53 protein-coding genes and 1 tRNA gene (1 of these 54 only partly in view) are annotated in these 55,959 nt (G+C 71.5%); 31 read left to right on the top strand and 23 right to left on the bottom strand.

The window, feature by feature from the left end:
* The 3 genes from PD653B2_RS03265 to metH form a co-directional block, all read right to left on the bottom strand.
* Nucleotides 1–189: the 5' end (the start) of a hypothetical protein gene (locus tag PD653B2_RS03265; protein WP_085870894.1), read on the bottom strand. Its footprint begins 234 nt before the window's first position; the window shows 189 of its 423 coding nt (coding positions 1–189); the start codon lies at nt 187–189; the stop codon falls past the left edge of the window.
* 97 nt (nt 190–286) lie between these two features.
* Nucleotides 287–952 carry an HAD family hydrolase gene (locus tag PD653B2_RS03260; protein WP_085870893.1) on the bottom strand — a complete coding sequence of 222 codons (666 nt, stop codon included), beginning with the start codon at nt 950–952 and terminating at the stop codon, nt 287–289.
* Complete coding sequence (metH, locus tag PD653B2_RS03255; RefSeq protein ID WP_345775740.1) at nt 945–4,658, bottom strand: methionine synthase; 3,714 nt, start codon at nt 4,656–4,658, stop codon at nt 945–947. The genes PD653B2_RS03260 and metH overlap by 8 nt, the downstream gene beginning before the upstream one ends.
* Before the next feature lie 189 nt (nt 4,659–4,847).
* Here metH and PD653B2_RS03250 point away from each other — a divergent pair, with 189 nt between their 5' ends.
* A complete protein-coding gene (locus PD653B2_RS03250) occupies nt 4,848–5,696 on the top strand; it encodes a PAC2 family protein (RefSeq protein ID WP_085870891.1) in 849 nt (282 codons plus the stop codon).
* Between the two features lie 106 nt (nt 5,697–5,802).
* Here the strand turns inward: PD653B2_RS03250 and mshC are convergent, their stop codons facing one another.
* Genes mshC through PD653B2_RS03230 form a run of 4 tightly spaced genes read right to left on the bottom strand, consistent with a single transcriptional unit; the run spans nt 5,803 to nt 9,151 of the window.
* Nucleotides 5,803–7,050, bottom strand: coding sequence for a cysteine--1-D-myo-inosityl 2-amino-2-deoxy-alpha-D-glucopyranoside ligase (gene mshC / locus PD653B2_RS03245; protein WP_085870890.1), 1,248 nt, complete (start codon nt 7,048–7,050; stop codon nt 5,803–5,805).
* Between the two features lie 22 nt (nt 7,051–7,072).
* Entirely contained in the window at nt 7,073–7,834 is a 762-nt protein-coding gene (locus tag PD653B2_RS03240; protein WP_278247416.1) for an SCO1664 family protein, read from the bottom strand.
* Nucleotides 7,831–8,409: a DUF3090 domain-containing protein gene (locus tag PD653B2_RS03235; protein WP_085870985.1), complete on the bottom strand. Its 579-nt coding sequence runs from the start codon at nt 8,407–8,409 to the stop codon at nt 7,831–7,833. The genes PD653B2_RS03240 and PD653B2_RS03235 overlap by 4 nt, the downstream gene beginning before the upstream one ends.
* Nucleotides 8,410–8,419: 10 nt before the next feature.
* A complete protein-coding gene (locus PD653B2_RS03230) occupies nt 8,420–9,151 on the bottom strand; it encodes a histidine phosphatase family protein (protein ID WP_085870888.1) in 732 nt (243 codons plus the stop codon).
* Nucleotides 9,152–9,205: 54 nt separating this feature from the next.
* On the opposite strand from PD653B2_RS03230, the gene corA reads away from it, so the two are divergent.
* On the top strand, nt 9,206–10,177 hold the full coding sequence (corA, locus tag PD653B2_RS03225) for a magnesium/cobalt transporter CorA (protein WP_085870887.1): 972 nt from the start codon (nt 9,206–9,208) through the stop codon (nt 10,175–10,177).
* Nucleotide 10,178: 1 nt separating this feature from the next.
* Here the strand turns inward: corA and PD653B2_RS03220 are convergent, their stop codons facing one another.
* Nucleotides 10,179–11,006: an undecaprenyl-diphosphate phosphatase gene (locus PD653B2_RS03220; protein ID WP_085870886.1), complete on the bottom strand. Its 828-nt coding sequence runs from the start codon at nt 11,004–11,006 to the stop codon at nt 10,179–10,181.
* Between the two features lie 127 nt (nt 11,007–11,133).
* Here PD653B2_RS03220 and PD653B2_RS03215 point away from each other — a divergent pair, with 127 nt between their 5' ends.
* Entirely contained in the window at nt 11,134–12,081 is a 948-nt protein-coding gene (locus tag PD653B2_RS03215) for an aldo/keto reductase (protein ID WP_085870885.1), read from the top strand.
* A gap of 27 nt (nt 12,082–12,108) precedes the next feature.
* Nucleotides 12,109–12,336 carry a DUF5703 family protein gene (locus PD653B2_RS03210; RefSeq protein ID WP_085870884.1) on the top strand — a complete coding sequence of 76 codons (228 nt, stop codon included), beginning with the start codon at nt 12,109–12,111 and terminating at the stop codon, nt 12,334–12,336.
* A gap of 112 nt (nt 12,337–12,448) precedes the next feature.
* Here PD653B2_RS03210 and PD653B2_RS03205 read toward each other — a convergent pair whose 3' ends face one another.
* Nucleotides 12,449–13,765 carry a M20/M25/M40 family metallo-hydrolase gene (locus PD653B2_RS03205; protein ID WP_085870883.1) on the bottom strand — a complete coding sequence of 439 codons (1,317 nt, stop codon included), beginning with the start codon at nt 13,763–13,765 and terminating at the stop codon, nt 12,449–12,451.
* 79 nt (nt 13,766–13,844) lie between these two features.
* Here PD653B2_RS03205 and PD653B2_RS03200 point away from each other — a divergent pair.
* Nucleotides 13,845–13,930 (top strand) — tRNA-Leu (locus tag PD653B2_RS03200).
* A 203-nt stretch (nt 13,931–14,133) separates the two neighbouring features.
* The gene (locus PD653B2_RS03195; RefSeq protein WP_133058887.1) at nt 14,134–15,783 is read left to right on the top strand and encodes a CHAP domain-containing protein; all 1,650 of its coding nucleotides are present in this window, start codon (nt 14,134–14,136) and stop codon (nt 15,781–15,783) included.
* Between the two features lie 12 nt (nt 15,784–15,795).
* On the opposite strand, the gene PD653B2_RS03190 is transcribed toward PD653B2_RS03195, so the two are convergent.
* A complete protein-coding gene (locus PD653B2_RS03190; RefSeq protein ID WP_133058886.1) occupies nt 15,796–17,274 on the bottom strand; it encodes an LCP family protein in 1,479 nt (492 codons plus the stop codon).
* Nucleotides 17,275–17,567: 293 nt separating this feature from the next.
* Here PD653B2_RS03190 and PD653B2_RS03180 point away from each other — a divergent pair, with 293 nt between their 5' ends.
* Both PD653B2_RS03180 and PD653B2_RS03175 read left to right on the top strand, forming a co-directional pair.
* A complete protein-coding gene (locus PD653B2_RS03180; protein WP_085870879.1) occupies nt 17,568–18,179 on the top strand; it encodes a sulfite oxidase-like oxidoreductase in 612 nt (203 codons plus the stop codon).
* Entirely contained in the window at nt 18,179–18,877 is a 699-nt protein-coding gene (locus PD653B2_RS03175; protein ID WP_242665118.1) for an FAD-binding oxidoreductase, read from the top strand. The genes PD653B2_RS03180 and PD653B2_RS03175 overlap by 1 nt, the downstream gene beginning before the upstream one ends.
* Nucleotides 18,878–18,881: 4 nt before the next feature.
* Here PD653B2_RS03175 and PD653B2_RS03170 read toward each other — a convergent pair whose 3' ends face one another.
* Nucleotides 18,882–19,277 carry a hypothetical protein gene (locus PD653B2_RS03170; RefSeq protein WP_085870878.1) on the bottom strand — a complete coding sequence of 132 codons (396 nt, stop codon included), beginning with the start codon at nt 19,275–19,277 and terminating at the stop codon, nt 18,882–18,884.
* 23 nt (nt 19,278–19,300) lie between these two features.
* Between PD653B2_RS03170 and PD653B2_RS03165 the strand changes: the two genes are divergently transcribed.
* Both PD653B2_RS03165 and PD653B2_RS03160 read left to right on the top strand, forming a co-directional pair.
* Nucleotides 19,301–19,891, top strand: coding sequence for a LysR family substrate-binding domain-containing protein (locus PD653B2_RS03165; protein WP_085870877.1), 591 nt, complete (start codon nt 19,301–19,303; stop codon nt 19,889–19,891).
* Nucleotides 19,892–19,986: 95 nt separating this feature from the next.
* Entirely contained in the window at nt 19,987–21,681 is a 1,695-nt protein-coding gene (locus PD653B2_RS03160; RefSeq protein ID WP_207559256.1) for a BCCT family transporter, read from the top strand.
* 1 nt (nt 21,682) lies between these two features.
* Here PD653B2_RS03160 and PD653B2_RS03155 read toward each other — a convergent pair whose 3' ends face one another.
* Nucleotides 21,683–23,131 (bottom strand): GuaB1 family IMP dehydrogenase-related protein, encoded by a 1,449-nt coding sequence (locus PD653B2_RS03155; protein WP_085870875.1) that lies wholly within the window; start codon nt 23,129–23,131, stop codon nt 21,683–21,685.
* Nucleotides 23,132–23,209: 78 nt separating this feature from the next.
* Between PD653B2_RS03155 and galK the strand changes: the two genes are divergently transcribed.
* The 3 genes from galK to PD653B2_RS03140 all read left to right on the top strand — a co-directional run bounded on the left by galK (nt 23,210) and on the right by PD653B2_RS03140 (nt 26,515).
* Complete coding sequence (gene galK / locus PD653B2_RS03150) at nt 23,210–24,385, top strand: galactokinase (RefSeq protein WP_085870983.1); 1,176 nt, start codon at nt 23,210–23,212, stop codon at nt 24,383–24,385.
* Between the two features lie 176 nt (nt 24,386–24,561).
* Complete coding sequence (locus PD653B2_RS25825) at nt 24,562–25,077, top strand: hypothetical protein (protein WP_207559255.1); 516 nt, start codon at nt 24,562–24,564, stop codon at nt 25,075–25,077.
* Entirely contained in the window at nt 25,061–26,515 is a 1,455-nt protein-coding gene (locus tag PD653B2_RS03140; protein WP_085870874.1) for an LLM class flavin-dependent oxidoreductase, read from the top strand. Before PD653B2_RS25825 ends, PD653B2_RS03140 begins: the two co-directional genes overlap by 17 nt.
* 15 nt (nt 26,516–26,530) lie before the next feature.
* Here the strand turns inward: PD653B2_RS03140 and PD653B2_RS03135 are convergent, their stop codons facing one another.
* Both PD653B2_RS03135 and PD653B2_RS03130 read right to left on the bottom strand, forming a co-directional pair.
* A complete protein-coding gene (locus tag PD653B2_RS03135) occupies nt 26,531–27,745 on the bottom strand; it encodes an acyl-CoA dehydrogenase family protein (protein WP_085870873.1) in 1,215 nt (404 codons plus the stop codon).
* Nucleotides 27,745–29,109 (bottom strand): acyl-CoA dehydrogenase family protein, encoded by a 1,365-nt coding sequence (locus PD653B2_RS03130; protein WP_085870872.1) that lies wholly within the window; start codon nt 29,107–29,109, stop codon nt 27,745–27,747. Before PD653B2_RS03130 ends, PD653B2_RS03135 begins: the two co-directional genes overlap by 1 nt.
* 130 nt (nt 29,110–29,239) lie before the next feature.
* Here PD653B2_RS03130 and def point away from each other — a divergent pair, with 130 nt between their 5' ends.
* Together def and PD653B2_RS03120 are read left to right on the top strand one after the other, a co-directional pair.
* Complete coding sequence (gene def, locus PD653B2_RS03125; RefSeq protein WP_085870871.1) at nt 29,240–29,833, top strand: peptide deformylase; 594 nt, start codon at nt 29,240–29,242, stop codon at nt 29,831–29,833.
* Nucleotides 29,830–30,342 carry a GNAT family N-acetyltransferase gene (locus tag PD653B2_RS03120; protein ID WP_207559254.1) on the top strand — a complete coding sequence of 171 codons (513 nt, stop codon included), beginning with the start codon at nt 29,830–29,832 and terminating at the stop codon, nt 30,340–30,342. Before def ends, PD653B2_RS03120 begins: the two co-directional genes overlap by 4 nt.
* 3 nt (nt 30,343–30,345) lie before the next feature.
* Here the strand turns inward: PD653B2_RS03120 and PD653B2_RS03115 are convergent, their stop codons facing one another.
* A complete protein-coding gene (locus PD653B2_RS03115; protein WP_085870870.1) occupies nt 30,346–31,149 on the bottom strand; it encodes a TrmH family RNA methyltransferase in 804 nt (267 codons plus the stop codon).
* On the bottom strand, nt 31,149–32,411 hold the full coding sequence (cobA, locus tag PD653B2_RS03110) for a uroporphyrinogen-III C-methyltransferase (RefSeq protein ID WP_085870869.1): 1,263 nt from the start codon (nt 32,409–32,411) through the stop codon (nt 31,149–31,151). The genes PD653B2_RS03115 and cobA overlap by 1 nt, the downstream gene beginning before the upstream one ends.
* A 95-nt stretch (nt 32,412–32,506) precedes the next feature.
* On the opposite strand from cobA, the gene PD653B2_RS03105 reads away from it, so the two are divergent.
* Genes PD653B2_RS03105 through PD653B2_RS03095 form a run of 3 tightly spaced genes read left to right on the top strand, consistent with a single transcriptional unit; the run spans nt 32,507 to nt 35,449 of the window.
* Entirely contained in the window at nt 32,507–33,028 is a 522-nt protein-coding gene (locus tag PD653B2_RS03105) for a YbhB/YbcL family Raf kinase inhibitor-like protein (protein WP_085870868.1), read from the top strand.
* A gap of 11 nt (nt 33,029–33,039) precedes the next feature.
* Nucleotides 33,040–34,380 (top strand): glutamine synthetase family protein, encoded by a 1,341-nt coding sequence (locus PD653B2_RS03100; RefSeq protein WP_207559253.1) that lies wholly within the window; start codon nt 33,040–33,042, stop codon nt 34,378–34,380.
* A 1-nt stretch (nt 34,381) separates the two neighbouring features.
* On the top strand, nt 34,382–35,449 hold the full coding sequence (locus PD653B2_RS03095) for an amidohydrolase family protein (protein WP_207559252.1): 1,068 nt from the start codon (nt 34,382–34,384) through the stop codon (nt 35,447–35,449).
* Between the two features lie 4 nt (nt 35,450–35,453).
* On the opposite strand, the gene PD653B2_RS03090 is transcribed toward PD653B2_RS03095, so the two are convergent.
* Both PD653B2_RS03090 and PD653B2_RS03085 read right to left on the bottom strand, forming a co-directional pair.
* A complete protein-coding gene (locus tag PD653B2_RS03090) occupies nt 35,454–36,050 on the bottom strand; it encodes an FMN reductase (RefSeq protein WP_085870866.1) in 597 nt (198 codons plus the stop codon).
* On the bottom strand, nt 36,047–37,171 hold the full coding sequence (locus tag PD653B2_RS03085; protein ID WP_085870865.1) for an LLM class flavin-dependent oxidoreductase: 1,125 nt from the start codon (nt 37,169–37,171) through the stop codon (nt 36,047–36,049). The genes PD653B2_RS03090 and PD653B2_RS03085 overlap by 4 nt, the downstream gene beginning before the upstream one ends.
* Before the next feature lie 116 nt (nt 37,172–37,287).
* On the opposite strand from PD653B2_RS03085, the gene PD653B2_RS03080 reads away from it, so the two are divergent.
* The 5 genes from PD653B2_RS03080 to PD653B2_RS03060 are packed head-to-tail and all read left to right on the top strand — an operon-like array spanning nt 37,288 to nt 42,656.
* Nucleotides 37,288–37,911, top strand: a complete 624-nt coding sequence (locus PD653B2_RS03080; protein WP_085870864.1) for a hypothetical protein — start codon at nt 37,288–37,290, stop codon at nt 37,909–37,911.
* A gap of 56 nt (nt 37,912–37,967) precedes the next feature.
* Entirely contained in the window at nt 37,968–39,557 is a 1,590-nt protein-coding gene (locus PD653B2_RS03075) for a catalase (protein ID WP_085870863.1), read from the top strand.
* Nucleotides 39,558–39,580: 23 nt separating this feature from the next.
* Nucleotides 39,581–40,366: a chitosanase gene (locus PD653B2_RS03070; protein ID WP_085870862.1), complete on the top strand. Its 786-nt coding sequence runs from the start codon at nt 39,581–39,583 to the stop codon at nt 40,364–40,366.
* Between the two features lie 56 nt (nt 40,367–40,422).
* Nucleotides 40,423–41,895: an ABC transporter substrate-binding protein/permease gene (locus tag PD653B2_RS03065; RefSeq protein WP_242665117.1), complete on the top strand. Its 1,473-nt coding sequence runs from the start codon at nt 40,423–40,425 to the stop codon at nt 41,893–41,895.
* A gap of 5 nt (nt 41,896–41,900) precedes the next feature.
* Nucleotides 41,901–42,656 carry an amino acid ABC transporter ATP-binding protein gene (locus PD653B2_RS03060; protein WP_207559262.1) on the top strand — a complete coding sequence of 252 codons (756 nt, stop codon included), beginning with the start codon at nt 41,901–41,903 and terminating at the stop codon, nt 42,654–42,656.
* Nucleotides 42,657–42,667: 11 nt separating this feature from the next.
* Here PD653B2_RS03060 and PD653B2_RS03055 read toward each other — a convergent pair whose 3' ends face one another.
* The 4 genes from PD653B2_RS03055 to PD653B2_RS03045 are packed head-to-tail and all read right to left on the bottom strand — an operon-like array spanning nt 42,668 to nt 47,869.
* Nucleotides 42,668–42,922 carry a hypothetical protein gene (locus tag PD653B2_RS03055; RefSeq protein ID WP_085870860.1) on the bottom strand — a complete coding sequence of 85 codons (255 nt, stop codon included), beginning with the start codon at nt 42,920–42,922 and terminating at the stop codon, nt 42,668–42,670.
* A gap of 47 nt (nt 42,923–42,969) precedes the next feature.
* The gene (locus PD653B2_RS03050) at nt 42,970–45,390 is read right to left on the bottom strand and encodes a GcvT family protein (RefSeq protein WP_085870859.1); all 2,421 of its coding nucleotides are present in this window, start codon (nt 45,388–45,390) and stop codon (nt 42,970–42,972) included.
* Nucleotides 45,383–46,282 (bottom strand): choline kinase family protein, encoded by a 900-nt coding sequence (locus PD653B2_RS24175; protein WP_089503872.1) that lies wholly within the window; start codon nt 46,280–46,282, stop codon nt 45,383–45,385. Before PD653B2_RS24175 ends, PD653B2_RS03050 begins: the two co-directional genes overlap by 8 nt.
* On the bottom strand, nt 46,283–47,869 hold the full coding sequence (locus tag PD653B2_RS03045; RefSeq protein ID WP_089503871.1) for an amino acid permease: 1,587 nt from the start codon (nt 47,867–47,869) through the stop codon (nt 46,283–46,285). It abuts the gene before it with no gap.
* A 149-nt stretch (nt 47,870–48,018) separates the two neighbouring features.
* On the opposite strand from PD653B2_RS03045, the gene PD653B2_RS03040 reads away from it, so the two are divergent.
* The 7 genes from PD653B2_RS03040 to PD653B2_RS03010 are packed head-to-tail and all read left to right on the top strand — an operon-like array spanning nt 48,019 to nt 54,756.
* Complete coding sequence (locus tag PD653B2_RS03040) at nt 48,019–48,762, top strand: FadR/GntR family transcriptional regulator (protein ID WP_085870858.1); 744 nt, start codon at nt 48,019–48,021, stop codon at nt 48,760–48,762.
* A gap of 6 nt (nt 48,763–48,768) precedes the next feature.
* Nucleotides 48,769–50,148, top strand: coding sequence for a glutamine synthetase family protein (locus PD653B2_RS03035; protein WP_085870857.1), 1,380 nt, complete (start codon nt 48,769–48,771; stop codon nt 50,146–50,148).
* The gene (locus PD653B2_RS03030) at nt 50,148–51,506 is read left to right on the top strand and encodes an aldehyde dehydrogenase family protein (protein ID WP_085870856.1); all 1,359 of its coding nucleotides are present in this window, start codon (nt 50,148–50,150) and stop codon (nt 51,504–51,506) included. The genes PD653B2_RS03035 and PD653B2_RS03030 overlap by 1 nt, the downstream gene beginning before the upstream one ends.
* A gap of 29 nt (nt 51,507–51,535) precedes the next feature.
* Nucleotides 51,536–52,315, top strand: a complete 780-nt coding sequence (locus PD653B2_RS03025; RefSeq protein WP_085870855.1) for a 3-oxoacyl-ACP reductase — start codon at nt 51,536–51,538, stop codon at nt 52,313–52,315.
* Nucleotide 52,316: 1 nt separating this feature from the next.
* Nucleotides 52,317–53,030, top strand: coding sequence for a gamma-glutamyl-gamma-aminobutyrate hydrolase family protein (locus PD653B2_RS03020; RefSeq protein WP_085870854.1), 714 nt, complete (start codon nt 52,317–52,319; stop codon nt 53,028–53,030).
* On the top strand, nt 53,027–53,797 hold the full coding sequence (locus tag PD653B2_RS03015) for a glycerophosphodiester phosphodiesterase (protein WP_085870853.1): 771 nt from the start codon (nt 53,027–53,029) through the stop codon (nt 53,795–53,797). Before PD653B2_RS03020 ends, PD653B2_RS03015 begins: the two co-directional genes overlap by 4 nt.
* Nucleotides 53,794–54,756 carry an alpha/beta hydrolase gene (locus PD653B2_RS03010; protein ID WP_085870852.1) on the top strand — a complete coding sequence of 321 codons (963 nt, stop codon included), beginning with the start codon at nt 53,794–53,796 and terminating at the stop codon, nt 54,754–54,756. The genes PD653B2_RS03015 and PD653B2_RS03010 overlap by 4 nt, the downstream gene beginning before the upstream one ends.
* Nucleotides 54,757–54,765: 9 nt before the next feature.
* Here PD653B2_RS03010 and PD653B2_RS03005 read toward each other — a convergent pair whose 3' ends face one another.
* Nucleotides 54,766–55,425 (bottom strand): nitroreductase family protein, encoded by a 660-nt coding sequence (locus tag PD653B2_RS03005; RefSeq protein WP_085870851.1) that lies wholly within the window; start codon nt 55,423–55,425, stop codon nt 54,766–54,768.
* Nucleotides 55,426–55,477: 52 nt separating this feature from the next.
* Here PD653B2_RS03005 and PD653B2_RS03000 point away from each other — a divergent pair, with 52 nt between their 5' ends.
* On the top strand, nt 55,478–55,834 hold the full coding sequence (locus PD653B2_RS03000; protein WP_085870850.1) for a DUF4267 domain-containing protein: 357 nt from the start codon (nt 55,478–55,480) through the stop codon (nt 55,832–55,834).
* The last annotated feature ends 125 nt before the right edge of the window (nt 55,835–55,959 follow it).

Below are 55,959 nucleotides of genomic sequence, written 5' to 3'. Positions count from 1 at the left end.
GTCGTTGCCATCTGCCATCGACACCTTGAGCTTGGCGAACGAGTCGCTCGCCCGGTCACAGCCGTCGCGGTCCTTCTCGACGTCCGATGCGTTCCCGCCATCACTCCACGCCGCACTGGGCACGGCGAAGAGGGCCGCTGCACTCAGCACGAGGCTGAGCACGATGGCGGGACCGCGTCGGACAGACATGTGACAACTGCTTCCTGATTCATCCAGGTGGAACTGCTCCCCCGAGATGTCTTCATCCTGTACGACGCGGAGTGCACGCCGCCATTGTCCGGTGGTACTAGTACCGCTGCGCCCACACCGCGGCGAGGTCGAGCCCGGCGAGCGAGTCGGCAAACACCCGCCGGTCGGTCGGCAGGACGGGGACGTGGTTCTCGACCACCAGGACCAGGCAGCCGGCGGCCTCGGCCGACCGGGCGCCGGTGTTGGAGTCCTCGATCGCGAGGCAGTCCTCCGCACGCAGGCCGAGCGCTGCCGCCGCGGTGAGGTACGGCTCGGGGTGCGGCTTGCCCTGGCTGACCCGGTCGCCGGTGACGACGACCCGGAACGTCTCGGGCGGCAGCTGGGCGAGGATCGGGGCCACCAAGCGCTCCCACGACATGGTGACCAGCGCGTTCGGGATCGCCGCGGCCCGGACGGCCCCGATCATGTCGACCGCCCCCGGACGCCACGGGACGGCGGCCTCGACACGGCGCACGACCCCGTCGAGGAGCTCGTCGACGATCTCCTCCGGCGTCCGGTCGATGCCCATGTGCTCGCGGATGTAGCGGCCCGAGTGGAGCAGGTCGTTGCCGACCAGGTTCAGCGCGTGCGCCTGGCTCCAGGTGCCGCCGTACCGCTCGGCGAGCTCGTACTCCGTCTGGATCCAGTACGGCTCGGTGTCGACGAGCGTTCCGTCCATGTCCCACAGGACCGCCGCGGGGAGCTCCTGGTGGAGATCAGTCATCGGGGTCGTAGCCGAGGTTCGGCGAGAGCCACCGCTCCGCCTCGGCGAGCGTCCACCCCTTGCGCTCGGCGTAGTCGGCGACCTGGTCGCGCGCGAGCCGGCCCACCACGAAGTACTGGGAGGCCGGGTGGGAGAAGTACCAGCCGGACACCGCGGCGCCGGGCCACATCGCCATGCTCTCCGTGAGCTCGATCCCGGTCGCCGCCTCGACGTCGAGGAGCTCCCACAGGGTCCGCTTCTCGGTGTGCTCCGGACAGGCCGGGTAGCCGGGGGCCGGGCGGATGCCGGCGTACTTCTCCGCGATCAGGTCCTCGTTGGAGAGCTGCTCGTCGGACACGTGGCCCCAGAACTCGGTGCGGACCCGCTGGTGCAGCCGCTCGGCAAAGGCCTCGGCGAGCCGGTCGGCGAGCGCCTCCAGCAGGATCGCGGAGTAGTCGTCGTTCGCCTCCTTGAACGCCCGGATCCGGTCCTGGGAGCCGAGCCCTGCGGTCACCGCGAAGGCGCCGACGTGGTCGGGCAGGCCGGTCTCCCGGGGTGCGACGAAGTCGCCCAGGGAACGGTTGGGCACGCCCTCGCGGTGCTGGCCCTGCTGCCGCAGGTTGCGCAGCGTGGCGAGGACCTCGGAGCGCGAGTCGTCGGCGTACACCTCGATGTCGTCACCGACCGCGCTAGCCGGGAAGAACCCGAACACGGCGTTGGCGGTCAGCCACTCCTCCGCGATCACCCGGTCGAGCATCGCCTGTGCGTCGTCGTACAGCGCGCGGGCGGTCTCGCCCGTGGTCGGGCTGTTGAGGATGTCGGGGAACTTCCCCTTCATCTCCCAGGCGTTGAAGAACGGCTGCCAGTCGATGTACTCCCGCAGCTCGGCCAGGTCGTAGCCGGTGAGCACGTGCCGACCCGGCTGCTGCGGTGCGGGCGGCTGGTAGTCGCTCCAGTCGATCGGGGTGCGGTTCGCGCGTGCCTGCTCGAGGGTGACCATGGGCCGGTCGTGCTTGGCGGCGTGCCGCTCACGCAGCGAGTCGTAGTCGGCCTGGACGTCGGCGAGGAGCCGGGGGCGCTGGGCGTCGCTCAGCAGGGCGGCCAGGGTGGGCACCGACCGGGAGGCGTCCTTGACCCAGACGACCGGACCGTCGTACTTGCCGTCGACCTTGACCGCCGTGTGGGCGCGCGACGTCGTCGCGCCACCCACCAGCAGCGGGATCGAGAACCCCTGCCGCTTCATCTCGGTGGCGACGTTGACCATCTCGTCCAGCGACGGCGTGATCAGGCCGGAGAGCCCGATCGCATCCGCGCCGATCTCGGCCGCGGTGTCCAGGATCTTCTGGGCCGGCACCATGACCCCGAGGTCGACGACCTCGTAGTTGTTGCACTGCAGGACCACGCCGACGATGTTCTTGCCGATGTCGTGGACATCGCCCTTGACGGTGGCCATCACGATCGTGCCGTTGGTGTCCTTGGCGGTCGCGTACTCCGGGTTGTCGAGCTTCTCCTGCTCGATGAACGGGATCAGGTAGCCGACGGCCTTCTTCATCACCCGGGCCGACTTCACGACCTGCGGGAGGAACATCTTGCCGGCCCCGAACAGGTCGCCGACGACGTTCATGCCGTCCATCAGCGGGCCTTCGATGACCTCGATCGGCCGGCCGCCGCGATCGGCGATCTCCTGGCGCAGCTCCTCGGTGTCGGCCTCGACGAACCCGTCGATCCCCTTCACCAGTGCGTGCGTGATCCGCTCGCCGACCGGGAGTGCGCGCCACTCCTCGGCGGTGGCTTCGACGACCTCGCCGGCCTTGTTGTGCGCCTCGGCGATCTCGAGCAGGCGCTCGGCAGCGTCAGGACGACGGTTGAGGACGACGTCCTCGATCCGCTCCCGCAGCTCGGGCTCGACCTCCGTGTAGGGGATCAGCGCGCCCGCGTTGACGATTCCCATGTCCAGGCCCGCCTCGATCGCGTGGTAGAGGAAGACCGCGTGGATCGCCTCGCGCACCGGGTTGTTGCCGCGGAACGAGAAGCTCACATTGGAGATGCCACCGCTGACCTTGGCTCCGGGCAGGTGCTGCTTGATCCAGCGCGTGGCCTCGATGAAGTCCTTGCCGTACGAGGCGTGCTCCTCGATGCCGGTCGCGACGGCGAAGACGTTCGGGTCGAAGATGATGTCCTCGGCCGGGAAGCCGACCTCGTCGACCAGGATCCGGTAGGCCCGCTCGCAGATGGCCTTGCGGCGCTCGAGGTTGTCGGCCTGGCCGTCCTCGTCGAAGGCCATCACGACCGCGGCCGCGCCGTACTTGCGGCACAGACGGGCCTGCTCGCGGAACTTGTCCTCGCCCTCCTTCATGGAGATCGAGTTGACGATCGGCTTGCCCTGGACACATCGCAGGCCGGCCTCGATCACCTCCCACTTGGAGGAGTCGATCATCAGGGGGACGCGGCTGATGTCGGGTTCGCTGGCGATCAGCTTGAGGAACTTGTCCATCGCGGCGACGCCGTCGATCATGCCCTCGTCCATGTTGACGTCGATGACCTGCGCGCCGTTCTCGACCTGCTGCGCGGCGACGGTGAGGGCGGTGTCGTAGTCGCCGGCCTTGATCAGGTTGCGGAACTTCGCGGAGCCGGTGATGTTGGTGCGTTCGCCGACGTTGACGAAGAGGCTGTCCTCGGTGATGGCGAACGGCTCGAGGCCCGACAGGCGCATCGCGGGCGCGACCTCGACCGGGGTACGTCGATCCTTGCCGTCGACCGCGGCCGCGATGGCGGCGATGTGGGCGGGCGTGGTGCCGCAACAGCCGCCGACGAGGTTCACGAGCCCGCTGGCGGCGAACTCGCCGATGATCGCCGACGTCTCCTCGGGCGCCTCGTCGTACTCACCGAACGCGTTGGGCAGCCCCGCATTGGGGTAGCAGGAGACGAACGTGTCGGCGAGGCGCGAGAGCTCGGCGATGTAGGGCCGCATCTCCTTCGCGCCGAGGGCGCAGTTGAGGCCGACCGCGAGCGGCTTCACGTGGCGGACGGAGTCCCAGAAGGCCTCGGTCACCTGGCCCGACAGGGTGCGGCCGGAGGCATCGGTGATGGTGCCGGAGATGATCACCGGCCAGCGCCGTCCGCTCTCCTCGAACAGCGTCTCGACGGCGAAGATCGCGGCCTTCGCGTTGAGGGTGTCGAAGATCGTCTCGACCATCAGCAGGTCGGCGCCACCGTCCACGAGGCCGCGGGCGGCCTCGTGGTACGCCGCGACCAGCTGGTCGTAGGTCACGTTGCGGGCGGCCGGGTCGTTGACGTCGGGCGAGATCGACGCGGTGCGGGTCGTCGGTCCGAGCGCGCCGGCGACGTACCGCGGTCGCTCCGGGGTGGCCACCGCGTCGGCCTCGCGCCGGGCCAGCCGGGCGGACTCCAGGTTGAGCTCGTAGGCGAACTCCTCGAGGCCGTAGTCGGCGAGCGAGACGGCGTTGGCGTTGAACGTGTTGGTCTCGATGATGTCGGCGCCGGCCTCGAGGTACTCGCGGTGGATGGCGGCGATGATCTCGGGCTGGGTGAGCGTGAGCAGGTCGTTGTTGCCGACCAGGTCGCTCGACCAGTCGGCGAAGCGCTCGCCGCGGTAGCCGGCCTCGTCGGGCCGGTCCCGCTGGATCGCGGTGCCCATCGCGCCGTCGATCACCATGATCCGCTCCCGCAACACGCGAGTGAGCTCCTCGGTGGCGTCCGGCCTCAGCTCGGGCGACGGGGACTGCGACGACGACACCGTGACTCCTTCCAGGCCACCAGAGGTGGCCGCACACCCAAGAGTAGGGACGGCGTCCACGTGCTGGACGGCATTCCCAGATCGTGACATTGCGCGGTCCGTCGTACGAAATCGTCGCGCCGCCCGCGGCGGGTGCGGGGCACGGAATAGGCTGGACGCGTGATCGAGGTGGAGGACGTCCCCGAGCTGGTGAACCCGGTTGTCATCGCGGCCTTCGAGGGATGGAACGACGCCGCCGACGCCGCCTCCTCCGTCGTCGACCACCTGATCCGGGTCTGGGGTGCGCGGACGGTCGGCATGATGGACCCCGAGGAGTTCTACGACTTCCAGGTGAACCGCCCGATCGTCGGCTCCGACGAGCTCGGCCACCGCCGGATCACCTGGCCCAGCACCCAGATCGCGATCGCCTCTCCCCCGGACCTCGACCGCGACGTGATCCTCATCCGCGGCATCGAGCCCAACATGCGCTGGCGGCAGTTCTGCGCCGAGCTGCTCGCCGCCTGCGACGACCTCGGCGGCGAGCTCGTGATCACCCTGGGCGCGCTCCTCGCCGACACGCCTCACACCCGACCGATCCCGGTGACCGGCACCGCGACCGAGCTCGAGCTCGTCGACCGGCTCAAGCTCGAGCAGTCGACGTACGAAGGCCCGACCGGGATCGTGGGTGTCTTCCAGGACGCCTGCGTCCGGCTGGACATCCCGGCGGTGTCGTACTGGGCGGCGGTCCCGCACTACGTCGCGCAGCCGCCGTGCCCCAAGGCCACCCTGGCCCTGATCGGCCAGCTGGAGGAGCTGCTCGAGGTGAGCATCCCCCTGGGCGACCTGCCCGAGGACGCCCGCGCCTGGGAGCGCGGCGTCGACGAGCTGGCCGAGGAGGACGAGGACGTCGCCGACTACGTGCGCGCCCTCGAGGAGACGCGCGACACCACCGACCTGCCCGAGGCGTCCGGGGAGGCCATCGCCCGCGAGTTCGAGCGGTACCTCAAGCGACGCCAGGACGAGGCCTGACCCGGTCCGGATGGTGCGGTTTGGTCCCAAACCGCAGCTTTGGAGCGCTCCCAGTTGCGGTTTGGGACCAAACCGCACGCCGGAGGCGTGCGTCAGGGCTCGGTGATCAGCTCAGCCAGAGCGCGAGGCCGAGGGCGGCGTCGACGACGGCGAGCATCTGCATCGCGGCGTCCGGGTCGCTGGCGTCGGCCAGTCCGTCGGTGCCGAGGGTCGCGGCGACCCACCGGTCGACGGCGGCGGTCGCCCGCGGCGCGTCGAGGTCGTCGGCGAGCGCCGCGAGCACCTCGTCGACGACGGGCGCAGCGGGGGCACCGGCACCGAGCGACAGCGCCTTGCGCCAGCGCGCGACGTCGTCGACGGCCTCCCACAGCTCGGCGTCCTTCCACTCCCAGTCGCTGCGGTAGTGGTGGCGCATCAGCGCGAGGCGGATCGCCATCGGGTCGACGTCGCTGTTGCGCAGTGCGGACACGAAGACGAGGTTGCCGCGCGACTTCGACATCTTCTCGCCGTCATAGCCGACCATGCCGCCGTGGGCGTAGACCTGCGCGAACGGGGTGCCGGGGACCGCCACCTGGGCGTGCCCGGCGCACATCTCGTGGTGCGGGAAGACCAGGTCGCTGCCGCCGCCCTGGACGTCGAAGGCGCCACCCAGGTGCTCCTGGGCGATCGCCGTGCACTCGATGTGCCAGCCGGGCCGACCGGGGCCCCACGGGCTCGCCCACGAGGGCTCGCCGGGGACCTCGCCCCGCCAGACGATGCAGTCGAGCGGGTCCTTCTTGCCCGGGCGAGCGGGGTCACCGCCGCGTTCGGGGTAGATCGCGAGCATGGTCTCGCGGTCCCAGCCGGACTCCGCACCGAAGGCGGGGTCGGCGGTCACCGAGAAGTAGAGGTCGTCCTCGACCCGGTAGACCGAGCCCGCGGCCTCGAGCCGCTGGATCAGGTCGATCACCAGCGGGATCGACTCGACCGCACCGACGTAGTGCGCCGGCGGCAGCACCCGCAGCGCGGTCATGTCCTGGCGGAAGAGCTCCGTCTCGCGCTCCGCGAGCTCCACCCAGTCGACGTGCACCTTCGTGGCGCGCTCGAGCAGCGGGTCGTCGACGTCGGTGACGTTCTGGACGTAGGTCACCTCGTGACCGGCGTTGCGCCAGGCCCGGTTGAGCAGGTCGAACGCGACGTACGTCGCGGCGTGGCCGAGGTGGGTGGCGTCGTACGGCGTGATGCCGCAGACGTACATGCGGGCGGGGCCGTCGGGGGTGGTCGTGACGAGGGTCCCGGAGGGGGTGTCGTGGAGCGCCACCGGCGGACCCACCGCGGGCAGGGTCGGGATCTCGGGGGTAGGCCAGGCGCGCATGCGCAAAGACTATCGACTCACGTCAGAACGGCGGCCACGGGATGGCCGGCCACTCCCCGCGGGGCGACGGCATCACGGCGCGCTCGGCGAGCCGGTGGCAGCGGCGGCCGAGCGCGTCGATCTCGAGGTCGGTGAGATGGGCGGCCAGCGCGTCGCCGAGCGCTCCCCCGAGGTCGGCTCGGACGGCCCGCACCACGGCGACCTCTTCGGCGGTCAGGTCCTCGCCCAGCCAGCCCCACAGCACGGTGCGCAGCTTGTGGTCGGTGTGGAAGGTGAGGCCGTGGTCCACGCCGTACCGGTGTCCGCCCACCATCTCCAGCACGTGCCCGCCCTTGCGGTCCGCGTTGTTGACGACGATGTCGAAGACCGCCATCCGCCGCAGCGGCGCGGAGTCCTCGTGGATCAGCGACACCGGCCGGTCGTGCCCGTCGATACCGTCGAACACGTGCCGCCAGCCCGCCGGGACATCACCCTCGGGCACCAGGGTGACCGCCGCCTGTTCCTCGTCCGGCTCCTGCCAGCGCTGCACCATGCCGGGGCCGTGTGGCCCGTCGCGCAGCCAGGTCTCCGGCACGACGTCCCAGCCGCACGCCTCCGAGACGAGGTACGCCGCCCGCTCACGGTCGGCGAGGGTCCCGTCGGGGAAGTCCCAGAGCGGGCGTTCGCCGGCGACGGGCTTGTAGACGACCCGGACGCCGTCGATCTCGCCGACGAAGGTCGCGTTCGACGCGGGCATGATCCGGCCGTGGAGGGTGAGCTCGGCCTCGAGCAGGTCGGGTGTCACGGATCGCGGCGCCGGAAGCCGTTGGCGCGGACACACAGGTGCCCCTCGGGGTCGATCGGGTTGCCGCAGAACGGGCAGCTCGGACGGCCGGCCTCGAGGACCTGCTCCGAGCGCTTCACGAAGGCGCGGGCGACGCCGGCCGGGATCCGCACCAGGAAGACCTCCTCCGGGTCGGGCTCCTCGAAGTCCTGGTCGACCTGGTCGGGGCTCACCACCGCGGCCTCGGTGTAGGGGAAGACCTCGATCACGATGCGCTCGTCAGTCGGGTCCCACGACAGCGTCATGGTGCCGGCGCGGAACTCCTCCTCGATCGGCTGCTCGAGCGGCTCGGAGTCCTCGAGCCCGAGCGGGGCCACGGCCGGGATGATGGAGTCGCTGACCTCGCTGGACATCACGTCGTCGAGCAGCTCGTCGATGCGCTCGGAGAGCGCCTGCACCTGCTGCTTCTCGAGTGACACGCTGACGATGCGCGTGCCCGACCGGGCCTGGAGGAAGAAGGTGCGCTGTCCGGGCGGGCCGACGGTGCCCGCGACGAACCGCTCCGGCGGGTCGAAGCCGTGGACGAGAGGTGCCATGTCGTTCACCCTAGGAGGTCGCGGAAGGGCCGGCGCCACCGCCGACCGCGGCGTCGGTGGAGGACGCGGGGCCACGGCGGGAGCGGGAGGTCTTCTTGGCCGGCTTCGGCGCCAGCCAGGACAGGTCGCCGGCGTGCGTGTTCGTCGAGATGACGTAGGGGCGAGTGCCGGTGTAGCGCACGATCGAGATCGACGCGGGGTCGACGTGCAGGCGCTGGAAGAGATCGAGGTGCATGCCGAGCGCGTCGGCCAGGATCGACTTGATGACGTCGCCGTGGCTGACCGCGGCCCAGACCGCCCCGGGGCCGTGCTCGGCCTCGATCAGCGCGTCGTGGCGTCGTACGGCGGTGACGGCGCGGGCCTGCATCCCGGCCATCGACTCACCACCGGGGAAGGCCGCCGCGGAGGGCTGTGCCTGGACGGTCGCCCAGAGCTTCTCCTTGGCCAGCTCCTTCAGCGCCCGGCCCTGCCAGTCGCCGTAGTCGCACTCGGTGATGCCGCGGTCCGTCGAGACGCGGGGCGAGCCCGGCTGCGCCCGGGTGATGGCGCGCGCGGTCTGGCGGCACCGCTCGAGCGGGCTGCTCACCACCGCGGCCAACGGCACCGCGGCGAGTCGTTCGCCCGCCCGCTCCGCCTGCGTCGCGCCGGTGTCGTCGAGCTTCACGCCAGGGAGCCGGCCGGCGAGCATGCCGGAGGCGTTGGCCGTCGTCCGGCCGTGCCGCACGAGGATCAGGGTTGCCATGTCGTGGACCCTATCCAGCAGCACCCCAGCGAGCTCATGGCCTAGCGTGGTGGCGTGATCGTCGACTGCGCCCTCTATCGCAAGGGATCTCGTGTCGAAGGCCACAGCGACCCCCGCGAGCTGCGCAGCCGGGCGACCGAGGACGGCGACTTCGTCTGGGTCGGCATGCACCAGCCCACCGCGGCCGAGATCGCCGACGTCGCCGAGGTCTTCGAGCTGCACCCGCTCGCGGTCGAGGACGCCGTCCAGGCCCACCAGCGACCCAAGCTCGAGCGTTACGGCGACAGCCTGTTCCTCATCCTCAAGACGCTCTGGTACGTCGACGCGAACGACGCCGTGGAGACCGGCGAGATCGCGCTCTTCGTCGGGCGGGACTTCGTCATCAGCGTCCGCCACGGCCACGGCTCGGAGCTGCACTCGGCCCGGGAGTACCTCGAGTCGAGCGAGGCCGTCCTCCACCACGGACCGAGCGCGGTCGTCTACGCCATCTGCGACCGCGTGGTCGACGCCTACGCCGACGTCGTCAACGAGCTGGTGATCGACGTCGACGAGATCGAGGCGTCGGTCTTCTCCGACGAGCGGACCAACGACTCCGCCCGCATCTACACGCTGAAGCGCGAGATCTCCGAGGTACGACGGGCGGTGATGCCGCTCAAGGAGCCGATGAACCGCTTCGCGACCGGCGGCGTGCGCGGCGTGCCGGACGAGGCCGCGCCCTTCTTCCGCGACGTCGCCGATCACCTCGCCCGCGCGGCCGAGACCGTCGACTCGCTGGACTCGCTGCTGTCGACGGCCTTCGACGCCCACCTCGCCCAGATCTCGGTGCAGCAGAACGACGACATGCGCAAGATCTCGGCCGGCGTCGCGCTGGTGGCCGCGCCGACGCTGATCGCCGGCGTGTATGGCATGAACTTCGACCACATGCCCGAGCTGGGCTGGACCATCGGCTACCCGTTGGCACTGCTGCTGATGGTGTCGATCTCGGTCGGGCTGTGGATGTGGTTCAAGCGGTCGGGCTGGCTCTGACTCAGGTCGGCGACATCACGCCGGTCGCCAGGAGCACGATCAGCACGCCGCCCAGCGCGAGCCGGTACGGGATGAACCAGGTGATCGGGTGCCCGGCGACGAACTTCAGCAGCCAGGCGATCGAGGCGTAGGCGACCACGAAGGCGACGACGATCCCGACCAGCGCGACACCGACGCCGATGTCGCCGCTCATCGCGTCGGGCAGCTCGAAGATGCCCGCGCCGACCAGCGCCGGGATCGAGAGGAAGAAGCTCAGCTTGGTGGCGGTCACCCGGTCGAGGCCGCGGAAGAGCCCGGCGGAGATGGTCGCGCCCGACCGGGAGATCCCGGGCACCAGCGACACGACCTGGGTCAGGCCGACCACGATGGCGTCCGTCAGCCCGAGGTCCTTCTCGCTGCGCACCTGGCGGGCGGCTCGCTCGGCGAGCCACATCACCGCACTCCACCCGATCAGCGCCACGGCCACCACCCACAGCGAGCGCAGGTCACCGGTGATCAAGTCCTTGAGGAGCAGGCCTCCGACGCCCACCGGGATGCTGCCGACGATGATGTACCAGCCCATCCGGTGGTCGAGCTGGCCGCGGTACTCCGGCTTGACCAGGCCCACCGACCAGGCCTTCGCGATCCGCCAGATGTCGTTGAAGAAGTACACGACGACGGCCGCGATCGCTCCCATCTGGATGACGGCGGTGTACGCGGTGACGGCCTCGTCGGCGAGGTCCAGCCCGAGGGCCTTCTCGGCGATGGTGAGGTGACCGGTGCTGGAGACGGGGAGGAACTCGGTGAGCCCCTCGACGATGCCGAGGACGACGGCGTCGAAGTAGTTCATCGACTCGCTTTCGGGGTGAGTGCCGGGTTGCGGTGCGCGGGCCGCGCCAGCCTACGGCCCCGGCGTACCCACGTCGTTACGGCGAGCCGACGGCGCTCCGCGTGGCTCCTTTGGCTACCTTCTCCCCATGCAGCAGCGGCGTGTCGGCGCGACCGGCCTCACCGTGTCCCGGCTGGGACTCGGCACGATGACCTGGGGGCGCGACACCGACGAGCACGAGGCACGCGACCAGCTGATCTCGTTCGCCGAGGCCGGCGGGACGCTCGTCGACACGGCGGCCGGCTACGGCAACGGTGCCTCCGAGGAGCTGGTCGGCACCCTCATCGGCGACGTCGTCGCCCGCGACGAGATCGTGCTCGCGACCAAGGCCGGCATCAGCGCCCGCCGTGGCGGGCGTGAGTACAACACCTCGCGCGGTCACCTCCTCGCCACGCTCGACACCTCGTTGCGCCGGATGGGCGTCGAGCACGTCGACCTCTGGCAGGTGCACATCTGGTCCGACGAGACCCCCGTCGAGGAGACCCTCGCGGCCCTCGACACCGCGGTGCAGAGCGGGCGGGCGTCGTACGTCGGGGTGTCGAACTACTCCGGTTGGCAGACGGCCCAGGCCGCGACCTGGCAGCGGGCCGTGCCCGGCCGGGCGCCGCTGGCGTCCACCCAGGTGGAGTACTCCCTGCTCAACCGGGCCGTCGAGCACGAGGTGCTGCCCGCCGCTGCGGCGCTCGGTCTCGGCGTGCTGCCCTGGTCGCCGCTGGGGCGGGGCGTGCTGACCGGCAAGTACCGGTCCGGCACGCCGTCGGACTCCCGGGGGGCGTCCACACACTTCGCGAACTTCGTGAACCCCTACCTCGACGAGCGCGCGAGCGGCATCGTCGAGGCGGTCGCCCGCGCCGCCGACGGCCTCGGGTGGACCACCCTCGAGGTGGCCCTCGCCTGGGTCCGCGACCGGCCCGGCGTCACCGCGCCGATCGTCGGTGCCCGGACCGCCGCGCAGCTGCGCGGCGCCCTGGGTGTCGAGGAGCTGAGCCTGCCCGTCGAGATCACCGCTGCTCTCGACGACGTGTCCGCCGACTGACCACCTGACGCCGAACTGGGGGTTCTCATGAGCCGAGCACTGCGACGTCCGCCCGCCCCGGGGGTGGAGTGGGAGTTCGACAAGGTGACGTTCTCGCGGGAGTACTCGCGCAACGTGGTCACCAAGCTGCTGGTCGAACGCGCCGAACGCGGCGGCTGGGAGCTGGCGCGGGTCCACATCGGCGCCGACGGCACCCGCCGGGTCGTGCTGCGCCGCAAGATCATCCGCCAGGCTCGCCCCGACTTCTACCTGTAGGCGCCCGGCACCGAAGAATGTTGCGGATTGGTCCCAAACCGCAGGTTTGGAGCGCTCCCACCTGCGGTTTGGGACCAAACCGCGGGTCCGGAGGGCCAGCCGGGGAGGCCGGTCAGACGTCGTCGAGGAACCGGTCGAACACCCGCGCGCCGAACTCCAGCGCGTCGACGGGGACCCGCTCGTCCACGCCGTGGAAGAGCGCGGTGAAGTCCAGGTCGGCGGGCAGCCGCAGCGGGGCGAACCCGTAGGAGCGCATGCCCAGCTTGCGGAAGTGCTTGGCGTCGGTACCGCCGCTCATCAGGTACGGCGCGACGATCGCCTCCGGGTCCTCCGCGAGCAGCGAGCGGGTCATCGCGTCGACGAGGTCGCCGTCGTACGGCGTCTCCCAGGGCTGCTGGCGGCTGACGTAGTCGATCTCGATGTGCTCGCCGACCAGCTCGGCCAGGGTCGCGAAGAACTCGTCCTCGAAGCCCGGCAGGAAGCGGCCGTCGACGTGGGCGGAAGCCTCGGTCGGGATGACGTTCACCTTGTAGCCGGCGCTGAGCATCGTCGGGTTGGCGGTGTTGCGGATGACCGCGCCGAGCATCCGGGCCGCGCTGCCGAACTCCTCGATCAGCGCGGGCGCGTTCTCGGGCGTCGCCTCGGTGCCGGCCAGCTCCCCGACGGCCGCGAGGAGCGTCTTCATCGTCGGCGTGAGCCGCACCGGCCAGTCGTGGGCGCCGATCCGGGCGACCGCGGTGGCCAGGTCGGTGATCGCGTTGTCCTGGTTGATCATCGAGCCGTGCCCGGCCCGGCCGCGGGCGGTGAGCCGCATCCAGGCCATGCCCTTCTCCGCGGCCTCGATCAGGTAGATCCGGCGGCCGCGGACGGTCGCGCTGAAGCCGCCGACCTCCCCGACCGTCTCGGTGCAGCCCTCGAGCTGCTCGGCGTGCTGCTCGACGAGCACCTGGGCGCCCTGGTGGCCGCCGGCCTCCTCGTCGGCTGTGAAGCACAGCGTGACCGGACGCTCCGGCACCCGGCCGTCACGCTGGCGGGCCCGCACGACCGACAGCAGCATCGCGTCGAAGTCCTTCATGTCCACCGCGCCGCGGCCCCACACGTAGCCGTCCTGGATCTCCCCGGAGAACGGGTCGACCTGCCAGTCCGATGCCTCAGCGGGTACGACGTCGAGGTGTCCGTGCAGCAGCAGCCCGGCTCCGGTGCTCCCGCCCCACTGGGCGATGACCGACGTGCGACCCGGTGCGGCTTCGTAGAGCGTCGACTCGATGCCCACCTCGTCGAGCAGCGTCGCGACGTACTCGGCGGCCTTGCGCTCACCCGGCCCGTCGTCGTTGCCGTAGTTCGTCGTGTCGATCCGGATCAGGTCACGACAGAGCTCGACCACCTCGCCGGCCGGGTCGTGGGCGCCGTTCGGGGACTGGTTCGCCATGACCCCAGCATGTCACTCGCAGGAGGCGATCCCGATGCGGGGAAAGCCCGACCCCTTTGCTAAAGTTTCACTCGCACTCGTCCGGGTGGCGGAATTGGCAGACGCGCTAGCTTGAGGTGCTAGTGACCTTTAACGGTTGTGGGGGTTCAAGTCCCCCCTCGGACACTCAGAAGGCCCCGGCTCCACGGGGCCTTTTGTTCATTTCGCCCCCACGTGTCGGCCGTCCGGAACCGGGTGAATTGCACTGTTGTCATTTAACCGACACGCCCGGCGTGTCTCCTTGACAATTTCAGTCACACCATTCCCACGAGGGCACTTTTGTCCCTAGACTCCCACCCGTGTCGCTGCGGTCCCGCCTGCTTGCGCCCGTGACCACTGCCCTCGTCGGGGGGTTGGTCCTCGGGCTGCTGGCGCTTGCCCCGGCGCCGGCGACGGCCGCCGACCGGCCGGTCGACACGGCGTCGCACCGGCACCGCGAGGAGCCGTCCACGGCGGTCTTCGCCCGGAGCTCCTACCTCTGCTACGGCTACACGGACTGCCGCGAGAAGGGCATGTTCAACGGCGGCTACGCCCAGAACAACAAGAAGATGTACTGGCGGATGTACTCCGGCCACAACTGCACGAACTACGCGGCGTACCGGATGGTGAAGAGCGGGCTGCCGAACGAGCGCCCGTGGTCCGGCGGCGGCAACGCGACCTACTGGGGCGGCTCGATGCCCAAGATCACCGACGACGTCCCGCGGGTCGGCGCGGTGACCTGGTGGAAGGCCAACACGGGTCCGGCTGGCTCCTCCGGCCACGTCGGGTACGTCGAGCGGGTGGTCTCGGCCGACGAGATCATCATCTCCCAGGACAGCTGGGGCGGGGACTTCTCCTGGGCGGTCATCACCCGCGGCAGCGGCAACTGGCCGAGCGGCTTCATCCACTTCAACGACGTCCCGCTCCTCAACCAGGCGGCGCCCGTGATCTCCGGCATCGCGAAGGTCGGCTCGGTGCTGTCGTCGTCGTCCGGCACGTGGAAGCCCGCGGCCGCGGACGTGGCGTACCAGTGGTTCGCCGACGGCACGCCCATCAAGGGCGCCACGGCCGCCACCTTCAAGCTCACCCGGGCTCAGCTCGACCACCAGATCACGGTCACGACGACCGGCTCGATGCTCGGCTACCCCGCGAAGTCGGTGTCCTCGGCCGCGACCGAGACCGTCCAGCCCGGCGCGCTGAAGAACGTCGTCTCCCCCACCCTGGCCGGCGAGGCGAAGGTCGACTCGACCCTCACCCTCGCGCCGGGCGAGTGGACGCCGACGCCGACGACGCTGCGCTACCAGTGGTTCGCCGACGGCCAGCTCATCGAGGGTCCGGCCGGCGACACGCTCGCCATCGGACCCGACCTGGTCGAGCGGGCCATCACGGCGACCGTGACGGCCAGTGGCGCCGGGTACGACGACGTCACCGTCACGACCGCGGCGACCGCACCGGTCGCGCCGGGCACGTTCACGGTGGACACGCCTCCCAGCCTGCTCGGTGAGGCCCGGCTCGGGCAGCAGCTGACCGTGGACACGGGCAGCTTCCGGCCGACCGACGCCGACGTCTCCGTCCAGTGGCTGCGCAACGGCGAGCCGGTCCTCAACGCCACAGGCTCGACGTACCAGATCAGCAACATCGACCTGGGCTCGCGGATCTCGGCGCGGATCACCCTGTCGCGGGCCGGCTACACGACCACGACGGCGGAGACGCCCAGCACCGTGCTGCTGAAGTCCGACCCGAAGATCGCGGTGCAGACGACGCCGGGAGCCCACCGGGTGCGCGTCACGGTCACGGTCACGGCGCCGGGCGTCGACGCCGTCAGCGGCCCCCTCGTGGTCCGGATGGCCGGCATCGCCAAGGCGGTCACGCTGCGCAACGGCACCGCCACCCTGACGCTCAAGGGCCTGCCGCAGGGCAAGCGCACCATGACGATCCGCTACGGCGGCAGCGACACGGTCATGCGGCTGGTCGCCACCCGGAGCGTCCGGATCGGCTGACGCGCCGCGGCCTCAGCCCTCGGGGTGGTAGCCGCAGGCGTCGTCCGCGGCGACCGCCGTGCCCGGGTCGTCGCGGGGGCCCGACGGGGTGCGCGGGCCCAGCGCCTTCGCGACGACCGACTGCATCCAGGGGTAGTCGGGGTCGCCGGAGAAGAACTTGTCGGAGCTCACGAAGGCGATCGACTTCACCCTCTTGTCCTTGACCTTCAGGGCCAGGTCGACGAACGCCGGCATCAGCTCGGCCGGCACGTCGGTCCGCAGGATCTCCTGACCCGCCTTCGCGAGCGCCTGGTAGCGGCGCAGCACGTTGAGGGGGTCGGCCTCGTCGATGATCGCGTCGACCATGCACCGCTGGCGCAGCATCCGGTCGTAGTCGTCGCTCCCCCAGCGGCCGCGGGAGTACCAGAGCGCGTGGAAGCCGTCGAGGTGCTGGTCCGGCCCGGGCTCGAGGTAGCCCGTGGGCGGGATGCCGAGGTCGGTGTTGCCGTTGATCGCGATCGGCTCGTTGATGTTGACGGTGACGCCGCCGATCGCGTCGACGAGCTGCTGGAAGCCGAGCAGGTTGATCAGCATGTAGTAGTCGACGTGGGTGCCGAGGCTGCCCGCGACCGCCTGCTTGACCGCGTCGGCGCCCTCGTTGTCGGACGCACCCATGATGTGCGGGTAGAGGGCCGGGACCTGGCTGTAGACCGCGTTCAGCATCCAGTTGCCCGGGTCGGCGGCGGGGTCGGTGCTGCGGAAGCCGTCGGGGAAGGCGTCGTGCAGGGGGCTGTCCGCGGGGAACTGCGCGTTCATCATGTTGCGCGGCAGGCTGAACATCACGGCCCTGCCCGTGCGGGTGTCCATGCTGAGCAGGATCACCGAGTCGGTGCGGATGCCGGTGCGGCCGACTCCCCCGTCGCCGCCGAGCAGGAGCACGTTGACGCGGTCGCGGCCGCCCCACGGGTCCGCCTCGTCGACGTCCTGGGGCGTGGTCGCGTTGTCCTCTCCGGAGAAAACGGTCTCGACGAAGTCGGCCTGCGTCATGGAGTAGCGGACCGCCTGGACCGCCGGCAGCGCCACGAGGATGCACAACAGCGCGACGACGAGCGCCCCGAGGCTGCCCTCCACCGTGGTCATGCCCAGCGGCCGGGCCATGGCGTACGTGGTGACGACCATGAACGCCCAGACGACGAACGCGACGCCGACCACGATCGCGAGGGCGCGCAGCCGCGCCGGGTCGAAGGCGAGGTCGAGCAGCCGGTGCAGGTCCTGGGCGTAGAAGGCCAGCACACCGAGACCCGCGAGGAACGGCAGCAGGGCGGCGTACCCGAGGCGGCGCCGGGTCCAGAGGTAGCCGGCGCCCGGGAGCACCGCCGCGAGGAACGTCACCGCCAGCGCGCCGCCCATGGTCCGCGCCCGCCGGAAGGCACGACGGGCCGGCGCGCGGTGCCGCGCGCTGGGAGCGTGCGGGCGCGGTTCGACCGCGACCCGCGCTCCCGATCCCGACATCTGCACCCTTTCCCGCCGGAAACCGGGGCTGACGCTACCAACGGCACCGGCCCGGCGGGGCGACTTCCGGCGTCAGACCCCGAGCCCGGCCGCCACGGAGTACGACGTTCCCCGGGTCGCGCGGGCCCACCGCACGCCTGACCGTCCGACCGTCCGACGCCACGCTCCTCCGGAGCGTCGAGGCGGCCGAGGAGCTCGACGAGGTCGCGGTCACCCGCTTCAGCACCGGCACGTCGTTCGCCTTCGAGCCGAGGCGCTCGCTGCCGATCACGCCTGTTTGAGAGGATGGGGACGTGCCCATCACCCGTGGCTTCCTCGGACGCGGCCGTCCGCAACGACCGGACCGTCTCCCGCCGGGCCAGTACGACACCGGCAGCTCCTGGCCCACCCTCACGGCCGAGGCGACACCCAGGCTCGACCCGGAGCAGTGGTCGATGACGGTCGACGGCCTGGTCGAGAACCCGCAGACCTGGTCGTGGCAGGAGATGCACGCGCTGCCGCCCTCGACGTACGTCGGCGACATCCACTGCGTGACGACCTGGTCGAAGTTCGACATGACCTTCGCCGGCGTCAGCGTCGACACGCTGCTCGAAGTGGCGCGGCCGACGGCGGAGGCGAAGTTCGTGCTCGCGCACTCGACGACCGGCTACACGACCAACCTGCCGATCGAGGACATCACCGGCGGCAAGGCCTGGGTGGTCTGGGACTACGACGGCAAGCCGCTCCCTCCGGGTCACGGCGGCCCGGTGCGGCTGCTGGTGCCGCACCTCTACTTCTGGAAGTCCGCGAAGTGGGTCACCCGGCTCGAGCTCCTCGCCCGGGACCGGCCCGGCTTCTGGGAGCAGAACGGCTACCACGACCGCGGCGACCCGTGGCTCGAGCAGCGCTACCAGGGAGATCCGTAGTGGCCGACGCTCCCGCCGGCGGTTGGACCACCGGCCGGATCATCGAGCTCGCGCACCCGTCCGACAAGCTCGTGCAGCTGCGCTTCCACGTGGACGACCGGGTCGACCACCTGCCGGGCCAGCACTACGTCGTCCGGCTCCGCGCCCCCGACGACTACACCGCGCAACGGTCCTACTCGGTGGCCTCCGACCCCGACGACCCGCTGCTGGAGCTGATGGTCGAGTGCCTGCCCGGCGGCGAGGTGTCCGGCTTCCTCCACGACGTCGCCGAGGTCGGCGACGAGCTGGAGCTGCGCGGCCCGATCGGCGGCTGGTTCGTGTGGGAGGGCGACGTGCCGGCGGTCTGTGTGGCGGGCGGGTCGGGCGTGGTGCCGATCGTGGCGATGACCCGCTACGCCCGGCGGCTCGGCCTGCAGGACGAGCTCAAGGTCGTCGTCGTGGCCCGCACCTGGGACGACCTGCCGTACGCCGCCGAGCTCCAGAGGTACGGCGCGTTCATCGCGCTGACCCGGGAGAACCTCGGCGACCGGGTCGCGGCCCCGCCGTACCCCGACGAGATGGCGGCGTACGTCGACGGCGCCGAACGTGCCTATGTGTGCGGGTCGGTCGGCTTCGCGACGTTCGCGACCCGGCTGCTCCAGGAGTCGGGCGTCGTCGCCGACACGATCCGGGTCGAGCAGTTCGGCGAGACGAGCTAGTCGGCTAGAGCGCCCGCACCCGCTGGAAGTTGCGCCCGCCACGTCGGAACGTCGCGGCCACGGCGGCGGGGACCCGGTGCTCCTCCAGGGCCTCGTCGTCCCAGTCGCAGGGCCGGACGTGCCGCAGGTCCGCGTCGTACGCGTCGGGGTCGTCGTCGTAGCGCCATGGTCCGGTGACGACACCGCGGCGGAAGAGCCCGTCCTCGTCCCGGGTCCAGACCTCGGCACCGTCGGGCACCGCCTTGAACCGCTCGACCCGGGCGGCGGTGCGCTCGTCACCGAGACGGTCGCCCACCCCGACGAGCCCGAGGCTCAGGGCGCGCTCGACCGCGAGCCACCGGTCGACCTCGTCGAGCCTCGACCACATGGGCGCTCGGTAGACGCCGTCCGGCTCCGTCATGCAGGCGATCGTAGGGTGGGCGCGTGAGCGCGGCGTACGGACACTTCACGATCGGCTTCGTCACGGGCGCGACTCCCGACAAGTGGGCCGGCGTGTGGCGAGCCCGCTTCGCCCGCGACCAGCTCGACCTGGAGCCGACGACCGAGGACGACCAGCTCGCCGGCGTCCGCGACGGCTCCCACGACATGGCGCTGGTGCGGCTCCCGATCGACCGCGACGGGCTCCACTGCATCCCGCTCTACGACGAGCTCCCGGTCGCCGTGATGGGCACCGAGCACCTGCTGACGCTGCTCGACGAGGTGAGTCTCGCCGACCTCGCCGACGAGCAGCTGGTGCTCCCCCACGCCTCGGGCTGGACCCCCGACGCGGAGCAGCTGGCCTGGCCGCCGATGACGGTCGGGGACGCCGTCGAGGTGGTCGCCTCGGGGACGGGAGTCGTGATCGTGCCCATGTCGGTGGCGCGCCTGCACCACCGCCGCGACGTCACCTACCGGACCGTCACCGACCTGCCCCCGACGACCGTCGGGCTCGCCTGGCTCGTCGACAACGACGACCCCTGGGTGCAGCGGTTCATCGGGATCGTCCGGGGCCGCACGGAGCGCAGCTCGCGCTAGGGGTGTCCCGTCACACGTTTGGCGTCGAGTGCCGGTGGTAACCCGTCAGGGTGACTACTGAGCAACGCCCCCGTCCTGCCCGTACCGCCGATGCGGTGAAGTCGCCCGTCGGCGACCCGATCCCGCACCCCGCCCTCGACCACCCCGTCGACGAGGCCGGACCGCAGGAGGCCGGCCTCGACAAGGTCGTGTTCGGCGTCACCGCGGCGATCGCGGTCGCGTTCCTCGTCTGGGGGTTCGTGAGCACCGGCTCGCTCGCCACGGCGTCGGGCGAGGCGCTCGGCTGGACGATGGCCAAGACGGGGTGGCTCTTCGTCCTCACCTCGAGCGGCTTCGTGGTCTTCGTGATCTGGCTCGCGCTCAGCCGGTTCGGCAACATCCCGCTCGGCCGCGACGACGACGAGCCCGAGTTCAGGACGGTCTCGTGGGTGGCGATGATGTTCAGCGCCGGCATGGGCATCGGCCTGATGTTCTACGGCGTCAGCGAGCCGCTCACCCACTTCGTGACTCCCCCGCCGGGCACCGGTGGCGCCGGCAACGACGAGGCCGTCCAGCACGCCATGGCGACGACGCTCTTCCACTGGACCCTGCACCCCTGGGCGATCTACGCCGTCGTCGGGCTCGCCATCGCGTACGGCGTCTACCGCAAGGGCCGGCTCCAGCTCATCTCGGCGGCCTTCGAGCCGCTGCTCGGCAGCCGGGTCAACGGCGGCTGGGGCCGCGTCATCGACATGCTCGCGATCTTCGCGACGCTCTTCGGCTCGGCGGCCTCCCTGGGCCTGGGCGCGCTCCAGATCCAGAGCGGCCTCGAGATCGTGGGCGGCATCGGCGAGGTCGGCAACGGCGTCCTCGTCGGCATCATCGCGATCCTGACGGCGGCCTTCGTGCTCTCCGCCGTCTCCGGCGTCGCCAAGGGCATCCAGTGGCTCTCGAACATCAACATGGTGCTGGCCATCGCGCTCGCGCTCTTCGTGTTCGTGCTCGGCCCGACCGTCTTCATCCTCAACCTGGTGCCGACCTCGATCGGCAGCTACGTGCAGGACCTGCCGATGATGGCGGCGCGCACCGGCGCCGAGGGCGAGGAGACCAGCGACTGGCTCCAGACGTGGACGGTCTTCTACTGGGCCTGGTGGCTGTCGTGGACGCCGTTCGTCGGCATGTTCATCGCGCGCATCTCGCGCGGGCGCACCATCCGGCAGTTCGTGTCGGGTGTGCTGCTCGTGCCGAGCCTGGTCAGCCTGGTGTGGTTCTGCATCTTCGGCGGCGCCGCGATCGACCTGCAGAAGACCGGCACCGACATCGCCGGCGCGGGCAACGGGGCCGTGGAGTCGCAGCTGTTCAGCACCCTCGACGCGTTCCCGATCGCCACGGTGGCGAGCATCGTCGTGATGCTGTTGGTCGCGATCTTCTTCGTGTCCGGCGCGGACGCGGCTTCGATCGTGATGGGCACGCTGTCCGAGCGCGGCACCCAGGAGCCGAGCAAGAAGACGGTGATTTTCTGGGGAGTCGCGACCGGCGCGGTCGCGGCGGTGATGCTGCTCGTCGGCGGCTCCGACGCGCTCACCGGGCTGCAGAGCATCACCATCGTCGCGGCGCTGCCGTTCGTGGTGGTGATGATCGGGTTGGCCGTCTCGCTGGTGAAGGACCTGCGCAGCGACCCGCTCGTGGTGCGCCGCCGGTACGCCGAGGAGGCCGTCGAACAGGCGGTCATCGCCGGTGTGACCGAGCACGGCGACGACTTCGTGCTCACCGTCGACCGGGACCCGGACGCCGGCCCGGCCAAGGACTGACCTACCAGCTGGTGGCGAGCGGTCGGCCCTCGTGGAAGCCGGCGGCCGACTGCACGCCCACCACCGCCCGCTCGTGGAGCTCGTCGAGCGTCGTGGCCCCGGCGTACGTGCACGCCGACCGCACGCCCGAGCAGATCTGGTCGACGAGGTCCTCGACGCCCGGCCGGGCCGGGTCGAGGTACATCCGCGACGAGGAGATGCCCTCCTCGTAGAGCCCCTTGCGGGCGCGGTCGTAGGCCGACTCGGCCGACGTACGGTTCGCGACCGCCCGGGCCGACGCCATCCCGAAGGAGACCTTGTAGGAGCGGCCGTCGGAGTCGACCATCAGGTCTCCGGGCGACTCGTGGGTGCCGGCGAACCAGGAGCCGATCATGACCGCGGACGCCCCTGCGGCCAGGGCGAGGGCGACGTCGCGAGGGTGTCGTACTCCGCCGTCCGCCCACACGTGCTTGCCGAGGTCAGCGGCCGTGCGGGAGCACTCGAGCACGGCCGAGAACTGCGGGCGCCCGACACCGGTCATCATCCGCGTCGTGCACATGGCGCCGGGACCGACACCGACCTTGACGATGTCGGCACCGGCCCCGATCAGCGCGCGGGTGCCCTCGTCCGAGACGACGTTGCCGGCGGCGATCGGCACCTGCGGGTCGAGCGCGCGGACGGCGGCGAGCGCCTCGAGCATCCGGTCCTGGTGGCCGTGCGCGGTGTCGACCACGAGGCAGTCGACGCCCGCGTCGAGCAGCTCCTCGGCCTTCTGGGCGACGTCGCCGTTGACGCCGACCGCCGCGGCGATCCGCAGCCCGCCGGTCGGGTCGACCGCCGGCGTGTAGAGCGTGGCGCGGAGCGCCCCGGTGCGGGTGAGGACGCCGACCAGCTTCCCGTCGGCGTCGACCGCGACGGCGAGCGTGCCGTGTGCGCGGTCGAGGGCGTCGAACGCCTCGCGCGGGTCGGCGTCGGCAGCGAGCACGACCGTCGGCGGCTGCATCACGTGCTGGACCTGGGCGAACCGGTCCACCTCGACGCAGTCGGCGGCGGAGACGACGCCGATCGGGCGGCCGTCGTCGACGACCACGGCCGCGCGGTGCGCCCGCTTGGGGATCAGGGAGAGTGCCTCGGCCACGGTCTGCTCCGAGCTCAGCTCGATCGGCGTGTCGAAGACCAGGTGCCGCGACTTCACGAAGCGCACCACCTCGGCCACCACGGCGGCCGGGATGTCCTGCGGGATGACCGTGAGCCCGCCGCGGCGGGCGATGGTCTCGGCCATCCGCTTCCCCGCGATCGCGGTCATGTTGGCCACCACGAGCGGCAGGGTCGCGCCCGTGCCGTCGCTGGTGGCGAGGTCGACGTCGTACCTGCTGGCGACCGCGGAGTGCCGCGGGACCATGAAGACGTCGTCGTAGGTCAGGTCGTGGGCCGGGGCCGCGCCGCCGTTGAGCTCGTCGAGGAACTGCACGTCGGTGGAGTCTACGGCGAGCCCTCATCTCGGTGTGTGGGCTGTGGGATCGGGCCGCGCGGTCCTTAGGGTGTGGACATGCCCTTCGTCGAGCCGGGAGACCCTGCAGAGCTCGCTGATGCCGCGAGCGAGCTCTTCGAGGCGCTCTTCGACGGTCCGTCGGCGTACGTCGCGCGCGCGCCCGGGCGGGTCAACCTGATCGGCGAGCACACCGACTACAACCGCGGGCTGGTGCTCCCGCTCGCGCTCCCGCACGCGACGTACGCCGCCGTCGCGCCCCGCGACGACGGCCGGGTCCGGATCGCCAGCAGCCACGGCGACACCACCTGGACCGGCACCGTCGACGCGCTGGGCCCCGGCGAGGTGTCGGGCTGGGCGAGCTACGTCGCCGGGGTGCTGTGGGCGCTGCGCGAGGACGGGTTCGAGGTGCCGGGCCTCGACGTGCTCGTGCACTCGACCGTGCCGCTCGGCGCCGGGCTGTCGAGCTCGGCCGCCCTGGAGTGCTCGGTGGCGGTGGCCGTCTGCGGCGTCCTCGGCCTCGAACCCACGCCCGAGGTCCGCCGACGGCTCCGGGACGCCTGCATCCGGGCGGAGTCGGAGGTCGCCGGGGCGCCGACCGGTGGGATGGACCAGACGGTCTCGCTGCTGGCCGAAGCCGGCGCGGCGCTGCTGATCGACTTCGACCACGACACGACGCAACCCGTGCCTCTCGATCTCGCCGACGCCGGGCTGGCGCTGCTCGTCACCGACACCCGGGTCTCCCACACGCTCGTCGACGGGGGCTACGCCGCCCGGCGTGCCGACTGCGAGGCCGCGGCTGCCGCCCTCGACGTACCCTCCCTCCGCCAGGCGTCGCTGATGTCCGTCGAGGAGCTGAGCGACGACCGGATCCAGCGTCGGGCCCGGCACATCGTCACCGAGATCGAGCGGGTGCGCGCCACCGTCGACGCGATCGAGGCGTCCGACTGGTCCGACGTGGGCCGGATCTTCCGCGCGTCGCACACCTCGATGCGCGACGACTTCGAGATCTCCTGCCCGGAGCTCGACGTGGCCGTGACCTTCGCCGTCGAGGCCGGGGCGCTCGGCGCCCGGATGACGGGCGGTGGATTCGGCGGCTCGTCGATCGCGCTCGTGCCCGAGGAGCGGGTCGACGCGGTGATCCGCGCGATCGACCTGGCCTTCGGCACCGAGGGCTTCCGGCCGCCCGCGCACCTGCGCGCGGAGCCCGGCCCGGCCGCCCAGCTGCTGGGCTGACCGGGCCCCCCAGGCACGCGGTTTGGTCCCAAACCGCAAGTGGGAGCGCTCCAAGCGTGCGGTTTGGGACCAAACCGCAGCATTTCCGGGCTGCTCGTCTGGACGGCGGGACCGGCGGTTTCGGGAGCGTGCTTGAATCCAGAGCACGACCGATGAGCCAACCGAAGGGACGCCTCGTGGCCAGCAAGAGCTCGCTCCAGAAGCTGCAGGACGCCGTCGTCGGCACCGTCAAGGGTGTCGTGAAGGACCCGGTCGGCAGCGCCGGCAAGGCGGTCAACCAGGCGAAGGGCACGTTCGCCGTCGGCAAGGCGGTCGCCGGCCAGGTGGCTCGCACGGCCACCGCGAAGGCCGGCGGAGCGAAGGGCGCGGACGCGCGGACGCCGGCGCCCGCCCCCACGCCAACCGCGGCTCCCCCGGCCACCCCGGAGCGCGACGTCGTCATCACCCCGGCCGACGTCGCCCGGGTCGTGGAGAAGAAGAGCCCGACGGAGAAGGCTGCAGCCAAGAAGGCACCCGCCAAGAAGGCACCGGCGAAGAAGGCCGCGTCGTCGCCGAGCGGCAAGCTCCCGCCGCGGAAGGCACCGGCCGACCAGGTCCCCGCGAAGAAGGCGCCCGCCACGAAGGCGACCGCCACGAAGGCGCCTGCGAAGAAGGCGCCCGCCAAGAAGTCCGCGGGTGGCAGCGACAGCTGACCGCCTGCCCGACCCGGCGCTCGTCGTCCTGGTCGGGCCCTCGGGGTCGGGCAAGTCGACCTGGGCGGAGTCGCGCTACCGGCGCGACGAGATCGTCTCCTCCGACGCCCTGCGCGGCACGGTCGGCAGCGGCCCGCACGACCTGGACGCCTCCGACGACGCCTTCGCGCTGCTCGAGCAGATCGTGGACGCCCGGCTCGGCCGTGGGCTGACGACGGTCGTCGACACGCTCGGCCTCGACGACGTACGGCGGGCTCGGTGGCTGGCCGCCGCCCGCGAGGCCGGGCTCCCGACGGTGGTCGTGCTGATGACGACACCGGACGAGGAGTGCCGCCGCCGCAACCGCGAGCGGGACCGCCCGGTGCCGGCGCCGGCGCTGACCGGACAGCTGAGGAAGGCCCGCACCATCGCCACCACGCTCGACCTGGAGCGCTGGGACCTCGTGCACATCCCGGGGCGGGAGCCTGCCGGGGGACCCGAGCGCCCGTCGGCTGACACGGCCCCGTCACCGCAGCGGCGCAGCTCCCAGGGACTGCGGTTCGTGCTCCAGGTGTCCAGGTTCCCCTGGGGCGAGGACCCCGCCGCGTGGCTCGCGGACGTCGCCCGTGCCGCCGACGGCCACGGGTTCGCGGGCATCGCCCTGATGGACCACCTGATCCAGATCCCGCAGGTGGGCCGCGCGTGGGAGCCGATCCCCGAGCCCTGGGTGACGCTGGGCCTGCTCGCCGGGCTGGACACCGGCCTCGAGCTCGGCACCCTGGTGACCCCCGTGACGTTCCGGCCACCAGGCATCACCGCGAAGGCCGTCGCCACCCTCGACGCCCTCACCGGGGGCCGGGCGTTCGTCGGCCTCGGCGCCGGCTGGTGGGACCGCGAGCACGCGGCGTACGGCCTGCCCTTCCCGCCGCCGGCACAGCGCCTCGACCAGGTCGAGACCGCGATCGAGACGATGCGCGCGCTGTGGTCGGCCGGCACCAAGGCGTACGCCGGCGAGCGAGTCAGCCTGCCCGAGACCACGTCGTACCCCCGCCCGGCCCACGGCATCTCGATCATCCTCGGCGGCGCCGGCGACCGGACCCTGCGGATCGCTGCCCGGCTGGCCGACGCGGTCAACCTGCCCAGCGCGCTCGGCACGCTCGACCGCAAGCTGCCGCTGCTCCGCACGCACGCCGAGGCAGCGGGCCGCCCGGTCACGGTGCCGGTGCTGGACCTGCCGGTCGTCGGCCGCGACCGCGACGACACCTGGGCGCGGGTCGAGCGGCTGCGCGGCAGCACCCCCGCCGGGCAGTACGTCCGCCGGGTCGACGCCGGCACCGCCGGCGAGCACCGCGAGCGCTACGGCGCGCTGGCCGAGCGGGGTGTCGACACGGTGTTCATCGCCCTCGCCGACCTCGACGGTCCCGACGACGTCGAGCGGCTCGCTCCCCTGCTGGCCTGATCTGGGCGCTGCTCGTCACTTCAGCTCTGCGCTGGTCAGCCCGAGCACGCGCCGGGCGACGATCAGCTGCTGGATCTGCTGGGTGCCCTCGAAGATGTCGAGGATCTTGGAGTCGCGGGCCCACTTCTCGAGCAGCTCGGACTCGCTGTAGCCGACCGAGCCGGCGATCTCGACGCACGAGAGCGTGATGTCCGAGCCCACCCGGCCCGCCTTGGCCTTGGCCATCGACGCCTCGAGCGAGTTCGGCTGCCGGTTGTCGGCCATCCAGGCGGCCTGCAGCATCAAGAGGTGCGCAGCCTCCCAGTCGGCCTCCATCTGCAGGAACTTCGCGGCCGCCGCCGACTGCGTGATCGCCGGCCGGTCGTAGTCGATCTCGATGCCCGCCTGGGACAGCAGCTCGCGGGTCAGGTCGAGCGACGCGCGGGCGCAGCCGACCGCCATCGAGGCGACCAGGGGCCGCGTGTTGTCGAACGTCGCCATCGCGCCGGCGAAGCCCTGCTTGGTGTCGATCTCGGGCGAGCCGAGGAGGTTCTCCGCAGGCACCCGGCAGTCCTCGAAGCGGATCGTCGCGGTGTCGGAGGCCTTGATGCCGAGCTTGTGCTCGAGCCGTTCGACGCTCATGCCCGGCGTGCCCTTGGGGACGACGAAGGACTTGATGGCGGCCCGCCCGAGCCCCTTGTCGAGCGTGGCCCAGACGACCACGGCGTCGCAGCGATCGCCCGAGGTGACGAAGATCTTCTCGCCGTTGAGCACGTAGTCGTCGCCGTCGAGCCGTGCCGTCGTCCGGATGTTCGCGGAGTCCGACCCGGTGCCGGGCTCGGTGATCGCCATCCCGGCCCAGACGCCCGCGAAGCGCTGCTGCTGCTCCTCGTCGGCCACCGAGGCGATCGCGGAGTTGCCCAGACCCTGGCGGGGCATCGAGAGGAGCAGGCCCACGTCGCCCCAGCACATCTCGGCGATGGACATGACCGACGCGAGGTTGGTGCCGTTCTTCACCCCGTCGTCGGGGCCGGACGACTCGTCGCGCCGCACGCCGGCGGCGCCGGCACCCTCGCTGGCGCCGGACTCGGAGAGCCCGTCGATCATCGCCGCGAGCATGTCGAGCTCCTGCGGGTACGCGTGCTCGGCCTTGTCGTACTTGCGCGAGATCGGCCGCAGCATGTTCATCGCGACCTGGTGGGCCTGACCGACCAGCGGCCGGAACTTCTTGGGATCGTCGAGGTTGATCATCAGACCAGCACCGCACCTTCCATGACGCCGATGGCCCGGAGGTCGCGGTACCACCGCTCGACCGGGTGCTCCTTCACGAAGCCGTGGCCGCCGAGCAGCTGGACGCCGTCGAGGCCGATCTGCATGCCCTTGTCGGCGCACAGCCTCCGCGCCAGCGCGACCTCGCGGGCGAAGTCCTTGCCGGCGGCGGCTCGCGCCGCGGCCTTCCAGGTGAGCAGCCGCATCGACTGCAGCTCGATCGCGATGTCGGCGACCATGAACGCCACCGACTGACGGTGGGCGACGGGCTCGCCGAACGCCTCGCGCTCCTTGACGTAGGGCACCACGTAGTCGAGCACCGCCTGGCCGGTGCCGACCGACAGCGCGCACCAGGCGAGGCGGGCGAGCCGGACGCACTCGGTGTACGTCGAGCCGTCCGTCGCGCCCAGGACGGCGTCGGCCGGGACCGCCACGTCGGTGAGCGTCAGCTTCGTCAACCCCGCCGCACGGACGCCCATCGCCGGGTCGGCGACCACGTCGATCCCGGCCGTGCCGGACTCGACGAGGAAGAGGACGGGTGCGCCGTCGAGCGAGGCGCCGATCACGAACAGCTCGGCCGCGGCCCCGAGCGGTACGGCGGACTTCACGCCGTTCAGGACGTAGCCGTCGGCGGTCCGCTCGGCGGTCGTCGCCGGCAAGAGCACGTCGAAGAGCACGGTGGGCTCGGTGAGCGCGATCGCGGCCGCCGGGACGTCGCTGCCGGTGAACGCGGGGAGGTAGGTCTGCTGCTGGGCGTCGGTGCCCCACAGGCCGAGGGCGGTGGCGACCGAACCGGGCGCGAGCGAGGCGACCGCGAGACCGAGGTCGCCTCGCGCGAGCGCTTCGGCGACCAGGGCACCCGCCATCGCGGAGCGCTCCTCGGAGATGCCGCCGAGCGACTCCGGGAGGCCGAGGATCGGCAGCCCGATGTCGAGGCCGGCCTTGAGCACGGCCTCGGGGGCGCTGCAGGTCTCATCGGCCTCGGCGGCCGCGGGACGTACGACCTCCGCGGCGAACTCGGTGACCACGTCGACGAGCATCTGCTCGTCCTCGGTCGGCGTCAGGTCGAAGACACCCGTGGCGCGCGCGGCCGCGGGGCGGACGCCGGACCGGGCCGGGCTGCCGGCCTTCGCGAAGGTCCGGCTCGCCGCGGTGATCGTCCTGAAGCCGCTGCGGGTCGCTGTGAAGACGGCCTGCTCGGTCTGCTTGCGCAACCCGATCCGGTCGAGCACGTCGCTCTGGGCGAGCCGGCTCAGCGCGGCCACGGCGTACCCGATCGGGTCGCGGGTCTCCGTCGACGACAGCCCGTGCTTGCCGCCGGGCTTGAGGCTCTTGGTCAGGGACATGCGGCCAATGTAACTCGGAGTTACACTCGGGGCTACAGCTGTCGCCGTGGGTCGGGTCACACCCTCCGCGCGGCTCAGCGGCGGGAGCGAGGCAGGTCCCCAGCGGACGTCGCGACCTAAGATCTGCGGCATGTCCGATGTGACCGCTGCTCCCGACCACGCGCCCCACGGGCCCCTCCCCCGAGGCGGCACGGTGCGCCCGATGACCCGGTGGGGCACACCGGTCATGCACCGACCCCAGCAGGAGGTGACGGCGTACGACGACGAGCTGCGGTCCCTGGTGGCCGACATGGTCGCGACGATGTACGCCGCCGACGGGGTCGGCCTCGCGGCCTGCCAGATCGGTGTCGACCAGGCGGTGTTCGTCTTCGACTGCCCCGACGCGTCCGGCCGGCGCACCGCGGGCGTGGTCTGCAACCCGGTGCTGACGCTGCCGGAGGGCAAGGACCGTCAGCTCGACGAGGACGACGAGGGCTGCCTGTCGTTCCCGGGCGCCTTCGTCGAGTGCGCGCGTCCGGACTTCGCATCGGTCACGGGCACCGGTGTCGACGGAGAGCCGGCGTCGTTCAGCGGCGACGGGATGCTCGCCCGGTGCCTGCAGCACGAGACCGACCACACCCTCGGCACCGTCTTCGGCGACCGGCTCCCCACCAAGCTGCGCAAGAAGCTCCAGAAGCAGCACGACAAGGTCGCCGCCGACTTCCCCGAGAACTGGCCGGCGTGAGCGGTCCGGCCGTGCGGATCGTCCGGCTCTCCCCCGACGCGATCGCCGCGCTGGCCGAGGGCGACCTCGCCACGGCGGACGCGCTCTCGCCCGTCGCGCTCACCCCGTGGCTGGTGTCGGAGGACATGGTCCGCACCTGGCAGCACCGCACCCGGCAGGCCGTCGAGTCGCCCGAGGACCTGCCGTGGATCACCGGCGTCCTCTGGGACGACGACGAGCAGGTCGCGGTCGGCGGATCCGGCTTCCACGGGGCGCCCGACGCCGACGGCATGGTCGAGGTCGGGTACGGCGTGGACCCGGCGTACCGGCGTCGCGGTTATGCCCGCGCGGCCCTGGAGCTGGCCATCGAGCGCGCCCGGGCGGAGCCGGAGGTGCACACGCTGCGCGCCACGGTCTCCCCGGACAACGAGGCGTCCCTCGCACTGATCACGCAGTACCCGTTCGTCGAGAACGGCGAGCAGTGGGACGAGGAGGACGGCCTCGAGCTGATCTTCGAGATGGCCGTCTAGGCCCTACCGGCGCGCCGTGACGTAGCAGGCGACCGCGGTCGCGGCCGCGACGTTGAGCGAATCGATGCCCGCGCGCATCGGGATCGTCGCCCGGACGTCGGCCGCCTGCTCCCAGCGCGGCGAGAGCCCGTGACCCTCGGAGCCGAGCACCAGGGCGACCCGGTCGAGGCCGGCGACGGCCTCCTCGATCGGCCGCGAGTCGGGTGCGAGCGTGAGCGCGACGGTGGTGAAGCCCGCGGCCGAGAGCGAAGGAAGTGCGTCGGCCCAGTCCGGGAGCCGGGTCCAGGGCGTCGTGAAGACCGCGCCCATGCCCACCTTGATCGAGCGTCGGTAGAGCGGATCGGCACAGCGCGGGGCGAGCAGCACGGCGTCGAAGCCGAGGGCTGCGCCCGAGCGGAAGATGGCGCCGACGTTGGTGTGGTCGACGATGTCCTCGAGCACCAGGACCGAGCGGGCACCGCTCAGGACGTCGGCCACCGGGGCCAGGGGACGGCGCTCGAGCGACGCCAGCGCGCCGCGGTGCACGTGGAAGCCGGTCACCTCTTCGGCCAGGGTCTCGCTCAGCACGTAGCAGGGCGCGTCGGTGGTCGTGAGCACGTCGGCCAGTCCGTCCAGCCAGCGCGGCGCCATCAGGAAGGACCGCGGGCTGAAGCCGGCTTCGACGGCCCGTCGGACGACCTTCGCGCCCTCGGCGAGGAAGAGACCGTGCTCGGCCTCGAGGGCCTTGCGCAACTCGACGTCGCGCAGGTCGCGGTAGTCGGCGAGGCGCGGGTCGGCGGGATCGGAGATCTCGACGAGGGTGGCCATCAGCTGGGTCTCGACCCGGTCGCTGCGCGACCTGCTCGACCGTCGAAGGCCGAGGGGTGCGCGACCGCGACGACCTCGCCGACGACGATGATCGCGGGCGCTCGGACGCCGTGGGCGGTGAGCTGGTCCGGCAGGGTGCCGAGCGTGGCGAGCACGGTCCGCTCCCCCGGCATCGTGCCGTCGCAGATCACGGCCACCGGCGTGTCGGCCGACCGGCCGCCCTCGACCAGCGCCGCGGCGATGGCCGGCGCGTTCTCGACCGCCATCATGAGGATCATGGTGCCGGTCATGGTGCCCAGCGCCGCCCAGTTGACCTGCGACTCGGGGTGGCCCGGGGGCAGGTGCCCGGAGACGACCGTGAACTCGTGGGCGACGCCACGGTGCGTCACCGGGATGCCGGCGATCGCGGGCACGGCGATCGGGCTGGTGAGCCCGGGGATCACGGTCACCGGGACGCCGGCCTCGCGGCACGCGAGCACCTCTTCGTAGCCGCGGCCGAAGACGAAGTTGTCGCCGCCCTTGAAGCGCACCACCAGCTTGCCGGCCAGGGCCCGATCCACGATGACCCGGTTGATCTCCTCCTGCTGGGCCGACCGGCCGCGCGGCAGCTTGGCCACGTCGATCAGCTCCACGTCGGCGTGCAGCTCCCCGAGCAGCTCGCGAGGCGCCAGCCGGTCGGCGACGACGACGTCGGCCTCCATCAGGGCCTTGCGACCCGCCACGGAGATCAGCTCGGGGTTGCCGGGGCCGCCGCCGACCAGGACCACGCCGGGCGCGCGGTCGCGCTGGTGCCGCGCCACGATCGTGCCCTCGCGCAGACCCTCGAGGATCTCGTCGCGGACGGCGGCCGAGCGCTGCGGCTCGCGCTGGCCCAGCACCGCGACGGTGACCCCGGCGTGCCGACCGACGGCGGGCGTCCAGGCCGTCGCCCGGGTCGCGTCGTCGGCGCGGACGCAGAAGATGCGGCGCACCTCTGCAGCCGCGGAGACCCGCTCGTTGACCTCGGTGGCGTCGGTCGCGGCGATGACGTACCAGGTCTCGTCCAGGTCGGCGTCGGTGAAGCCGCGCTCGTGCCACGTGATCTCACCGGCGCCGGCCATGCCCTCGATCGCGGGGGTCACCTCCGGGCTGACGACGTGCACGTCGGCTCCGACCGCGATCAGCTGCGGGACGCGGCGCTGGGCCACGTGGCCACCGCCGACCACGACGACGCGCCGGCCGGTGAGGAGCAGGCCGGAGGGGTACGTCGGGAAGTCGTCCATCCGACCATCATCGCGGTCCGGAACAGCCGCGGCGTGACGCGGGTTCAGGTCGCGGACTAGGTTCGGACCGACACGTCCTCTGCGTTAGGAGCCCCATGAGCCTCGATCGCCCGGTCAGCCCCGACCCCTACGACCTGCTTCCGCCCGTGCCCTCGTTCACGGTCACCAGCGCGGACGTCACCGACGGCGCACCGCTCAAGGACGACCAGGTCGCCGACCTCGGCAACACCTCTCCGCAGCTCTCCTGGGAGGGCGCGCCCGACGGGACCAAGAGCTTCACGGTCACCTGCTTCGACCCCGACGCCCCGACGCCGAGCGGTTTCTGGCACTGGGTGCTGGTCGACCTGCCCGCCGACGTGACCTCGCTCGACACCGGAGCGGCCGCCGGGGACCTGCCCGGCAACGCCTTCCACGTCCGCAACGACGGCGGCGAGAAGGGCTTCATGGGCGCCGCTCCCCCGCCCGGCGACCAGGTGCACCGTTACTACTTCGTCGTCCACGCGGTGAAGGAGGACGCCCTCGGGGTCGACGCCGACGCATCGCCCGCCGTCGTCTCGTTCAACCTCGCGTTCAAGACCCTGGGCCGGGCGATCCTGCACGGCACCTACCAGCACTAGGCCGCACCGAGGTGGTGGCGCCGCGCACCGACGAGGAGCTCACGGCGTACGCCGAGCAGCTCGACACCCTCGGGGTCGACCTGGTCGGCGGCTCGATCGTCGACATGGCCGGGGTGTCTCGCGCCAAGTACGTCCCGACCGACCGCCTCGATGCGTTCCACCGCGCCGGGATGGGCGCGTCGCCGTCGTGGAGCGTCTTCTGCGTCGACGGGTCCATCGCCTTCACGCCGACCCTCGGGGTCGTCGGCGACCTGCGGATCCGGATCGACCCGGCCGACCTGCGCGTGGTCGAGGACGGCATCGGCTGGGCGCCGGGAGACCTGCAGCTCCAGGACGGCAGCCCGTCGCCGATGTGTGCCCGGTCGCTGCTCGCCCGGGTGACCGCGGAGCTCGAGCAGGCGGGGCTGAGCGCGCTCGTCGGCGCCGAGCTCGAGTGCACGCTCCTCGACGCCGACCGCGGCCACTCCACGGCCGCACCCTGGACGCCGTACGGGCTGCGCACCTCGCTGCAGCAGGCCGAGCTCCTGGTCGACCTGACCCGCGCCGCCGCGGGGGCCGGGCTGGCGATCGAGCAGCTGCACATGGAGTACGGGCACGACCAGCTCGAGGTCTCGCTGGCCCCGGCGGAGCCGGTCGCCGCAGCGGACGCGGTCGTCCTGGCGCGCACGGTCATCGGCCGGACGGCGGCCCACCACGGCCTCCAGGTGTCCTTCTCGCCCGTGCCGTTCGCGGGCGAGGCCGGCAACGGCGCCCACCTCCACCTCTCGCTCGCGGGCAGGGACGGGCCGCTCTTCTCCGGAGGCCCGGGCCCGCACGGGCTCACCGCCGCCGGCGGCGCCGCCGTCGCGGGCGTGCTCGACACGCTGCCCGACCTGGTCGGGGTGTACGCCGGGTCGGTGCTCTCCGCGCAGCGGCTCCGGCCGGGCAACTGGGCAGGGGCGGCCGCCTGCTGGGGCCTGGAGAACCGCGAGGCGGCCGTGCGGCTCATCGCGGCGACGCGCGGCAACCCGCACGGCGCCAACATCGAGCTGAAGCTCGTGGACCCCAGCGCGAACCCCTACCTCGCCGTCGCCGCCCTGCTCGGCAGCGCCCGGCGCGGCATCGATCGGCGGCTTCCGCTCCCCGCCGAGGTGCCCGGCGACCCGTCGGCCTCCGACGTCGCGCTGCCCTCCCTGCCGGTCGACCAGGCCGCGGCCATCGACGCCCTCGAGGCCTCGGAGGCGGCGGCCCTGATCCTCGGCGCGCCCATCATCGAGGGCATCGCCGCGGTGCGCCGCCACGAGGTCGCGACGTACGGTGCGCTGCCCGTGGCCGAGACCGCGGCCGCGCTGCGCATGGCCTGGAGCTGCTGAGGTGGAGGCGCTGACCGATCGGCTCCGCGAGATCCGACTGGTCGACCACCACGTCCACGGCACGTTCACGGCCCCCGGGGACCGAGCCGCCTTCGAGGCCGCGCTCAACGAGGGCTCCACCGGCCCGGTGCCGTCCTTCATGTCCGGCTTCGACCTGCCGGTCGGGCTCGCCGTACGGCGCTGGTGCGCGCCGCTGCTCGGCCTGCCCGCGCACGCCTCGGCCGACGCCTACTGGGAGGCCCGCTCCGCGGTGCCGTACGACGAGCTGGTGGCGACCTTCCTCGACGCGGCCGGTGTCGACCACTGGGTCGTCGACAGCGGCCTCACACCGACGCTGGTCACCGCTCCCGAGCCGAGCTCGGAGATCCTGCGGCTCGAGCTGCTGATGGAGTCGGTGCTGCGGGAGGACGACGTCCCCGGCGCCTTCCGCGACCGGCTCGACGCGGCGGCGCCCTCGGTCGTCGGCACGAAGACCATCGCGGCCTACCGCACCGGCCTCGACATCGACTGGTCCCGCCCCACCGACGACGCCGTCGCCCAGGAGGCCCGGGCCGTGACCGGTGGCCGCGTCGCTAGCCCGGCACTGGTCTCGTTCGGGGTGCACGAGGCGGTCGAGCGCGGCCTGCCGGTGCAGGTGCACACCGGCTTCGGCGACCGTGACCTCGACCTGCGCCGCGCCGACCCGATGCACCTGCTCCCGCTGCTGCGTGCGACCGAGGTGCCGGTCCTGCTGCTGCACTGCTACCCGTTCCATCGGCAGGCCGGCTACCTCGCCCAGGCCTTCGACCACGTGAGCTTCGACGTCGGCCTGGCGATCAACCACCTCGGCGCCCGCTCGGTCGAGCTGGTCGGCGAGGCGCTCGAGCTGGCGCCGTTCGCCAAGCAGCTGTACTCCTCGGACGCCTACGGCCTGCCGGAGCTGCACTACCTCGGCTCCCAGCTGTGGCGCCGGGCGATGGGCGAGGTCCTCGGCACCTGGGTGCGCCGCGGCGACTGCTCGGTCGACGACGCCGTCGGCATCGTCGACGAGATCGGGGCGGACAACGCCCGGCGCGTCTACGGCCTGTGACGCCTCAGGCGCCGCGCAGGAGGTCCTCGAACGGGGTCGGGTCGGCGAACTCGTCCTCGAGCGTGCGTGCCCGGCGGCGCGGGGCGCCGCTGAGCAGCGCGGCCAGCTCGCCGCCGGCGCGCGCGATCCGCGACTCCAGGCCGGCTTCGCCGAAGTCCTCGCTCGCGGCGAAGACCGCGGTGGGGACGACCGTGGCGTGCAAATAGCTGAAGAGCGGTCGCAGCGCGTGCTCGAGGACCAGCGAGTGCCGCGCGCTGCCGGCGGTCGCGCCGATCAGCACCGGCACGCCGGTGAGCAGGTCGGGCTCCAGCACGTCGAAGAACGTCTTGAAGAGTCCGGAGTACGACGCGGAGAACACCGGCGTCACGACGACCAGCGCGTCGGCCCGTCGTACCAGCTCGATGGCCTCGGCCAGCTCCCCCGACGCGAAGCCGGTGAGCAGGTTGTCGGCCAGCGCGTGGGCCAACGGGCGCAGCTCGATCACGTCCACCTCGACCGGCTCCTGGACGCCGGCCACGACCGCGGCCGTCAGACGGTCGGCCAGCAGCCGCGTCGAGGACGGGACGCTCAGGCCGGCGCTGATCACGGCGAGGTGCGTCATACGGACACCCCCGTGACGTCGTCGACCGCGTGGATGGTCGCGTCGTGGGCGCCACCCGCGGCGGCGACCAGCGAGGCGTGGGTCGGCGCGTCCGGCACGTGCGCCGGACGTCCCTCGGCCATGCCCGCACGCAGGTCGGGAAGGATCTCGCCGAGCAGGTCCAGCTGCTCGAGCACGGTCTTCAGCGGCAGGCCCGCGTGGTCGACCAGGAACAGCTGGCGCTGATAGTCGCCGACGTACTCCCGGAAGCCGAGGGTCCGCTCGAGGACCTCCTGCGGAGAGCCCACCGTGAGCGGCGTCTGTGAGGTGAAGTCCTCCAGCGACGGCCCGTGGCCGTAGACCGGGGCGTTGTCGAAGTAGGGGCGGAACTCCCGCACCGCGTCCTGGCTGTTCCTGCGCATGAAGAACTGACCGCCCAGCCCGACGATGGCCTGGTCGGCGGAGCCGTGGCCGTAGTGCTCGAAGCGGCGCCGGTACAGCGCGACCATCTGCTGGGTGTGCGAGGCCGGCCAGAAGATGTGGTTGTGGAAGAACCCGTCGCCGTAGTAGGCCGCCTGCTCGGCGATCTCGGGGCTGCGGATCGAGCCGTGCCAGACGAACGGCGCGACGCCGTCCAGCGGGCGCGGGGTCGAGGTGTAGCCCTGCAGCGGGGTGCGGAACCGCCCCTCCCAGTCGACGACGTCCTGCCGCCACAGCCGGCGCAGCAGCGCGTAGTTCTCGATCGCCAGGTCGATGCCGTCGCGGATGTCCTTGCCGAACCACGGGTAGACCGGGCCGGTGTTGCCGCGACCCATCATCAGGTCCACGCGACCATCGGTGAGGTGCTGGATCTTCGCGTAGTCCTCCGCGATCAGGACCGGGTCGGTGGTCGTGATCAGCGTGGTCGCGGTCGACAGGACGATCTTCTCGGTCTGGGCGCCGATGTAGGCGAGCGTCGCGGTGGGGTTGGACGCGATGAACGGCGGGTTGTGGTGCTCACCGGTGGCGAACACGTCCAGGCCGATCTCCTCGGCCTTCTTCGCGATCTCGACCTGCGCCTTGATCCGCTCGTGCTCGGTCGGGGTGCGACCGGTCGTCGGGTCCTCTGTCACGTCGCCGACGCTGAAGATGCCGAACTGCATGACCACTCACTTCCTTGTCCGGTGCTGCCCCGGGCTACTTGGTTGAATTCCAAACTAACCACTCAACAGCGTCGCCGGGGACGGTATTCCTGCCAGATTCCTGCCACCATGCTCGCGTGAACCCCTCGCGCGAGCGCCGGTGCCCCGTGTGGGTGCCCGCCCTGATCCTGGTCCTCACCATCGGCCAGCTGGCCGTGGCGGAGTGGGTCCCGCTGGACCGGTTCGCCGACAAGGCCTTCGGCGCGCGCCTGGTCGCCTACCCGCTGATGATGCTGCTCGTGCCGGCGCTGTGGTGGACATCCGTCAAGCGGCGCCGGCCCGACGAGCCTCCGCCGTACGGCGCGTTCTCGCTGATCATGCTGGGCTTCCTGGTCGACGTGACGGGCAACAGCCTCGACCTGTACGACTCGCTGACCTGGTGGGACGACATGAACCACTTCGTCAACTGGGTCTTCCTGCTGACCGGCATCGGGCTGATCATCGCCGGGCCGGTGCGGCCGGGCTGGGCGCGGGTGCTGCTGATCGCCGGACTCGGCTCGATGCTGGCCATCGGCTGGGAGCTCGGCGAGTGGTACACGTTCATCCGGCACGGCACCGAGATCGACACCGCCTACGAGGACACCCTGGGCGACGAGACCCTCGGGACCCTCGGTGCGCTGCTCGCCGGGCTGGTGGTCCACGCGGTGTTCCGGCGCCGGCAGCGACGGCCCGGGCTGGACGTCGCTCCCGAGGGTGAGTAGACAGGACAAATGGGTACGACCTGACGTACCCATCGAGCGACACCCCTAGGAGCGACATGCCCGACCTCCCCCGGCCGAACGACGGCACCTCGATCGCGACGGCCCCCTCCGACGAGGCCCAGCTCGGATCGACGACTGACAACGGCGCCCCCGCGCCCAGTGACCGCAACTCCTTGACGGTCGGCCCCGACGGCCCGATCGTGCTCCACGACGTGCACTTCCTGAACCAGATGGCGCACTTCAACCGGGAGCGCGTCCCGGAGCGCAACGTGCACGCGAAGGGCTCCGGCGCCTTCGGCGAGTTCGAGACCACCGAGGACGTCTCGGCGTACACCAAGGCCGCGCTCTTCCAGCCCGGTGTGAAGACCGAGATGCTCGCCCGCTTCTCGACCGTCGCCGGCGAGATGGGATCGCCCGACACCTGGCGCGACCCGCGCGGCTTCGCGCTGAAGTTCTACACCTCCGAGGGCAACTACGACCTGGTCGGCAACAACACCCCGGTGTTCTTCATCCGCGACACCATGAAGTTCCCGCACTTCATCCGCTCGCAGAAGCGCCGTGGCGGCTCCGGTCTGCGCGACAACAACATGCAGTGGGACTTCTGGAGCCTCAACCCGGAGTCCGCGCACCAGGTGACCTACCTGATGGGCGACCGCGGCATCCCGAAGTCCTACCGGCACATGAACGGCTACGGGTCCCACACCTACCTGTGGGTCAACGAGGCCGGCGAGAAGCACTGGGTGAAGTACCACTTCCACAGCGACCAGGGCGTCGAGGGCCTCACCGACGAGGACGCCACGCGGATCGCCGGCGAGGACGCGGACTTCCACCGCCGCGACCTGTACGAGACGATCGCGAAGGGCGACTTCCCGTCGTGGACGCTGTCGATCCAGGCGATGCCGTACGACGACGCGAAGACCTACCGGATCAACCCCTTCGACCTGACGAAGATCTGGCCGCACAGCGACTACCCGCTGATCAAGGTCGGCACGATGACGCTGAACCGCAACCCGGACAACTTCTTCGCGCAGATCGAGCAGGCGGCGTTCGAGCCGTCGGCGCTGGTCCCGGGGATCGGGTTCTCCCCCGACAAGATGCTGCTCGGCCGGGCGTTCGCCTACTCCGACACGCACCGGCACCGGATCGGCCCGAACTACCTCCAGCTGCCTGTCAACCGGCCCCGGGTCGAGGTCAACACCTACACGCAGGACGGCGCGATGGCCTACGAGCACCGCGGTGACGACCCGGTCTACGCGCCGAACTCGTTCGGCCGCGGCTACGCCGACAACGTCGGTGAGGTCGACCCCGGCTGGGAGACCGACGGCGCCATGGTGCGCCAGGCCTACACGCTGCGCGCGGACGACGACGACTTCACCCAGGCCGGCACGCTGGTGCGCGACGTCTGGGACGACGAGATCCGGGCCAACTTCGTGAAGACCGTCGCCGGTCACCTGCTCGGCGGCGTCGAGGGCGACGTCCTCGAGCGCGCCTTCCAGTACTGGAAGGCCGTCGACGCCGAGACGGGCAAGCAGATCGAGGAGCTGGTCCGCGCCGACGCCGACCTGGGCGCCCCCGGCGCGCAGGACGACCAGGCGAAGGAGGACGCGTCGGCCCCGGTCGTGGAGGACGACACCCACGCCGGGTGAGCATCGCCATGGTTCGCTGACGCATGCGCCGTGCCGCCCTCGTCGTCGTGCTGGCGCTCCTCCTCGCAGGAGCGCCGGCCACGGCGGCCGCGCCGTCAGGCCTCGACCGAGCCGATCGCAAGGACATCGCGATGCAGATCGTGTCCAGCGCGGAGAACTCCACGCTGAGGTGGCGCCGGCAGTACACCTACCTCGAGGACATCGGCGACGGTCGCGGCTACACCGGCGGCATCATCGGGTTCTGCTCGGGCACCGGCGACGTGCTCGAGGTCGTCCGGAGCTACACGGACGCGCACCCCGACAACCCGCTGGCCCGCTTCCTGCCCGCACTGCGCGACGTCAACGGCACCGACTCGCACCGCGGGCTGGGCCGGCCGTTCGTGCGCGCCTGGCACCGAGCTGCGAGGACCGCGGGCTTCCGGCATGCCCAGGACGTCGAGCGCGACCGCGTCTACTTCGACCCGGCCGTACGACGAGCACAGCGCGACGGGCTGCGCACCCTGGGCCAATTCATCTACTACGACGCGATCGTCATGCACGGCCCCGGCAGCAGCCATCTCAGCTTCGGGGGCATCCGCCGTACGGCGATGCGGCACGCCGACACCCCTGCCCGGGGTGGGTCGGAGATCGCCTACCTCGACGCGTTCCTCGACGCGCGGGTCGACGCCATGGAGGCCGAGCAGGCCCACGAGGACACGTCGCGCGTCGACACCGCGCAGCGGGTGTTCCTCCGCGACCACAACCTGGACCTGACGCCGCCGCTGACCTGGCACGTGTACGGCGACCGCTTCCACATCCCGGCGCCCTGACGGAAGCCCATTAACCCGGTCGATTAACGGCAGTACACCGCGAGTAGCGTGGCCGGGTGCGCCTGACCCGACCCTTGCTGCTGCTCGTCCTCGTGTGGGGTGCGCTGCTCGGCATCGCCGGCCCGGCGAGTGCCCACGTCGACGCCCCGCGGGTCGTGCGGGTCGGGACCGAGGGCACCTACCCGCCGTTCACGTACCGCGACCCGGACACCAACGAGCTGACCGGCTTCGACATCGAGGTCATGAGGGCGGTCGGCGAGGAGGCGGGCTGGGACGTCCAGTTCGTGGAGGCGCCGTTCGACTCGCTCTTCCCGGCACTGGACTCCGGGCGCATCGACGTGATCGCCAACCAGGTCACCATCAACGCCGAGCGCGAGGCGCGCTACCTCTTCAGCACGCCGTACACGTACTCCCACGGCGTGATCGTGACCGCCAAGGACAACGACGACATCACCACGCTCGCCGACCTCGAGGGCCGGACGACGGCCCAGACCGCCAGCAGCAACTGGGCCCAGGTGGCGCGCGACGCAGGGGCGGACGTCAAGTACGTGCAGGACTTCGGGCCCGGCGTGGAGCTGTTGGTCCAGGGCCGCGTCGACGCGATCGTCAACGACAACATCGCCGTGCTCGACTACCTCGCGACCTCCGGCAACGACCAGGTCAAGATCGCCGGCGACGCCGGCGACGAGACGCTCGAGCAGGCGCTGACCTTCCGCAAGACCGACCCCGACCTGCGGGACGAGGCTGATGAGGCGCTCGCCGCCCTCACGAAGGACGGCACGCTCGCGAAGATCTCGGAGAAGTACTTCGGGGCCGACGTGACCGTGAAGGGCGGCTCGCAGGACGTCGACGTCAAGGGATCGGACTCGCGGACGCGGTGGGAGGTGCTCGCCGACACCGCGCCCAAGATGCTCCGCGGGCTCGTCCAGGGCACGATCCCGCTGACGATCGCCAGCTTCCTCGTCGGACTGGCGCTCGCGGTCCTGGCCGCCCTTGCTCGGCTCTCGTCGATCCGGCCCCTCGACTGGGTCGCCCGGACCTACATCTCGATCATCCGGGGCACCCCCCTGCTGGTGCAGCTGTTCCTCGTCTTCTACGGGCTCGGGCAGGTCGGCATCAAGCTCGACCCGTACGTCGCCGCGATCCTCGCCCTGAGCCTCAACGTGGGCGGCTACGCCGCCGAGGTCGTCCGAGCCTCGATCCTGTCCGTGCCGCGTGGCCAGTACGAGGCGGCGACCGTGATCGGGATGGAGTACTGGCAGTCGATGCGCCGGATCGTGCTCCCCCAGGCGGCACGGATCGCCGTGCCCCCGCTGTCCAACACGTTGCTCTCCCTGATCAAGGACACCTCACTGGTCTCGTTGATCCTGGTGCCCGAGCTGTTCCACGAGGCGAACATCGCGGCCGCGCTCAGCACGGAGTACCTCCCGCTCTACGCCCTGGCAGCGCTCTTCTACTGGGTGGTCTGCTACCTGGTGACCCTGGGGCAAGCGCCCCTGGAACGACGACTGAGCAGGTATGTGGCATGAACGCACTGATCGAGGTCCAGGGGCTCGAGAAGTCCTTCGGCGACCAGCTGGTCCTGAGAGACGTCGACTTCACGGCGACCGCAGGCACTGTCACCGTGCTGCTCGGGCCCTCGGGCTCGGGCAAGACGACCGTGCTGCGCTCGCTCAACGTCCTGGAGACGCCGGACTCCGGCCTCGTCCGGATCAGCGACGCGAGCATCGACTTCGGCGTGCCTCCCACCGACAAGGCGGCCCGCCACCGTGCGGTGAAGGCGTTGCGCGCCCGCAGCGGCATGGTCTTCCAGTCCCACAACCTCTTCCCGCACAAGACCGTCCTCGGCAACCTGATCGAGGGGCCGGTCCAGGTGCAGGGCCGCGACCCCGAGGAGGCCGTTGCCGCGGCCCGCGAGCTGCTCGACAAGGTCGGTCTCGCCGGGCGCGAGGACGCCTACCCGTCCCAGCTCTCCGGCGGGCAGCAGCAACGGGTGGGCATCGCGCGGGCGCTGGCGCTCACGCCGGAGGTGCTGCTCCTCGACGAGCCGACCTCCGCCCTCGACCCCGAGCTCGTCGGCGAGGTGCTCGCCGTCATCCGTGACCTCGCCGCCGAGAACTGGACGCTGGTGATCGTCACCCACGAGGTCCGTTTCGCCCGCGACGTCGCCGAGCAGGTGCTCTTCCTCGACGGCGGCGTGGTCGCCGAGCGCGGCGGCGCCGAGGTCCTCACCGACCCCCGGGAGGAGCGAACGCAGCGGTTCCTCAAGCGGGTACTCGACGCCGGCTAGGTCTTCGGGCCTCAGCGAGCGACGGCGACGAGCACGACTGCGGCGACCGCGGCGAGCACGGCCAGAGCCGTCGCGAAGGGTCTCCACCCCGGCGCACCGGCGAGCAGGACCGTGACGAGGCCGCCGAACACCGCGGTGACGGCGAGCGCGACGTCCCAGGCGCCGAAGAGCCAGATCGAGGCGAGCAGCAGGCCGGCGGCCACGCCCAGCAGCGCGCCCGGGAGCGGTCCGGGCGGCGGACGGTCCGGGACTGGTCGTTCGCGCACGAGTCGATCATGCCCGGCCGGCCGATCCGCAACCGGCACCCGCCCAGCTAGGCGAGCGGCGCCTTCAGGGACAGGCGTACGGCGTGCCGCTCCCCCGCCACGTCGACCTCGTGGGTGCCGGCCGCGAGCCAGTCGGCCGTGACCGGGCCGCCCGCGCGCAGGAGGGCCAGACCGACGCAGGACCCGACGGTCTCGCCCCAGGCGGCGCTGGTGACCTGGCCGACCGGCGACCCGTCGCGCAGCACCAGCTCGCCGCCCCAGAGCATCGGCTCGGGTGACTCGACGACCAGCGACACCACCCGGCGACGCGGGCCGCCGGCAGCGAGCACCTCGCGGTGCTCCACCAGCGCTGTGCGGCCCAGGAAGTCCTTGGCACCCTCGAGCGCGGTGGCGAAGACCAGGCCCGCCTCGACCGGCCCGACGTCGGGCGTGAGCTCGCGGCCGAAGGCGCGGTAGCCCTTCTCGAGGCGGAGCGACTCGATCGCGTAGTAGCCGGCGGGCACGGCACCTCCGCCCGTCAGCAGGTCGTGGACGGCGAGGGCGTCGGCGACCGGGACCATCAGCTCCCAACCGAGCTCGCCGACGTACGTCATCCGGGTCGCCCGCAGCCGGACGCCGCCCAGGGCGATCTCCTGGCTGGTGGCGAACGGGAAGGCCGCGTCGCCGAGGTCGGCATCGGTGAGCGGTGTCAGGAGGTCGCGGGACGCGGGACCCATCACGCCGAGGACGGAGAAGCCCTCGGTCACGTCGCGGGCGACGACGCCACCTCCGTGCCGCCTGATCCAGTCGAGGTCGCGGATCGTCGTCGCCGAGCTGGAGACGAGCAGGAACCCGTCGGGCGAGGTGCGGGTGACCGTCAGGTCGGCCTCGTAGGTGCCGCGCCCGTTGAGGAACGGCGTGTAGACGCAGCCGCCGACCGGCACGTCGACGTCGGCCGCGCAGATCCACTGCAACGCCTCGAGCGCGCCCGGGCCCGACACGACGTACTTCGAGAACGACGTCTGGTCGAAGACGGCGACCGCCCCGCGGGTCGCCCGCTGCTCGGCGGCCGACCACGGCAGCCAGGACGGCTTGCCCCAGGAGTACTCGAGCGACGAGACGGGCGGACCGAAGACGTTCGGCCGCTCCCAGCCCATCCGGGTGCCGAAGAGCGCGCCGGCGGCGGCCAGGCGCTCGTGCACCGGCGACGTCCGCTGCGGGCGGGCGGTCTCCAGCTCGCGGTTGGGCCACGGGATCGCGTAGTGCAGGCCGAGCACCTCGGCGACGCGGGCGCGCAACCACCGGTTGTCGGCGTGGAACGGCGCGAACCGGCGTACGTCGACGCCGACCAGGTCGTCCTGCGGCTCCCCGGCGACGATCCACTCCGCGAGCGCGCGTCCCGCCCCACCGGCCGACGCGATGCCGACCGAGTTGAAGCCCGCGCCCACGAAGAAGCCGTCGAGCTCGGGCGCCTCCCCCAGTAGGAACTGGTTGTCCGGCGTGAACGACTCCGGGCCGTTGTAGAACTTCCTGATGCCCGTCTCGTCCAGTGCCGGGATGCGCAGCAGCGCCTCGTCCATGAGCACCGAGAAGTGCTCCCAGTCCTCGGCCAGCAGCTGGAACTCGAAGGGGTACGGCAGGTCGTCGGGCGATCGCCAGGGCTTCGCCTCGGGCTCGAAGCCGCCGACCACGAGGCCGCCGGTCTCCTCCTTGAAGTACGTCCAGCCGTCCGGGTCGCGCATGATCGGCAGGTCGGGGTGCACGCCCGCGACGGCCTCGGTGACGACGTAGAAGTGCTCCGCCGAGTGCAGCGGCACGGTCACGCCGACCAGGTCACCGAGCGCCTTGGCCCACTGTCCGGCACAGTTCACGACCACCTCGGCCTCGACCGCGCCCTGGTCCGTGCGGACGCCGGTCACCCGCCGTCCACGCGGCGTCTCGGCCACGTCGAAGCCGGTCACCCGGACTCGCTCCGCGATCCGGGCGCCGCGCTGGCGGGCGCCCTTCGCCAGCGACTGCGTGACGTCGGCCGGGTTGACCTTGCCGTCGCCGGGCAGCCAGATCGCGCCGAGCAGGTCGTCGGTGCGCATCGCCGGCCAGATCTCGCCGGCCCGCGCGGGCGAGACCAGCTCGCAGTCCATGTCGTACGCCGTGGCGTTGGCCGCCGTGCGGGCGAGCTGGACCATCCGGTCGGGGGTCCGGGCCACGACCAGGCCGCCCACGTTGCGGTAGCCCGTCGCCAGGCCCGTCTCGGCCTCGAGCGCGGCGTAGAGCTCGGCGGAGTACTGCACCAGCCGGGTCCCGCTCTCCGAGGCGCGCAGCGGCCCGACCAGCCCGGCCGCGTGCCAGGTGGTGCCGCACGACAGCGTCCCTTGCTCGAGCAGCAGCACGTCGGTCCAGCCGAGCCTCGTCAGGTGGTAGGCGACGGACGTGCCGATCACCCCGCCGCCGACGATCACGACCTGGGCACGAGAAGGGAGATCAGCCACGGGCTACATCTTCCAGCAGGCCGGTGAGGGCCGGCCCCCGGAAGGTCGCCACCGCCTTGTCGTAGCGCTCCATGCCCCACCCGTGGAAGTCGTAGTCGATCGGGCTGGCGGCCGCCTGGATGAAACCCCAGAGCGACCAGCCGTACTCGCTGCAGAGCATCTGCAGCCGCACCCGGGCGAGGTCGGCCCGGGTCGGGCTGCCGAAGTACGCCTCGGCGTAGGCCTCGACCTGCTCGGGGGTGAAGTCGCACTCGGTGGCGGTGTTGCCCAGCTCGAAGCAGGCGTCGTTGTTGCCGGAGTACTCATAGTCGATCAGCCGGCAGCGCTCGCCGTCGTCGATGAAGTTGGCCGCGAGCAGGTCGTTGTTGCACGGCACGGTCGGTCGCGGTGACCTCGCCAGCGCCCGCCGTACGTCGGACCAGGCGTCGGCGTGGTCGTCGTAGCCCTGGGGCAATGCGTAGCCGCGCTCCTTCACCGTCGTCAGGTAGGCCTCCTGGCGGGTGAACATGTCGAAGTCGCCGGTGAACCGCGGGCCGGCGTGCAGCTCCCGGGTCGCCAGCGCGGCTCGGGCCAGGACCCCCGGGTCGGCGAAGTCGGCGTTCTCCAGCGCCTCGCCCTGGAGGAAGCCGATCACCAGCATCGCGAGGTCGGGCCGGTACTCGACGACCTCCGCACCCACCCCGGCGTCGTACGCCGTCGCCGTGTTGGCGGCCTCGGCGTCGCGGTCGATGCCGAGCAGCTCGGCGTCGCCCTGCGACCAGCGCACCACCACGTCGAGCCCGTCGGCCGTCGTGACGTGGAGGTTGATGTTGGTCAGGCCGCCGGGCAGCTCCTGGACGCGCCAGGACCGCCCCGCCAGGCAGGCGAGGCGGTCCAGCGGTGCGTCGGTCACTCAGACGTCGAATGCCTGGACGACGGCATCGTCGATCGTGTGGACGGGGCCGGTGAACCACTTGCTCGCGGACACCAACCACCAGATCGCGATGACCAGCAGCACGCCCACGGTCATGACCGGGGCGTAGTTGACGCTCGCCCAGTCGAACTCGTCGCGCCACGGCGCGCCGTACGGCGTGGTGGGCAGCATCAGCATGATGCCCACCACGACGATCTCGATGACGGCGATCGGGTTCATCCACTTGTACTTGCTGCCGTTGTTCCAGCTGCCGACCTCGAAGCTGTCGCCCTTCCTCCAGCGCAGGAAGATCGGGATGGCGAAGGAGAAGTAGAGACCGATGACCGACACGGACGTGACGGCGTAGAACGCGGTCGGGATCCCGTTGACGGACTTCAGGGCCGGCAGCGTGATGATGCCGCCGACGACCGCCGCGCAGATGACCGCGTTGGCCGGGGTCCTGTTCGCGTTGACCTTGGACCAGAATCGCGAGCCCGGGACCGCGCGGTCCCGGCTGAAGGCGAACATCATCCGTGAGGTCGACGTCAGGCAGGCCGTCGCGCAGAACAGCTGCGCGCAGGCGGAGATGAAGAGCAACGTGCCCGCCCAGTTGGCACCGAGGGAGGCGTCGAACACGTAGGCGACGCCACCGGCTGGGATGCTCGCGTAGTCGGGCTGGCCGTCGACCTTCGGGATCGCGAACGTGACGGCGAGCAGCAGGAGGTAGCCGCCGACCGCCGAGTAGAAGATCGACCTCCAGATGCCCTGCGCCGCCGCCTTCGCCGCCCCCTGAGTCTCCTCGGAGAGGTGGACCGAGGCGTCGAACCCGGTGATCGTGTACTGGGTCAGGATGAAGCCGAACGGGATGATCACGAACCAGAACGCCATCGTGCCGGTCGATCCGTCCGACCACCCGGACCCGTTGAACTTGTCGGTGAAGACCTGGGAGACGCTCAGGTGGTCGTCGGGGACGAAGAGCAGGACGCCGATCAGCACCGCTGCGCCGACGACGTGCCACCACACGGAGATGTTGTTGATCAGCGCGAGGAGGTGGCTGGAGAAGATGTTGATCACGGTGATGAGGGCCAGGATCACCACGAAGAACACGAAGATCCGGTTGAGCGAGAAGGCGTCGTACAAGCCCCACTCGAGGAAGGTCAGCTCGAAGAACGTGGCACAGCCGTAGGCGACCGAGGCGGTCACCGCGATGAGGCCGATGAGGTTGAGCCAGCCGGTGAAGAAGCCCGCGGCCGGCCCGCCGAGCTTGGAGGCCCAGTAGTAGATGCCGCCCGAGGTCGGCATGGCCGACACCAGCTCCGACATCGTGAAACCGATGATCAGGATGAACGCCGAGATGATCGGCCAGGACCACGAGATCGAGATCGGCCCGCCGTTCGAGATGCCCGCCCCATAGGTGGTCAGACAGCCGGCGAGGATCGAGATGATCGAGAACGAGATCGCGAAGTTCGAGAAGCCGGACCAGGAGCGGGAGAGCTCCTGCTTGTAACCCAGCTTCGCGAGGTGCTTCTCGTCCTCGCTGAGCTCCGGGGCCGGGTGAGTCGGGACCGGCTCGTGTGCTTCGGGCATCAGGCACCTTCCGGGGGTGATCGTGCGAATGTGAACCGGACGCTAGACCCGCCCCGTTCGGGGTGTCCATAGCCCATCGTAAAATTGGTATGAACTCAGACCATTGACCTCATTGACACCACCCCGCGTCGATCCCAAGGATTGAGCCCATGACCGCGTCGCACGAGCACTCCCTCTCGGAGCTCCCCGAGGCGGTCCTCAGGCCGGTGCGCGGGCACCACGCGTTCGAGGCCTGCGTCGAGCAGCTGGCGACCGCGATCCGGCTCGGCGTCTACCCGCTCGGCACGACGTTGCCGCCGGAGCGCGAGCTCGCCGTGATGCTCCGCGTCTCGCGGGCCACCCTGCGCGAGGCGATGGCCGCCCTGCGCGAGGCCGGACTGGTCGAGACGACCCGCGGCCGAGGCGGCGGCACCGTGGTGACGCTGAAGCCGAGGACGCCGTCGGCACGGGCGGCGGCGCGGGTGTCGCCCGAGCGGCGCCGGGACTGGCTGGACGCGCTCGAGTACCGCCGGATCGTCGAGCCCGGAGCGGCCTACGTCGCCGCCGCGCTCGAGCTGTCCGACGCGCGTCGTGCGCAGCTCGAGGAGGCGCACGCCGCCGTCATCGACGCCCCCAAGCCGGCTGCGCACCGCCAGGCCGACTCGCGCCTGCATCTCACGATCGCCTCGCTCGCCGACTCACCGCGGCTGATCGAGGCCGTCACCTCGGTGCAGGCGACCCTGCACGAGATGCTGCTCGCCATCCCCGTGCTCCAGGCCAACATCGCGCACTCCGACCGCCAGCACGCGGTCGTGGTCAAGGCGATCCTGGCCGGGGACGCGGACCGCGCCCGCCGGGCGATGGAGGAACACTGCGACGACACAGCCGCGCTGCTGCGCGGCCTGGTGGGATAGGAAGCCATGGCCCAGGACACGGACCTCCGCAACAACAGGCATCTGTCGATGAAGCAGCTGGTCGACCGGATCGAGGTCGGGAAGGTCGACACGGTCGTGGTCGCCTTCACCGACATGCAGGGCCGGCTGCAGGGCAAGCGCCTGCACGGGCGCTACTTCGTCGACCACGTCGTCGGGCACGGCACCGAGGGCTGCAACTACCTGCTCGCGGTCGACGTCGACATGAACACCGTCGACGGCTACGCCATCTCCTCGTGGGAGAAGGGCTACGGCGACATGGAGTTCGTGCTCGACGAGCGCACGATCCGGCTGCTCACCCACCTGCCTGCGACCGCGATGGTGCAGTGCGACCTGGTCTGGCCCGACCACTCCCCCGTCGTCCAGTCACCGCGGGCGATCCTGCAGAAGCAGCTCGACCGGGTCGCCGAGCGCGGCTGGACGGCGCTGTCCGGCACCGAGCTCGAGTTCATCGCCTTCGACACGACGTACGAGCAGGCCCACCTCGACAACTACCGGCACCTCACCCCGGTCAACCAGTACAACGTCGACTACTCGATCCTCGGCACCACCCGCGTCGAGCCGCTGCTGCGGTCGATCCGCAACCACATGTACGACGCGGGGCTCGACGTCGAAGGCGCGAAGGGTGAGTGCAACTTCGGCCAGCACGAGATCGGCTTCCTGTACGCCGAGGCGATGACGACCGCCGACAACCACGCGGTCTACAAGACCGCCGCCAAGGAGATCGCCGCCCAGCAGGGCAAGGCGATCACGTTCATGGCCAAGTACGACGAGCGTGAGGGCAGCTCGTGCCACATCCACCTGTCGCTGCGCGGCACGGACGGTGAGCTGGTGTTCTGGGACGAGGACAAGGGCGAGCGGACGCCGCTCTACGACAGCTTCGTCGCGGGCGTGCTGGCGACCATCGCGGACTTCACGCTGCTCTACGCGCCGAACATCAACTCCTACAAGCGCTTCGCGGACGGGTCGTTCGCGCCCAACACGATCGCCTGGGGCCTGGACAACCGCACCTGCGCCCTCCGCCTGGTCGGCCGCGGCGCCGGTGCCCGGATGGAGAACCGGGTCCCCGGTGGCGACGTGAACCCCTACCTCGCCCTGGCCGCGATGGTCGCCGGCGGGATGCACGGCATCGAGAACGAGCTCGAGCTCGAGGAGCCGCTGGTCGGCAACGCCTACAGCTCGGGGCGACCGAAGGTGCCGTCGACGATGCCGGCGGCCCGCGAGATCTTCGCCTCGTCCGCGATCGCCCGGGCCGCCCTGGGCGACGAGGTCGTCGACCACTACGTCAACATGGCCGACGTGGAACTGGCGTCCTACAACGCCGCCGTCACCGACTGGGAGCTGCGCCGCGGCTTCGAAAGGCTCTGATGTCCGACACCTACACCGTCATCAACCCGGCGACCGCCCGCCCGGTCACCGACGTGCACCTCGCCTCGGTCGCCGAGACCGACGTCGCCATCGAGCGCGCCCAGGAGGCCTTCGGCTCGTGGCGGCGGGTCGCCCCCGGTGACCGGGCGGCGCTCCTGCGCCGCTTCGCGTCGGTGGTCGACGACCACATCGAGGAGCTCGCCGAGCTGGAGGTCCGCAACGCGGGCCACACGTGGGGCAACGCCCGCTGGGAGGCAGGCAACGTCCGCGACTGCCTCAACTACTACTCGGCGGCCCCCGAGCGGCTCTTCGGACGCCAGATCCCGGTGCCCGGCGGGGTCGACATCACGTTCCGCGAGCCGCTCGGCGTCGTCGGCATCATCGTGCCGTGGAACTTCCCGATGCCGATCGCGGGCTGGGGCTTCGCGCCCGCGCTGGCGGCCGGCAACACGGTCGTGCTCAAGCCTGCGGAGCTCACCCCGCTCACCGCGATCCGCCTGGGCGAGCTCGCCCTCGAGGCCGGGCTGCCCGAGCACGTGCTCACCGTCATCCCGGGCCAGGGCTCCGTGGTGGGCGAGCGGTTCGTGACCCACCCGCTCGTGCGCAAGATCGTCTTCACCGGCTCGACCGCGGTGGGCAAGAAGATCATGGCCGGCTGCGCCGACCAGGTGAAGCGGCTCACCCTCGAGCTGGGTGGCAAGAGCTCCAACATCGTCTTCGCCGACGCGGACATCGACGCGGCGGCGGCGACGGCGCCGTACGCCGTCTTCGACAACGCCGGTCAGGACTGCTGCGCCCGCTCGCGGATCCTGGTGGAGCGCTCGGCGTACGACGAGTTCCTCAGCAAGCTCGAGCCCGCCGTCACCGGCATGCGGGTCCTCGACCCGACCGACGAGTCGAGCGAGATGGGCCCGCTGATCTCGGCGCGCCAGAAGGAGACCGTCACCGGCTTCCTCCACGAGGTCGACGTGGCCTTCGCCGGCTCGACACCCGGCGGCGACGGCTTCTGGGTGCCCCCCAGCGTGGTCACCACCGAGGACGCCGAGGCCCGGATCTGGCGCGAGGAGGTCTTCGGGCCGGTGGTCGCGGTGATGCCCTTCGACGACGAGGAGCACGTGATCGCCCTCGCCAACGACACGGAGTACGGCCTGTCCGGATCGATCTACACCAACGACCTGGGCCGGGGCCTCCGGGTGGCCCGCGCGGTCGAGAGCGGCAACCTCAGCGTCAACTCGCACTCCGCGGTGCGCTACTGGACCCCGTTCGGCGGCTACAAGCAGTCCGGCCTCGGCCGAGAGCTCGGTCCGGACGCCCCCATGGCGTTCACCGAGGAGAAGAACGTCTTCATCGCCCACTAGGTCTCGATACGACCAACGAACGGAGAGAAATGGCAGGCAGGATTCAGGACCGGGTCGCGGTCGTCACCGGCGGCTGCTCGGGCATCGGCCTGGCGACGGTCCAGCGCTTCGTCGAGGAGGGCGCGAAGGTCGTCATCGGCGACATCGACGACCAGCGCGGGCACGAGCTGGTCGGGCAGCTCGGCGGCGCCGACATCGCGACGTACGTGCATGTCGACGTCACCAGCAAGGAGGAGGTCGACGCGCTCTTCAAGACCGCGAAGGACACCTACGGGTCGGTCGACATCGCGTTCAACAACGCCGGCATCAGCCCGCCCGACGACGACTCGATCCTCGACACCGAGCTCGACGCCTGGCGCCGGGTGCAGGAGGTCAACCTGACCAGCGTCTACCTGTGCTGCAAGGCCGCCCTCCCCTACATGATCGAGCAGGGCAAGGGCTCGATCATCAACACCGCCTCGTTCGTCGCGGTGATGGGCGCGGCGACGTCGCAGATCTCCTACTCCGCCTCGAAGGGCGGGGTGCTCTCGATGACCCGCGAGCTCGGCGTGCAGTTCGCCCGTCAGGGGGTGCGCGTCAACGCGCTCTGCCCCGGGCCGGTCAACACGCCCCTCCTCCAGGAGCTCTTCGCCAAGGACGCCGAGCGGGCCGCGCGCCGGCTCGTGCACGTGCCGATGGGCCGCTTCGGCGAGCCCGAGGAGATGGCCGCGGCCGTGCTGTTCCTGGCCTCCGACGACTCGTCGTTCATGACCGCGAGCACGTTCCTCGTCGACGGCGGCATCTCCGGCGCCTACGTCACGCCCCTCTGACGTGGCCGCACCGCTGATCGGCCTGACCACCTACCGCGAGGACGCGGCGTGGGGCGTGTGGCACCAGCGCGCCGACCTGCTGCCCGCGCAGTACGCCGACGCCGTCGAGGCCACCGGCGGCGTGCCGGTGCTGCTCGCGCCGGTCGGCCAGTCCGGCGCGGCCGATGCGGTGGTCGCCCGGCTCGACGGGCTCGTCATCAGCGGCGGCGCCGACGTCGACCCGGGCCGGTACGGCGCAGCCCCGCACCCCCGGACGGCCGCGTGGCGGCCCGACCGGGACGCCTGGGAGTCGGCGCTGCTCGACGCCGCCGAAGCGGTCGGCCTGCCGGTGCTGGGCGTGTGCCGCGGCATGCAGGTGATGGCCGTGCACGCCGGCGGCAGCCTCGACCAGCACCTGCCCGACCTGGTCGCCCACGAGCAGCACAGCCCGGGCGGTGACGAGTTCGGCGCCGTCGAGGTCACCACCACGACCGGCACCCGGGTCGCGGGGCTGGTCGGCGACCGGCTGAGCGTCAACTGCCACCACCACCAGTCGGTGCGCGACCACCCCGGCTACGTCGCGGCGGCGCACGCCGCCGACGGCACGCTCGAGGCGATGGAGGCGCCGGGCGACCGGTTCAGCGTCGGCGTCCAGTGGCACCCCGAGACGGCAGCCGACGTCGGCCTGCTGGCCGGCCTGGTCCGGGCTGCCGCCGCCTACGCTGGGACTCGATGAACCGACACGAGCGCGTCCTGGTCAGCGCGCACCGCTGCCTGACGCGGGCCGACGTCGAACGCGCGCTCGCGCTCGACGTCGACTTCGTGGAGTTCGACGTGCAGCGGTGCGGGGACGGCACCTTCGTGCTGTTCCACAACGCCGTCGTCGACATCGACGGGACCGACGTACCGCTCGCCGACCTGACCCTGGACCAGCTCTTCGCAGTCGTTCCCGACGTGCTGCTCTACGACGAGCTGCTCGGCCTCCTCGCCGGCACCGGCAAGCGGGCGCACCTCGACCTCAAGTTCGTCTCCCCCGACGCTGCCTACGAGCTCACCAGCACGACGTACGAGGTCGCGGCTGCGGCTCGCGCGGTGCAGCGGCTCGGCTCGTCGAACCTGGTGGTGACCACCCTCGACGACCGCTCGGTCAAGGCGGTCCGCGACTGGGCCGACGTGCTCGGGCACGACCTCCTCGTGGGCCTGTCGCTCGGTCGCGGCGTCACCGGCTTCCCGGTGTGGCGGCAGATCAAGGTGCGGGCCTCGGAGGTGTGGCCGCACGTGCGCTACCGCCAGTCCCGCGCCAACGTCGTGGTCGCGCACCACTGGTTGGCACGGATGGGCGTGGCGCGGTTCGCGCGCCGGCGGCGGTTGCCGCTGCTCGTGTGGACGGTGAACACCGAGGACTCGCTGCGGCACTGGCTCCGGCCGGGCCGGGCCTGGCTGGTGACCACGAACGAGCCGGAGCTCGCGCTCCGGGTCCGTGCTGAAAGACTTGTCCCATGAGCATCGGTGCCTTCGACCAGCTCGTCCCCGACGTCCTGGGCGAGCCCTACCTCGCCGAGACGATCGGGCTGCCGCCCGACGACGAGGGCGCAGTCGTCGCGACCCTCGTCGTACGACGTGCGGCCGAGCCGACCACCCGCGCGGTCCTCTACGTGCACGGGTTCGCCGACTACTTCTTCCAGACGGCCTACGCCGAGTGGTGGAACGAGCGCGGCTACGACTTCTACGCGATCGACCTGCGCAAGTACGGCCGCTCCCTGAGACCCCACCAGACCCCCAACTTCGTCACGGACCTGCGCGAGTACTTCCCCGACCTCGACGCCGCCTGGCACCGGGTGACGGAGCGGGACGGCCACGACCACGTCGTGATGAGCGCCCACTCGACCGGCGGCCTGATCGTGTCGCTCTGGGCCAACGAGCGTCAGCCCGGCCTCGCCGGGATGGTGCTCAACTCCCCCTGGCTCGACATGCAGGGCGGCGCCCTGGTCCGCACCGTCGGCACCACGGTCCTGAAGCGGGTCGGCGCGCGCCGGCCGCGCCGCGAGATCCCGCGCAAGGTCGACGGTTTCTACACCCGGGGCCTCCACGCCGAGCACGACGGCGAGTGGGACTTCAACCTGGAGTGGAAGCCGATCGCGTCGTGGCCGGTGTACGCCGGGTGGCTGCGCGCGATCCGTCTCGGCCACCACGAGCTGCACCGCGGACTCGAGGTCGGCTGCCCGGTCCTGGTGCTCTCCTCGGGCGACACCCGGTGGCCCACGGAGATGGGCGAGGACGTGCACGCCTACGACATCGTGCTCGAGGTGCCCCAGATCCGGCGCTGGGCGGTCGCCCTGGGCCGGCACGTCACCTACGTCGCGATCCACGGCGCGCGCCACGACGTGGTGCTCTCCCTGCCCGAGCCGCGGGCGCAGGCGTACGACGAGATCGCCCGCTGGGTGTCGGCGTACGTCGACTGAGCCGGGCCGTCAGAACGGCGGGCCGTCGAACCTCTCCCGGGTCACGAACTCCTCGACCGGGTTGCGGCGCAGCTTCGTGAGCACCTTGACCGGCTTGCCGAGCGGGATCACCGCTGCGACGGCGTACTGATCCGGGATCCCCAACAGTCCGCGCACGGCCGGCTCGGCCGGGGCCATCATCGTCGTGATGGTGCCGCCGAAGCCCTCGTTGCGCGCCGCGAGCAGGATGTTCCACGCCAGGGGGTAGACCGAGGCGCCGCTGATCACGCCGACCCGGTCGAGGTCCTGGTCCGTCGAGGCGACGACGCCGAGGTCGAGGCACACGACGAGCACGACCGGCGCGGTGAGCACGGGCTCGGTGAAGCTCTCGGGCACGTCGGTCGCCGCGATCTCCTCCGGCGTGGGGATCGGCGGCTCGAGGCTGTTCCACGGGCTCTGGCCCGCCTTGGCCTGGGCGACGTAGCGGCGCACGGTGGGGCCGTACAGCTCGACGAGCGACTCCCGGGTGCCCTGGTCGGTCACGACGATCACGTGCGTCCCCTGGCGGTTGCCGCCGCTCGGCGCGAACCGCGCGTTGTCGAGGATCCGGCGCAGGGTCTCGTCGGGCAACGGGTCGTCGGTGAACTCCCGGACCGCCGGGGTCGTGCGCATCACGTCGTAGAGGTCCATACGTCGAGCCTGTCACGGAACAGGTGAGCAGCGCACCGCTAACGTGCTCGCCATGAACCCTGTGATCGGACTCTCCCTCGGCCGGATCGCGGTCGGCACCCTCGCCGTCGCGAACCCCGACCTCGCCGCGAAGGCCTTCCAGCTCGACGCCGCGGCCAACCCGCAGCTGTCCTACGTCACCCGGCTCTTCGGCATCCGCGAGATCGCCCTCGGGCTGGTCACCCTGCTGGTCCGGGGCAAGACCCGCCGCAACCTCGCGCTGGTCGGCATCGCGGTCGACGCGGGTGACGCCGCGACCGGCTACCTGGCGATGAAGGACGGCACGATCTCGAAGAAGACCGCCTTCACCCTCATCGGCCCCGCCGCCGGTGCCGTCGGCTCCGGGCTGTCGGGCCTGCGCCGGGGCTGACCCGGGTGGCCACCCGCCGTTGATCGACCAGGTCGCCCTGCGGCCGTGTCGAGACCCCCGCAGCCACCGGTGGTTGAGGAAGGCGCGCTAGCGCCTGTCGCGACACCCCCGGCCCACCGGTGGTT

Origin of the sequence: Nocardioides sp. PD653-B2, from assembly GCF_002117935.1 — a bacterium.
Lineage (GTDB): Bacteria > Actinomycetota > Actinomycetes > Propionibacteriales > Nocardioidaceae > Nocardioides.
This window is presented reverse-complemented; position numbering and strand designations above follow the sequence as displayed.

What these genes read in the sequence shown, in the direction of transcription:
- PD653B2_RS03130 (WP_085870872.1), bottom strand. Translation starts at nt 29,109, where the DNA reads ATGTCCCTGACCAAGAGCCTCAAGCCCGGCGGCAAGCACGGGCTGTCG.
- PD653B2_RS03135 (WP_085870873.1), bottom strand. Translation starts at nt 27,745, where the DNA reads ATGATCAACCTCGACGATCCCAAGAAGTTCCGGCCGCTGGTCGGTCAG.
- PD653B2_RS03230 (WP_085870888.1), bottom strand. Translation starts at nt 9,151, where the DNA reads ATGGCAACCCTGATCCTCGTGCGGCACGGCCGGACGACGGCCAACGCC.
- PD653B2_RS03000 (WP_085870850.1), top strand. Translation starts at nt 55,478, where the DNA reads ATGAACCCTGTGATCGGACTCTCCCTCGGCCGGATCGCGGTCGGCACC.
- PD653B2_RS03040 (WP_085870858.1), top strand. Translation starts at nt 48,019, where the DNA reads ATGACCGCGTCGCACGAGCACTCCCTCTCGGAGCTCCCCGAGGCGGTC.
- PD653B2_RS03085 (WP_085870865.1), bottom strand. Translation starts at nt 37,171, where the DNA reads ATGCAGTTCGGCATCTTCAGCGTCGGCGACGTGACAGAGGACCCGACG.
- PD653B2_RS03010 (WP_085870852.1), top strand. Translation starts at nt 53,794, where the DNA reads ATGAGCATCGGTGCCTTCGACCAGCTCGTCCCCGACGTCCTGGGCGAG.
- PD653B2_RS03115 (WP_085870870.1), bottom strand. Translation starts at nt 31,149, where the DNA reads ATGGCCACCCTCGTCGAGATCTCCGATCCCGCCGACCCGCGCCTCGCC.
- def (WP_085870871.1), top strand. Translation starts at nt 29,240, where the DNA reads ATGTCCGATGTGACCGCTGCTCCCGACCACGCGCCCCACGGGCCCCTC.
- PD653B2_RS03205 (WP_085870883.1), bottom strand. Translation starts at nt 13,765, where the DNA reads ATGGCGAACCAGTCCCCGAACGGCGCCCACGACCCGGCCGGCGAGGTG.
- PD653B2_RS03220 (WP_085870886.1), bottom strand. Translation starts at nt 11,006, where the DNA reads ATGAACTACTTCGACGCCGTCGTCCTCGGCATCGTCGAGGGGCTCACC.
- PD653B2_RS03215 (WP_085870885.1), top strand. Translation starts at nt 11,134, where the DNA reads ATGCAGCAGCGGCGTGTCGGCGCGACCGGCCTCACCGTGTCCCGGCTG.
- PD653B2_RS03045 (WP_089503871.1), bottom strand. Translation starts at nt 47,869, where the DNA reads ATGCCCGAAGCACACGAGCCGGTCCCGACTCACCCGGCCCCGGAGCTC.
- cobA (WP_085870869.1), bottom strand. Translation starts at nt 32,411, where the DNA reads ATGGACGACTTCCCGACGTACCCCTCCGGCCTGCTCCTCACCGGCCGG.
- mshC (WP_085870890.1), bottom strand. Translation starts at nt 7,050, where the DNA reads ATGCGCGCCTGGCCTACCCCCGAGATCCCGACCCTGCCCGCGGTGGGT.
- PD653B2_RS03035 (WP_085870857.1), top strand. Translation starts at nt 48,769, where the DNA reads ATGGCCCAGGACACGGACCTCCGCAACAACAGGCATCTGTCGATGAAG.
- PD653B2_RS03090 (WP_085870866.1), bottom strand. Translation starts at nt 36,050, where the DNA reads ATGACGCACCTCGCCGTGATCAGCGCCGGCCTGAGCGTCCCGTCCTCG.
- PD653B2_RS03070 (WP_085870862.1), top strand. Translation starts at nt 39,581, where the DNA reads ATGCGCCGTGCCGCCCTCGTCGTCGTGCTGGCGCTCCTCCTCGCAGGA.
- PD653B2_RS03025 (WP_085870855.1), top strand. Translation starts at nt 51,536, where the DNA reads ATGGCAGGCAGGATTCAGGACCGGGTCGCGGTCGTCACCGGCGGCTGC.
- PD653B2_RS03105 (WP_085870868.1), top strand. Translation starts at nt 32,507, where the DNA reads ATGAGCCTCGATCGCCCGGTCAGCCCCGACCCCTACGACCTGCTTCCG.
- PD653B2_RS03170 (WP_085870878.1), bottom strand. Translation starts at nt 19,277, where the DNA reads ATGACGGAGCCGGACGGCGTCTACCGAGCGCCCATGTGGTCGAGGCTC.
- galK (WP_085870983.1), top strand. Translation starts at nt 23,210, where the DNA reads ATGCCCTTCGTCGAGCCGGGAGACCCTGCAGAGCTCGCTGATGCCGCG.
- PD653B2_RS03210 (WP_085870884.1), top strand. Translation starts at nt 12,109, where the DNA reads ATGAGCCGAGCACTGCGACGTCCGCCCGCCCCGGGGGTGGAGTGGGAG.
- PD653B2_RS03005 (WP_085870851.1), bottom strand. Translation starts at nt 55,425, where the DNA reads ATGGACCTCTACGACGTGATGCGCACGACCCCGGCGGTCCGGGAGTTC.
- PD653B2_RS03190 (WP_133058886.1), bottom strand. Translation starts at nt 17,274, where the DNA reads ATGTCGGGATCGGGAGCGCGGGTCGCGGTCGAACCGCGCCCGCACGCT.
- PD653B2_RS03235 (WP_085870985.1), bottom strand. Translation starts at nt 8,409, where the DNA reads ATGGCACCTCTCGTCCACGGCTTCGACCCGCCGGAGCGGTTCGTCGCG.
- PD653B2_RS03260 (WP_085870893.1), bottom strand. Translation starts at nt 952, where the DNA reads ATGACTGATCTCCACCAGGAGCTCCCCGCGGCGGTCCTGTGGGACATG.
- PD653B2_RS03015 (WP_085870853.1), top strand. Translation starts at nt 53,027, where the DNA reads ATGAACCGACACGAGCGCGTCCTGGTCAGCGCGCACCGCTGCCTGACG.
- PD653B2_RS03075 (WP_085870863.1), top strand. Translation starts at nt 37,968, where the DNA reads ATGCCCGACCTCCCCCGGCCGAACGACGGCACCTCGATCGCGACGGCC.
- PD653B2_RS03030 (WP_085870856.1), top strand. Translation starts at nt 50,148, where the DNA reads ATGTCCGACACCTACACCGTCATCAACCCGGCGACCGCCCGCCCGGTC.